Origin of the sequence: Bernardetia sp. MNP-M8, from assembly GCF_037126285.1 — a bacterium.
Lineage (GTDB): Bacteria > Bacteroidota > Bacteroidia > Cytophagales > Bernardetiaceae > Bernardetia.
Window position 1 is genome coordinate 4,203,261 of sequence record NZ_CP147012.1, and the last position, 57,671, is coordinate 4,260,931.

Annotated in this window: 38 protein-coding genes and 1 tRNA gene (2 of these 39 cut by a window edge); 19 read left to right on the forward strand and 20 right to left on the reverse strand. The window is 31.9% G+C overall.

Features of this window, described 5'->3' with window-relative positions; all coding sequences use genetic code 11:
* A protein-coding gene (locus V9L04_RS17150; protein WP_338791109.1) for an acyltransferase crosses the window boundary here: on the forward strand, positions 1-602 show its 3' portion. It extends 478 nt beyond the left edge of the window; the window shows 602 of its 1,080 coding nt (coding positions 479-1,080); its start codon lies beyond the left edge, outside the window; the stop codon is at positions 600-602.
* 105 nt (positions 603-707) lie between these two features.
* On the opposite strand, the gene V9L04_RS17155 is transcribed toward V9L04_RS17150, so the two are convergent.
* The 3 genes from V9L04_RS17155 to V9L04_RS17165 all read right to left on the reverse strand — a co-directional run bounded on the left by V9L04_RS17155 (position 708) and on the right by V9L04_RS17165 (position 4,736).
* On the reverse strand, positions 708-3,242 hold the full coding sequence (locus V9L04_RS17155; RefSeq protein WP_338791110.1) for an ATP-dependent Clp protease ATP-binding subunit: 2,535 nt from the start codon (positions 3,240-3,242) through the stop codon (positions 708-710).
* Between the two features lie 308 nt (positions 3,243-3,550).
* A complete protein-coding gene (locus V9L04_RS17160; RefSeq protein WP_338791111.1) occupies positions 3,551-4,216 on the reverse strand; it encodes a WbqC family protein in 666 nt (221 codons plus the stop codon).
* Between the two features lie 446 nt (positions 4,217-4,662).
* Positions 4,663-4,736, reverse strand: a tRNA-His gene (locus V9L04_RS17165).
* 451 nt (positions 4,737-5,187) lie between these two features.
* On the opposite strand from V9L04_RS17165, the gene V9L04_RS17170 reads away from it, so the two are divergent.
* From V9L04_RS17170 to fabG, 4 genes are all read left to right on the forward strand, one after another.
* Entirely contained in the window at positions 5,188-7,695 is a 2,508-nt protein-coding gene (locus V9L04_RS17170; protein ID WP_338791113.1) for a TIR domain-containing protein, read from the forward strand.
* A 181-nt stretch (positions 7,696-7,876) separates the two neighbouring features.
* Positions 7,877-8,737, forward strand: coding sequence for an inositol monophosphatase family protein (locus tag V9L04_RS17175; RefSeq protein ID WP_338791114.1), 861 nt, complete (start codon positions 7,877-7,879; stop codon positions 8,735-8,737).
* Positions 8,738-9,027: 290 nt separating this feature from the next.
* Entirely contained in the window at positions 9,028-9,279 is a 252-nt protein-coding gene (locus tag V9L04_RS17180) for a hypothetical protein (protein ID WP_338791116.1), read from the forward strand.
* Positions 9,280-9,448: 169 nt separating this feature from the next.
* A complete protein-coding gene (gene fabG, locus V9L04_RS17185; protein WP_338791118.1) occupies positions 9,449-10,195 on the forward strand; it encodes a 3-oxoacyl-[acyl-carrier-protein] reductase in 747 nt (248 codons plus the stop codon).
* Between the two features lie 262 nt (positions 10,196-10,457).
* Here fabG and V9L04_RS17190 read toward each other — a convergent pair whose 3' ends face one another.
* From V9L04_RS17190 to V9L04_RS17200, 3 genes are all read right to left on the reverse strand, one after another.
* Positions 10,458-10,805, reverse strand: coding sequence for a heavy metal-associated domain-containing protein (locus V9L04_RS17190; protein WP_338791120.1), 348 nt, complete (start codon positions 10,803-10,805; stop codon positions 10,458-10,460).
* Positions 10,806-10,914: 109 nt separating this feature from the next.
* Entirely contained in the window at positions 10,915-13,197 is a 2,283-nt protein-coding gene (locus V9L04_RS17195) for a TonB-dependent receptor (RefSeq protein WP_338791122.1), read from the reverse strand.
* 95 nt (positions 13,198-13,292) lie between these two features.
* The gene (locus V9L04_RS17200; RefSeq protein ID WP_338791124.1) at positions 13,293-13,772 is read right to left on the reverse strand and encodes a hypothetical protein; all 480 of its coding nucleotides are present in this window, start codon (positions 13,770-13,772) and stop codon (positions 13,293-13,295) included.
* 202 nt (positions 13,773-13,974) lie between these two features.
* On the opposite strand from V9L04_RS17200, the gene V9L04_RS17205 reads away from it, so the two are divergent.
* The 5 genes from V9L04_RS17205 to V9L04_RS17225 all read left to right on the forward strand — a co-directional run bounded on the left by V9L04_RS17205 (position 13,975) and on the right by V9L04_RS17225 (position 19,687).
* Complete coding sequence (locus tag V9L04_RS17205) at positions 13,975-14,811, forward strand: TerC family protein (protein WP_338791126.1); 837 nt, start codon at positions 13,975-13,977, stop codon at positions 14,809-14,811.
* Positions 14,812-14,991: 180 nt separating this feature from the next.
* Positions 14,992-15,459 carry an IS200/IS605 family transposase gene (gene tnpA, locus V9L04_RS17210; RefSeq protein WP_338791128.1) on the forward strand — a complete coding sequence of 156 codons (468 nt, stop codon included), beginning with the start codon at positions 14,992-14,994 and terminating at the stop codon, positions 15,457-15,459.
* A gap of 126 nt (positions 15,460-15,585) precedes the next feature.
* Positions 15,586-16,647: an ABC transporter ATP-binding protein gene (locus V9L04_RS17215; RefSeq protein ID WP_338791130.1), complete on the forward strand. Its 1,062-nt coding sequence runs from the start codon at positions 15,586-15,588 to the stop codon at positions 16,645-16,647.
* A gap of 83 nt (positions 16,648-16,730) precedes the next feature.
* A complete protein-coding gene (locus V9L04_RS17220) occupies positions 16,731-18,089 on the forward strand; it encodes a hypothetical protein (RefSeq protein WP_338791132.1) in 1,359 nt (452 codons plus the stop codon).
* A 5-nt stretch (positions 18,090-18,094) separates the two neighbouring features.
* Complete coding sequence (locus V9L04_RS17225; RefSeq protein ID WP_338791134.1) at positions 18,095-19,687, forward strand: tetratricopeptide repeat protein; 1,593 nt, start codon at positions 18,095-18,097, stop codon at positions 19,685-19,687.
* On the opposite strand, the gene V9L04_RS17230 is transcribed toward V9L04_RS17225, so the two are convergent.
* The gene (locus V9L04_RS17230) at positions 19,684-22,158 is read right to left on the reverse strand and encodes a TonB-dependent receptor (RefSeq protein ID WP_338791135.1); all 2,475 of its coding nucleotides are present in this window, start codon (positions 22,156-22,158) and stop codon (positions 19,684-19,686) included. The genes V9L04_RS17225 and V9L04_RS17230 overlap by 4 nt on opposite strands.
* A gap of 215 nt (positions 22,159-22,373) precedes the next feature.
* Between V9L04_RS17230 and V9L04_RS17235 the strand changes: the two genes are divergently transcribed.
* The 4 genes from V9L04_RS17235 to V9L04_RS17250 all read left to right on the forward strand — a co-directional run bounded on the left by V9L04_RS17235 (position 22,374) and on the right by V9L04_RS17250 (position 27,432).
* The gene (locus tag V9L04_RS17235; protein WP_338791137.1) at positions 22,374-23,102 is read left to right on the forward strand and encodes a hypothetical protein; all 729 of its coding nucleotides are present in this window, start codon (positions 22,374-22,376) and stop codon (positions 23,100-23,102) included.
* Between the two features lie 808 nt (positions 23,103-23,910).
* Positions 23,911-24,915 carry a beta-ketoacyl-ACP synthase III gene (locus V9L04_RS17240; RefSeq protein WP_338791138.1) on the forward strand — a complete coding sequence of 335 codons (1,005 nt, stop codon included), beginning with the start codon at positions 23,911-23,913 and terminating at the stop codon, positions 24,913-24,915.
* 95 nt (positions 24,916-25,010) lie between these two features.
* Positions 25,011-26,033: a M20/M25/M40 family metallo-hydrolase gene (locus V9L04_RS17245; protein ID WP_338791140.1), complete on the forward strand. Its 1,023-nt coding sequence runs from the start codon at positions 25,011-25,013 to the stop codon at positions 26,031-26,033.
* Between the two features lie 169 nt (positions 26,034-26,202).
* Positions 26,203-27,432, forward strand: a complete 1,230-nt coding sequence (locus V9L04_RS17250) for an AAA family ATPase (RefSeq protein ID WP_338791142.1) — start codon at positions 26,203-26,205, stop codon at positions 27,430-27,432.
* A gap of 84 nt (positions 27,433-27,516) precedes the next feature.
* Here the strand turns inward: V9L04_RS17250 and V9L04_RS17255 are convergent, their stop codons facing one another.
* From V9L04_RS17255 to V9L04_RS17270, 4 genes are all read right to left on the reverse strand, one after another.
* The gene (locus tag V9L04_RS17255) at positions 27,517-29,409 is read right to left on the reverse strand and encodes a gliding motility-associated C-terminal domain-containing protein (RefSeq protein WP_338791144.1); all 1,893 of its coding nucleotides are present in this window, start codon (positions 29,407-29,409) and stop codon (positions 27,517-27,519) included.
* A gap of 56 nt (positions 29,410-29,465) precedes the next feature.
* On the reverse strand, positions 29,466-31,370 hold the full coding sequence (locus V9L04_RS17260) for a gliding motility-associated C-terminal domain-containing protein (RefSeq protein WP_338791146.1): 1,905 nt from the start codon (positions 31,368-31,370) through the stop codon (positions 29,466-29,468).
* 313 nt (positions 31,371-31,683) lie between these two features.
* Positions 31,684-33,051: an oxygen-independent coproporphyrinogen III oxidase gene (gene hemN, locus V9L04_RS17265; protein WP_338791148.1), complete on the reverse strand. Its 1,368-nt coding sequence runs from the start codon at positions 33,049-33,051 to the stop codon at positions 31,684-31,686.
* 132 nt (positions 33,052-33,183) lie between these two features.
* Positions 33,184-33,786 carry a transposase gene (locus V9L04_RS17270; RefSeq protein ID WP_338791150.1) on the reverse strand — a complete coding sequence of 201 codons (603 nt, stop codon included), beginning with the start codon at positions 33,784-33,786 and terminating at the stop codon, positions 33,184-33,186.
* A gap of 157 nt (positions 33,787-33,943) precedes the next feature.
* Here V9L04_RS17270 and V9L04_RS17275 point away from each other — a divergent pair, with 157 nt between their 5' ends.
* Positions 33,944-36,469, forward strand: a complete 2,526-nt coding sequence (locus V9L04_RS17275) for a YfhO family protein (RefSeq protein WP_338791152.1) — start codon at positions 33,944-33,946, stop codon at positions 36,467-36,469.
* Between the two features lie 162 nt (positions 36,470-36,631).
* Entirely contained in the window at positions 36,632-38,044 is a 1,413-nt protein-coding gene (locus V9L04_RS17280; RefSeq protein ID WP_338791154.1) for an amidase, read from the forward strand.
* A 69-nt stretch (positions 38,045-38,113) separates the two neighbouring features.
* Here V9L04_RS17280 and V9L04_RS17285 read toward each other — a convergent pair whose 3' ends face one another.
* A complete protein-coding gene (locus V9L04_RS17285) occupies positions 38,114-38,686 on the reverse strand; it encodes a hypothetical protein (protein ID WP_338791156.1) in 573 nt (190 codons plus the stop codon).
* A 341-nt stretch (positions 38,687-39,027) separates the two neighbouring features.
* A complete protein-coding gene (locus V9L04_RS17290) occupies positions 39,028-40,233 on the reverse strand; it encodes a hypothetical protein (protein WP_338791158.1) in 1,206 nt (401 codons plus the stop codon).
* A 149-nt stretch (positions 40,234-40,382) separates the two neighbouring features.
* On the opposite strand from V9L04_RS17290, the gene V9L04_RS17295 reads away from it, so the two are divergent.
* Positions 40,383-41,720 (forward strand): RsmD family RNA methyltransferase, encoded by a 1,338-nt coding sequence (locus V9L04_RS17295; RefSeq protein WP_338791160.1) that lies wholly within the window; start codon positions 40,383-40,385, stop codon positions 41,718-41,720.
* Positions 41,721-42,013: 293 nt separating this feature from the next.
* A complete protein-coding gene (locus V9L04_RS17300; protein ID WP_338791162.1) occupies positions 42,014-47,305 on the forward strand; it encodes a lamin tail domain-containing protein in 5,292 nt (1,763 codons plus the stop codon).
* Positions 47,306-47,420: 115 nt separating this feature from the next.
* Here V9L04_RS17300 and V9L04_RS17305 read toward each other — a convergent pair whose 3' ends face one another.
* The 7 genes from V9L04_RS17305 to V9L04_RS17335 all read right to left on the reverse strand — a co-directional run bounded on the left by V9L04_RS17305 (position 47,421) and on the right by V9L04_RS17335 (position 56,490).
* Positions 47,421-49,082, reverse strand: a complete 1,662-nt coding sequence (locus V9L04_RS17305) for an FAD-dependent oxidoreductase (RefSeq protein ID WP_338791165.1) — start codon at positions 49,080-49,082, stop codon at positions 47,421-47,423.
* A 266-nt stretch (positions 49,083-49,348) separates the two neighbouring features.
* Positions 49,349-50,800, reverse strand: coding sequence for an aldehyde dehydrogenase (locus V9L04_RS17310; protein ID WP_338791167.1), 1,452 nt, complete (start codon positions 50,798-50,800; stop codon positions 49,349-49,351).
* Positions 50,801-50,870: 70 nt separating this feature from the next.
* On the reverse strand, positions 50,871-51,209 hold the full coding sequence (locus V9L04_RS17315; protein WP_338791169.1) for a carboxymuconolactone decarboxylase family protein: 339 nt from the start codon (positions 51,207-51,209) through the stop codon (positions 50,871-50,873).
* 43 nt (positions 51,210-51,252) lie between these two features.
* Entirely contained in the window at positions 51,253-52,623 is a 1,371-nt protein-coding gene (gene ricT / locus V9L04_RS17320; RefSeq protein ID WP_338791171.1) for a regulatory iron-sulfur-containing complex subunit RicT, read from the reverse strand.
* A 479-nt stretch (positions 52,624-53,102) separates the two neighbouring features.
* A complete protein-coding gene (locus tag V9L04_RS17325) occupies positions 53,103-54,344 on the reverse strand; it encodes a hypothetical protein (protein ID WP_338791173.1) in 1,242 nt (413 codons plus the stop codon).
* Between the two features lie 230 nt (positions 54,345-54,574).
* A complete protein-coding gene (locus V9L04_RS17330; RefSeq protein ID WP_338791175.1) occupies positions 54,575-55,480 on the reverse strand; it encodes a CorA family divalent cation transporter in 906 nt (301 codons plus the stop codon).
* Positions 55,481-55,785: 305 nt separating this feature from the next.
* Positions 55,786-56,490, reverse strand: a complete 705-nt coding sequence (locus V9L04_RS17335; protein WP_338791177.1) for a hypothetical protein — start codon at positions 56,488-56,490, stop codon at positions 55,786-55,788.
* A 131-nt stretch (positions 56,491-56,621) separates the two neighbouring features.
* Between V9L04_RS17335 and recQ the strand changes: the two genes are divergently transcribed.
* Positions 56,622-57,671 carry the 5' portion of a DNA helicase RecQ gene (recQ, locus tag V9L04_RS17340; RefSeq protein ID WP_338791179.1) on the forward strand. It continues 1,104 nt past the right edge of the window, so 1,050 of the gene's 2,154 nt are visible here — the first part of the coding sequence; it begins with the start codon at positions 56,622-56,624; its stop codon lies off the right edge, out of view.

Here is a 57,671-nt window from a genome sequence, read left to right on the forward strand (position 1 = left end):
GAAATATCAAAATTCTTTTTGTAGCTGCTTTTCTGTATTGGTTTTTGTTTGGCTTCGAAATCTATATTCTGCATTTTTGCTTGGGAATTTTACTTGCTATAAATTTTGAAAAAATACAAGAAATCAAATGGAGCAAAACAAAAAGGTATTTATTATTTCTGCTTGGGCTTTTATTGTGTTCGGTGGAGCAAATTCATTTTATAATTGTTCCTCACGAGAATTTTAAAGAAACAAATACGCCCTTAGGTTTTTTCTTGGGAGCTTTTGGTTGTGTTATTTGGCTTATGTTGGCTATGTCTGCTCCTAAGTTTCAGAAAAAAATAGAGACTAAGCCTTTATTATTTTTAGGCGATATTTCGTATGGATTGTATATTGGTCATTGGCTTATTTTCGTAAATATTTTAGAACCTCATTTTGATTGGTTTTTGGCTAAGTTAGGTTCATATTACCTTGCTCATATTGTAGTGAGATATTTTTTAGTAACTCTTTTTTCTCTTCTATTTGCTACTTTTCTTTATTATGTGATTGAAAAACCCTTCATAAAAATGGGTTATAAAGTAGCCAAAAAGTATAGTGATAAATTAGTTTTTAAACTGAATTGATTGTTTTGTTTTGCAGTAATTTGTATGAAAACAAAAAAAAATCCCTTCTCAAAATGAATTGAAAAGGGATTTTCTAGGTATATAAAACGAGAGTTCAAATTTTACTTATTCCTCTGTTTTCTTTGTTTTTTGCTTTTTAATTTTGACAGTCAGTTCTGGCTCGCCTTCTTTGTGGTCTGCCATTAACGTATCGCCTTCTTGTACTTCGCCTTTCAAAAGCTCCTCTGCAACTGGGTCTTCCAAATATTTTTGGATAGCTCGGTTGAGTGGTCTTGCTCCATACTGTTTATCAAATCCTTTTTCTGATAAAAAGTCTTTTGCAGCTTCTGTAAGCTCAACTTCATAACCCAAAAGTTTGATACGATGGAATAATTTACCCAAAGAAATATCAATAATTTTGTGAATATGTTCTCTTTCAAGAGAATTAAAGACAATTACATCATCAAGACGATTCAAAAACTCAGGAGAAAATGCTTTTTTAAGTGCTTTTTGGATTGTATCTTTCATTACTTCGTCGCCTACTTCTTGTTTGGCTTGTGTAGAAAAACCTACACCTGCACCAAAATCTTTAAGCTGACGAACTCCAATATTTGAAGTCATGATAATGATAGTATTTCTGAAATCTACTCTACGACCTAATCCATCAGTCAAGATTCCATCATCCAAAACTTGTAATAAAATATTGAAAACATCTGGGTGTGCTTTCTCAATTTCATCAAGCAAAATAACACTATAAGGCTTACGACGAACTTTTTCAGTAAGCTGTCCACCTTCTTCATAACCAACATATCCTGGAGGCGCACCTACCAAACGAGAGATAGAGAATTTCTCCATATACTCACTCATATCGATACGGATAAGCGCATCTGGACGGTCGAAAAGATAAGTAGCCAATACTTTAGCCAATTCCGTTTTACCTACACCTGTTGGTCCTAAGAAAACAAACGAACCGATTGGTTTATTTGGGTCTTTCAAGCCTACACGAGTACGCTGAATAGCTTTTGTAAGTTTTACAACAGCTTGGTCTTGTCCGATAACCTTTCCTGTCAAGGCTTCTTTCATTCCCAAAATTTTCTGTCCTTCGCTTTGCGTAATACGTTTTACTGGAATTCCTGTCATCATCGCAATTACTTCTCCGATGTTATCTTCTGTAACTGGATAAGTCATTTTGCGTGTTTCGTGTTCCCACTTGTATTTTGCACGCTCTAATTTTTCAATTAGGCGTTTTTCTTTATCTCTAAGTTGTGCAGCCTCTTCGTATTTTTGGCTTTTGACAACTTGATTTTTTTCTACTTTTACGTCTTCGATATCAGCTTCTAGTTTCGTAATTTCTTCTGGAACGTGAATATTATTAATATGCACTCTTGCGCCAGCTTCATCCAAAACATCAATCGCTTTATCAGGCAAGAAACGGTCTGTAATATAACGCTCTGAAAGTGTTACACACGCCTTAATAGCCTCGTCATCATATTTTACGTGGTGATGAGATTCGTACTTGTCTTTGATATTATTCAAAATTTGTACGGTTTCTTCTACATCAGTAGGCTCAATCATAACCATTTGAAAACGACGAGCTAATGCGCCATCTTTCTCAATATACTGACGGTATTCGTCTAAAGTTGTTGCACCAATACATTGTATTTCGCCACGAGCTAAAGCAGGTTTGAACATATTCGAAGCATCAAGAGAACCCGATGCGCCACCTGCGCCAACAATTGTATGAAGCTCATCAATGAAAAGAATAATATCTCTATTTTTTTCTAATTCACTCATAACAGCTTTCATACGTTCTTCAAACTGACCACGATATTTTGTACCTGCAACAAGTGAGGCAAGGTCAAGCGTAACAACACGCTTACCAAATAAAATACGAGAAACTTTGCGTTGAACGATTCGAAGGGCTAAACCTTCGGCAATGGCAGTTTTACCAACCCCTGGTTCACCTATCAAAATAGGATTGTTTTTCTTACGACGAGAAAGAATTTGAGCTACACGCTCAATTTCTTTTTCACGCCCAATGATTGGGTCTAGTTTGTCATCTTCAGCAAGTTTTGTAAGGTCTCTACCAAAGTTGTCTAAAACGGGAGTACGTGATTTTTCGGTTGCTTTTCCTTGAGTTCCACCTGTACCAGACGGTTCTCTTCCACCACCAAAAATACGTCCTTCATCATCATCATCTTCGGCAGCCGAAGTGATGGGTTTGTCTGTGTGATATTGGAGCATTTCTTTTACTACTTCGTAGGTAATATTAAATTTTTCTAAAATATGAGTAGCAATACTATCCTCATCTCTCAAAATAGATAAAAGCAAATGTTCTGTTCCGATTAAATCAGCTTTAAAAATTTTTGCTTCTAAATAGGTGATTTTCAAGACTTTTTCAGCTTGACGAGTAAGGGGAATATTGGCAAGATTGCGAACATTATACGTGGCTGTACCTTGTGAATGGCGTTCGATTTCAGCTTTTAATTCTTCAATCGTAACACCGAGTTTCTTTAAAATATTGATGGCACTTCCTTCTCCTTCTCGTATCATACCGAGCAATAGATGTTCTGTGCCTATATAATCATGTCCAAGCCTCAAAGCCTCTTCTCTAGCTAGAGAAATTACTTCTTTGACTCTGTCTGAAAATTTGGCTTCCATAAGCAGGTTGTATATTGATTTAGTAAAATTATATCTTGATTGTTGTCTGATTTGCCAAATATTGTTTTATCTAAATAATTAAATAAAAAACTTTAGCTAATTTATTTCTTACTTTTATAAATAAGCAAAAAATATCTCTTATTTACAAGTTTGAACGGCTTAAAGCTATAAAATGTTTAGTTATATGGCTATCTAAGAAACTTCAATGATAAAATTCCAAATTTTTAATAGAATTAACTTACTGATTATCTTAGATTTAGTTTGAATCTAATCCTTTCTTTATTTGTGTAGTAATTAATAATTTATAGCTAACCATTTATAATTGAAGTAGCATTTGTTCCTTCATTGAATAATAAATCCAAGATACTCAAATTGTTTTCAAAAGTAGAGTTACTTGATTTGTTTTCAGTAGTAGAACTATTACTTTCTTGTTCGTTATTTTCAAACTTATTGCCAAATGTTTGATAATATTCTTGATGTGTAAAAATGGCAGGTTTTTTTGGCGAAATTATATTTCGCTTATCTAAAATTTTGTTACTAGGTTGTTTTTCAAAACTTTCTGTTTTTTCAAGTGGAATGGAAATACGGAGGAGTTTCTGACAGATAGTCAGAAGTTTGTAATTAAATTCCCATAAAAAAGCTGGAGGATTTTCATAAATCGGTTCTAAAAAATCAGCGTAATGAATAAAAAAAGGACTTTTACCATACGCAGATTTTATACTTTGCCAGTGCTGACGATTCCAATCTGTCGAATAATCAATCTTTACTTCTGTAATCAGTGTTTTCTGACTTCCTTTCTGTACAGGAACAGTTAGAGCTAATCTTCCATTTGCGCCCAAAATATAGGCACGGTTACGATAGCTTTGTTTATTAAAATTTTCTTTGGCTTCTAAAATTACTGTATCAGCTTTTAAAAGTGTTTTCCAATAATCTAAGCTAGGTAGATAATGAAGTTCTATTAGAGTTTTTATCATTGAATTATAGAATGAATTTTGTGCATTTAAAAAGTAAAATTACAAATAAAAAATCATTCATTCTTAGCTGACTTGTAGCGAATAAAACTTTATACTACAATCAAAAAAAGAATTACTTTTCTCTTCCAATGATGTTATAGGTTATAGGTTGTTGTCTTTTATTTATTAGGTGATATTTTGATGCTTAGTTTTTGTGCTTTTTTATCAACAGAGAGCTTTGAAGAAGTGGTAGCAATATGAGTAAGACAGTTTTTTTGGACTTGCCATAGTCTGAGAAACAAATTAAGTGTAGAGTAAAAATTCTATGCTTTTTTGTCTAAATTTTAAAATCTCAAAGTTTTAGAATTGAAAAGAAAATATAACAAATAAAAAAAGGCAATTTCTACTATTTAGAAATTGCCTTTTGTATTTTTCTTTAAAAACTGTCATTTTTAAAATAAACTATGGGCGAACAGTGGGGTTCGAACCCACGACCCTCGGTACCACAAACCGATACTCTAACCAACTGAGCTATGATCGCCATATATATAATTACAGATGTTGAAGCGTTTTTTTATGTGTTTCGTTATCTACTTCCGTAATTGTGAATACAAAGGTAATAGCTTTAATTGAAGTTTGCAAGAGATTTAATTAACTTTTTCTGTTTTTTTTGTGAAAATTTTCTCTCAAATTTCAATATAAAAATTAAGTGTAAATTTTATTCTTGATAACTCTTTCATTATCAATATGTAAATAAAAATTAATTTTATTTTTTGCATTCATTAACTCAACCGAACTTAACGAAAAAAAGTTCTTATCTTCTTGTTTTTTTAAAAAAAGAAGGCGAAGTTTTTATTTTAACCTAAAAAATGAGTATGTTTAATTATAAATCCAACCTTTTGAAAGCTTTTTCTTTTTTGCTAAAAGGAAACTAAAAAACAGCTCCTTAAAAAAATATCCCTTATTCCTATTTTATACATTTAAATTTCATTATGTCCAATCCTAATTATAAAGATATTTTTATTTCTTATGGAAGAGCAGAAAGTAAATATTTTGCTTCTCAACTACATGATTTACTAACAGCAAAAGGATATAAAGTTTGGTTTGACCAAAATGATATTCCTTTAGCTGTCGATTTTCAAGATCAAATAGATGAGGGAATAGAAAAATCTGATAATTTTATTTTTGTGATTGCACCTCATTCTATTCGTTCGCCTTATTGTAAAAAAGAAATTGAACTGGCTACAAAATATAGCAAACGAATTATTCCTATTCTTCATATTGAGCCTTCTGGAGAAATTATAGAAGAATTTATGGATACTTCTATTAAAAAGCGTAATTGGCTTTACATGAGGCAAAATATAATAGAAGGAAAAGGACAACACGAATGGACAAATATTGATGATAGAGAGCAAGGAGAAGAAGGATTATTTTCTATTTTAGAAAGTCATAAAGACTATGTACGTCGTCATACAGAACTTTTACATACAGCCTTAGAATGGGAAAAGCAATATCGTAATACTCGTTATTTGCCTTTTGGAGATAGACAAACAGAATCTGAACAATGGTTACTTACTACCTTTAATGATGGACAACCTCCTTGCTTGCCTTCGTCTATCCATTGTGAATTTATTGCAGAAGCTCGTAAAAATTCTGAAAACAGAATGACTGATGCTTTTGTCTCTTATGCAGAAGAAGATGAAGAAATTCGAAATAGAGTTCTACGTTCTTTATCACAACATCTTATAACTACTTGGACACACCAAATGGACATTCAGGCAGGAGGAGATTTTGATAAAGAGGTTGAAAATGGAATAGAACAAGCCGATAATTTTATTTTCTTTATCACACACGAATCTATAAAATCAGAATATTGTAAAAAAGAACTTGCACATGCTGTAAAATACAATAAACGAATTATTCCTTTACGAATGGATAGCGTTCCTGTTCATGATTTTCCAGTAGAAATTAGAAATTTACAATTCATTGATTTTACAGATAATAATTATGATTTTATTCCACGTTCGAAGAATGAAAAAACTGATTATGAAAAAGATATAGATGAATTACTCAATCAAATAAATACAGACCGAGATTATTATCACAAACATAAAGTAATTCTTAATAAGGCAATTCGTTGGAAGGAACAGAATCATAATGCCAGTATTTTACTTAGAGGACATAATCTTGATGAGGCAAAAATTTGGTTAAAAATAGGTTTACAAAGAGAAACACATTTGCCTACACGTTTGCATGAAGAATTTATTAGAGAAAGTGAAGCAAAAAGTGGACAGCTCAGCACAGAGGTATTTATTTCTTATTCAAGAGCAGACGGAGACTATGCTAGAAAGCTCAATGATGAGTTACAAGAAAATGGTAAAACAACATGGTTTGACCAAGAAAGTATTGCTTCTGGGGCAGATTTTCAACAAGAAATTTATAATGGAATAGAAGCATGTGAAAACTTTGTGTTTATTATTTCTCCTGATTCTGTCAAATCTCCTTACTGTGAAGATGAAGTGAAATTTGCTGCTCAATTAGGAAAGAGAATTATTACCATTTTGTATAGAGCAACAGAGACATTTGATATTCCGATGGAATTATCAAATATACAATGGATAAATTTTATCCCTAATCAAGTAACTTTTCACGATTCATTTGCTGAAATGATTCGTACATTAGATACAGACCGAGCACACGTAAAAGCTCACAATCATTGGTATCAAGAAGCTCTACAATGGCAAAGACAAGGAAAAAATGATGATTTTTTACTTTTTGGAACAGAATATTTTTTGGCGCATTCATGGTATGAAGAAGCTGTTCTCAAAAAGAAAATCCCTTCTCCAAATGCCTTACAAGCCGAATATTTGGAAGCCTGTAAACAATCTATTGAAGCCAAAGAAGCAGAGAAAAAAGAAGTAGAAGAACAATTACTTACTTTAGAGAAAGCTAGAAATGCAGAAGCTAAAAAAAGAATTGAACGTCAAAAAATATTTTTAGTTATAGCTTCCTTTGCACTTCTTATTTCAATAGTTGCAGGAGTATACGCATTTATAGAAAAAGAAAGTGCTGAAAATAGTGAATTAAGAGCAGTAGAAAATGAAAGATTAGCTAAGCAAAATGAAGAAGAAGCTATTAAAAGTAAAATGGAAGCACAAGAAGCGATTCGAAACCTAAACGAAAAAAATCAACAGTTAGAAAATGCCTTGGCAAAAATAGATTCTGCTATACAAAAACAAAGTGTAGCAGTAAAACAAAAGATACAAGCAGAATCTATATTAGCTGTAAAAGAAGATAAATTTAAGAAAGATGGTTTTGTCAAACAAAGAACATTCTTAGAAGATAAAATGAGAATACGTGATGAAGTGCTAAAAACAAAAAAATCATTACTCAATTATGCTCGTCAATTGGAAAGTTTGGGCGTAGTGCGTACTTCAGTTAGACAGTCTATGGAAAAGCAAATTGAGGAAGATATAAAAGTATTACTCAAATCTTTATAAATTACGACCTGCCAAAGCAGCGAAGCTAATTACGAATTTATTTTTTTTAACGGCAAGAAATTCAAAACAATTAAATAGCAAGATAATTTCTCACTAATCACTAATCACTAATCACTAATCACTAATCACTAATCACTAATCACTAATCACTAATCACTAATCACTAATCACTAAATAAAGTATGACTACTAATTCATCAGATTCAACCTCTATAAATAAAATGAAACTTGATTTGCCTTTTTTGAGAAAAGAAGTCAGTAAATTAGCTGAAAAAGTAGCTAAATTTATTTATAAGGAAGCTCAAGATTTTGATAAAGATGACATTGAAGTCAAAAGTTTTAATAGTTTGGTTTCTTATGTAGACAAAGAAGCTGAGAAAAAAATTGTCGAACGTCTTAGAGAACTCTTACCTCAAGCTGGAATTATTGCAGAAGAAGGAACAGGAACTCCAAAAGAAGAAGGTTTTAATTGGATAATTGATCCACTAGATGGAACGACTAATTTTGTACATGGAATTCCTGTATATTCAATTAGTATTGCACTCTCATATACAAAAAATAACAAAACAGAGCTTTTAGTAGGAATTGTCTATGAAGTAAATCGTAAAGAATGTTTTGCAGCACATCAAAATGGAGGGGCAACTTTAAATGGAAAAAAAATATCTGTTTCTGGAGAAAAAGAGCTAGGCAAATCATTAATTGCAACAGGATTTCCCTATGAAGATTTTGAGAGAATAGAAGATTATCTCTTTATGATGGGAAAAATGATGAAAGCTGCACATGGTTTGCGTAGATTAGGCTCAGCAGCTGTAGATTTGTCTTTTGTGGCAGCAGGACGTTTTGAAGGTTATTTTGAATACAATCTAAATGCGTGGGATGTAGCAGCAGGCGCACTTATTGTAAAAGAAGCTGGAGGAATTGTAAGTGATTTTGAAGGAAATGAAGTTGTTGATAATTATGTTTTTGGAAAACAAATAATTGCAGCTACAAATATACATTCACAAATTTTAAAATTAGTAAAAGAAGTATTTTTAAAGAAATGATAAATCAACCTAAATTAACTATTGAGTCAAGACAAATCCACCAAATTATTGGAATTGGTTTTTTTCTATGTCTAAACTTGATAATTCTAAATAATGTATTAGAAACACTATTTAATTGGATTTCTAATTTCATCAATATTGATAGTTTTTATCTATTTGCATTATCACAATATTTTATTTTAGCTATTATTTTATCTTCGTTTTATTTTTTTCTGCAAAAAATAAAGAAAGTAATATCACAAAGAAGTGCTTCATTACGAAGTATACTGATTTTTACGATAATTTTATATGTGATTTTTTACATAATTGCAACGGCTTCTCCGATGCTGTATGGTTTTTTTGTCTCAGATAATTATACTGGAGAAACAACACCTTATTTCGAAATGAGAAGCCAAAATTATGTTGAGTCTTTATTTGTCTATTATTCTATTTCTATTTTAAAGTTTATTGTAATGGCTTTTATTTTCCTAAAAGAAAGTGAAAAACTTAATTTTACTTCAAAAAATATTTCAGAAGATTCTAAAATTTTAGATAAAGACTAATTTTTAACCACTCCTTATAATATTTATCGTATTTTTGAAAATCTAAATCAAGAAATAACTTTATTCACAATTTATAAAGTATGAAACAAGTAGTGAATGAAATAGCTTCATTGTGTTTTACTTGTATTTATTTCTAAACTCTAACTTCATACTTCTAACTTTATTAAAAATGGGATTACTTTCAGGTAAAAATGTACTCATTACGGGTGCATCTCGTGGAATCGGACGTGCAATGGCAGAGCGTTTTGCAGAAGAAGGTGCAAATGTTGGTTTTACATACCTTTCTAGTGTAGAAAAAGGTGAGGCATTACAAAAAGAACTTTCAGAAAAAGGAACAACTATAAAAGGCTATCGTTCGGATGCTTCTGATTTTAAAGCTGCTGAAGAATTGGTAGGAAATTTTGTCAAAGATTTTGGTTCTCTTGATGTACTTGTCAATAATGCAGGAATTACAAGAGACAACTTGTTGATGCGAATGAGCGAAGACCAATGGGACGAGGTGATGAGAGTCAATCTAAAGTCTGTTTTTAACTTAGTAAAGGCTTCTACACGTACATTTTTGAAGCAAAAACAAGGTTCAATCATCAATGTAACTTCTGTAGTTGGAATTAAAGGAAATGCAGGTCAAGCAAATTATGCAGCTTCAAAAGCTGGAATTATTGGTTTTACAAAATCAATTGCCTTAGAATTAGGGTCAAGAAATATTCGTTGTAATGCTATTGCCCCTGGTTTTATAGAAACTGAAATGACAGAGCAATTAGATGAAAAAATGATTGCTGAATGGAAAAGCGCAATTCCGTTGCGTCGTGCAGGTTCTTCAAAAGAAGTAGCTGATGTTACTGTTTTCTTAGCTTCAGATTATTCAAAATATGTTACAGGACAGGTTCTTCAAGTAGATGGTGGAATGCTTACCTAATTAGAAAAAAAATGGCTCTTCCGACTAGCGAAATTATAAAATGGTGTGCGTTCGTCTTCTCAAAAACGAACGAAACGCTTCCTCAGAAGCGTGATATTGCTTAAATCACGCTTCTGAGGAAGCGTTTTTTTCAGTTCTGAGGAACTGAACACACAATGTTTCGCTAAAAAAGTTGGAAGAACCAAAAAAAATAACGTATAAAAAAAGAGGTTGAACTTTTAGGACACCCTCTTTTTTTATTTTTGATAGAGTCATTTTGTGATTAATGACCTCCTTTTTGGCAACAGGCAGGCAAATCATTGTAAGCACCCGACTCAGCTTCTACTTCGTCAGCATCATAACCTACATTCGAAATTGCTTTTTTGATAGCTTCTGCATTGATTTTTTTAGGGTTAAAAACTACTGTTGTTTCTTTTTTATCTACATCAACAGAAACTGATTTTATACCTTTTTCTTGGATTAAGGCTTCTTCAATGCGCTCTTTGCACATTCCACATTGGATAGATTCAGTTTTGATAACGATAGTTTCGCTTTTTTTAGGCGCAAATGTATTTGAAGTTCCTACAAAGGCGATAAAGATAAGAGCTAATGAAAAAATGATAGATTTCATAAAATTGAAAATTGATTAAATGAATAATTTATAAAAATGTTTATTTATTGAAATTTAAAACCTCGTTGATAGTTGCATTTTGAACCTCAACGAGGGTTAAAAGAGTTATTTAAAAATAAAAACGTAAACCTACATAACCCATTGTGCCCATAATTGGAGCATATACTCTACTTGTATCAAAATGCTCTCCAAATGGATTTTGAGAGTTTAAAATAGGATTAGATTGAGAATAATTAGTCAGATTTTCTCCTCCTATGTAAATTTCTAAAGGTTTATTAGAAATTTTGAAATTACGAGTAATTTGAGCATTCATTAAGAAATAAGCAGGACTTTGAGAACTTGCAACTATTTCATTATTATTCGCTTCGTTGTAATAAGCTGGTAAACGTTGGGAACCAATAAACTGTCCAGTCCAGTCAAAAGCCCATTTTTTATTTTTAGTTTGGTATTCTAAGTTTGTGAAAAAACGGTGTGCTGCGTTGTAGGGAACGGTTACTAACTTATTTTCAATAGTTGTTTTGACATCATAATATTTATAGGCAAAAATAGCTTTTAAAACATGTATAATTTCATATTCGGCTTGAACTTGAAAGCTATTTGCAAAAGATTTTCCGTTGTTATTGGCATTTAGATTATCAAAACGAATTTCTGAAGGGTTTTCTACATTCAAAATAACTTGATTTTCAAAATCTGTTCTATAAAAATCTACTGTAATTTTTCCTTTTCTACCTGCAATATCAAAACCTTGAACAAAACTTGCCCCTGTATTCCAAGCTATTTCTGGTTGTAAATCAGAATTAATAATTAGTTTTCTAGAACTAGCAAAGAAACGACTATTTTCTACAATCGGATTGGCTACACGAAAACCACGTCCAGCAGAAGCACGAAAAACCGTATTTTTAGCAGCATTCCATTTCAAACTCAAACGAGGAGAAACTTGTGTTCCATACAAATTATGAAAATCAGAACGCACACCAGCCACAGCCGTAAAATCTCCATCTCTATTGAATGTATACTCTGCAAAAACAGCAGGAATAGATTCTTCTCTATCTAAAACTAACTCTTCATTAGGTTCGTTTTGATAATCATCGTAGTTCTGAAAGGTGTTATTATAAACATAACTCACACCACTACGAAGCAAATGTTTCTTAGAGATTGTCCAATCCACAATTCCATTATAAAAGAAATAATCTTCTTTTCCATCATAGAATTTCTGTCCCCAAACTTGATTTAATTCATGATGATTTGCTGTAATCTGATTTCCAAAACTTACATTTTTACCTAAGAAAAAACCTAGTTTTGCCCAACCTTCAATCCTACGAGTATTCATTTCTACACCATATGATTGTTGAGAAATATCACCATTTAGTAATTCTTCTTTTGTAGTAGGTTCATAGTCTAGTTGTCCACCAAAACGATTTTCATCTAAAACACGAATTCCAAACTGGCTTTCAAAGTTTTTACCTTCATATTTCCAACGGTTTAAGGCATTTAGTTGGCGATATTTTGGTAAATCTAAAAATCCATCATTGTTTCTATCGTTTTCCATTATAGAGCCACTTGCATGCAAAAGTGTAGCAGAACTCCATTTTGAATTGATATGATGAATAAGATTTAAGTTTCCTTCTAAACGTCCATTTGGATTGAAGTAAAGGTTTAAAAGGTTTTCATTTTTCTCTTTTTTACTTTTTGGACTAATTAACTGCGTGTTTATTTGTCCCGTTATAGATTCATAACCATTGACAACTGAACCTGCACCTTTATTGATGTCAATTGAAGAAACCCAAGTTCCTGAAATAAATTGAAGTCCAGAGCGAACATTCAAACCTCTCATCATGGGCATTCCTTCCACTAAAAGCTGAGAATAAACACCATCAAGTCCTAACATTTTTATTTGACGAGAACCTGTAACAGCATCGGCAGTAGTGGCATCAACAGAAGCATTAGTTTCAAAACTTTCTGAAAGTGTACAACAAGCAGCTTTTTTCAAATCACTCGTTGTAATAGTTTCATTTTGATTAACAATTAAGTCATTTAAACTAGATTCTACTGTTACACTTGCTAAAGATGAAGATTGTAACGTGATTTCTAAGAAAGTTTTTCCCTTTGTAGAAATGGTATCACTTTTATAGCCTGTATAACTGACGATTAGTTTATCGGTTTTGGCTATTTTTTTGAGTTTGAAATTTCCGTTTTCGTCGGTGGTTGTGCCTATTGTTGTTCCTTTCCAAACTAAGTTAGCAAAAGGTAAGGCAGAAAGAGAATCGGAGTTTGTAGGAGAGGTTTCAGAAATTGTTCCTTGTATGAAAGAATCGTTTTGTGCTTTTGTAGCATTAGTATAAAAACTAAAGGCTAACAACAAGCTACAAAAAATAAAATTATATTTTTTCATTGTTATTGAGTTTATTAAGATTTAAAAATGTAGCGTACACTTTAGTGTGCGAGTATTATGTACCGTACCTTTTAAGGTGCGACAAAAACGACTATCTACAATCTAAAAACCTGAATAAAGACAATAAAAAGTTTACCTAACTTCCAATTGGGGGGAGGAAGATCTGCAAAATGAGTAATTTGAAAAGCTGTAAAAAATGACTTTTCTGTAAATTTTTTTAAATAAATTTGAGAAGGAAGAAGAGCTATAAAATGACCAAAATCAAAAATAATTTTTTGAGTAGAAATAGCTTCAAAATTAGCTTTTTCATAAGAAACTTCTGTATCACAACAATTATCTTTAGTATTTTCTAAATGATAGGTGTCTTCTATATGTGTATTTTTATCTGTCAGTTTTGCAAAATTAGCTGCTGAAATATCACAACAACATTTTTTTGCTTCTACTATAATAGACGTATTTGTTTTTCCACTCATCTGACAATAATGCTCAATAATTGGCAAGCCCACCGAACCCAAAATGAGTTGGAGAGAAAGCCAAAGGCAAGTTATTGTAATGTGTAATTTTTGGGAAATCAACTAGACTATTTTGATTAAAAAAGATTGAGTTTTGAAAGAATTTTGAATTTCTTGTAACAAAGTTATGCTATTTATACGTAAAACTTCAATTTAAAGGTTTTATTTTTGGGTTTTCTGTATAGTTTTGCAGTATATTTATAACCCATTAACTAAAATCAGTCTAAAACGTTTTTCACAACTCAACCAAACTACCTACTTTTTTATGAATTTTGAGTATTTATTGACAGCACAAGGACTTACAAGTCTTTTTATTCTTGCCCTTTTAGAAATTGTATTAGGGATAGACAACATTATTTTTATCAGTATTATTGCTGGAAAAGTTCCACCAGATAAGCAGCAATTTACTAGAACGGTTGGTTTGGCTCTTGCTCTGATTGTACGTATAGGTCTTCTGTTTGGTATTACATGGTTAGTGGGACTTACAGCTACTGTCATTGATGCTACTGAATTTATACATATGTTAGGTATCGAACAAGATTTGGGAGAAGGAGGAAAACTTTCTTGGAAAGATATTATTTTGCTTTTAGGAGGTTTGTTTTTGGTTTATAAAAGTACGACCGAAATCCATGATAAAATGGAACTTACTGAAGAAGAGGAGACTCCAAAATTAGCTACTAATTCTGTTGCTGCTGCTATTTTTCAAATTGTTTTGATAGATATTGTATTTTCGTTTGATTCTATTCTTACTGCTGTCGGAATTGTAAAAGAAGTAGCTGTAATGATTGTAGCTGTTATTATTTCAATGGCTGTAATGATGGTATTTGCAGGAAAAATTAGCGATTTTATCAATAACAATCCTACTTTTAAAATGCTTGCCCTTTCATTCTTGATTTTGATTGGCTTCTTATTAGTTTTGGAATCTTTAGAAGTTCATGTCGAAAAAACATACGTTTATGTAGCGATGGCATTTGCTTGTATGGTAGAAGTGCTTAATATGCGTACTCGTAAAGGAACACAACAAAGCCGTAATATTATTCCGATGGGACTTTCTGTGCCTATTCCGTATATGCAAGATGTGAAAGAGGATGATAAATTGTAAATTATTAGTTCCATCAAGCAAGCTGCGTAGCTGCGTAATATTTGTAGAAATTGAATTTTATTTTATTTTCACCCAGCTGCGTAATATTTGTAGAAATTGAATTTATTTTATTTTCATCCAGCTGCATAGCTGCGTAATATTTGTAGAAATTGAATTTTGTTTTGATTTAAAAAAATAATTATGCCAAATGCTTATACACAACTTTATGTTCAGCTTGTTTTTGCTGTAAAGGGAAGAAATAGTTTAATAAAAGAATCATTTAGAGAGGAATTGCAAATGTACATTACAGGGATTGCGAAACAAGTAGGACATAAGCCTTTGGCAATTTATTGTATGCCTGACCATTTACATTTGCTTATTGGATTAAATCCTAATTTGACTATTTCAGATTTAGTAAGTGAAATAAAAACATCTTCTAATAAATTTATAAAAGAGAAAAAATTTGTAAAAACAAAATTTGAATGGCAAAGAGGTTATGGAGCATTTACTTATTCGAAATCTGCTTTGGATAATGTTGTAAATTATATTCTAAATCAGCCTGAACATCATAGAAAAAGAACTTTTAGAGAAGAATATATTTTATTATTAAAGAAGTTTGAGATTGATTATGAGGAGAAATATTTATTTGAATGGATTGAAGACAAATGATTTTAATATCAAATAAGAATTTCAATATTTCGCAGCTACGCAGCTTTAAATTTCGTTTTGTTATATTTCTACAAATATTTTGCAGCTACGCAGCTTAAATAAATAAAAAAATAGGATATAAAATAAATGCTCAAAACCCAAAATTTAACTATTGGTTATCCATCCAAAATTATCTTAGACGACCTAAATCTCCATTTAGAAAAGGGAAAATTGACAGCTCTTTTGGGAATAAATGGTGCAGGAAAATCTACTTTGTTACGAACTATTGCAGGTGTACAAAAACCAATTTTGGGAACTGTTTTTCTAAAACATTATAACACTCAAAAATCAATTCAAAAACTTTCTAAAAAAGAAATAGCTAAAAAAATAAGTTTGGTTCTGACAGAACAAGCAGCCACAACTCGCTTGACTGTCAAAGAATTAATTGCTTTAGGGCGTTATCCTCATACTTCTTGGAATGGAAGTTTTGATAAGGAAGACCAAAAAACAATTGATTGGGCTTTGGAAGCTGTTTCGATGAACGATTATGCAGATATTCCGATAGGAGAATTGAGCGATGGACTTCGACAAAAAACTATGATTGGACGGGCATTGGCACAAGAAGGCGATATTTTGCTTTTAGATGAGCCAACAGCACATTTGGATTTGGTAAATCGTAGTGAAGTAATGCTACTTTTATCACAGATTGCAACAGAATTTAATAAAGCAATTTTAGTTTCTACTCACGAATTAGACCTTATTTTACAGATTGCTCATACCTTGTGGCTTATTTCTTCCTCTAATTCTGATGAAGATAAATTGAATCAAAAAGGAAAGTTACAAAACCGAAAATTACTTGTTGGTTTGGCAGAAGAATTAGTTTTGAATGGAGAATTAGCAAATGCTTTTGTTCGTCCCCCACTTTATTTTGATAGAGAAAAGGGAAATTTTAAGATTCAGAATAAAGAACACAAAATCACTTATTGGATTGAAGGCGATACAATTGGAATTTATTGGACAAAATTAGCTTTAGAAAAACGAGGAATTTATTCAGAAATTATTGATACTAATCTTGAATCAAAAATATTTGAATATAATTTGATAATCAAAGTAAATAGGCAAAGTGAAAATTCTTGGCAATGGTTTTTTAAAGAGCAAGTTTTTGAGAGTTTGGAGGAGTTTTTAGAGTATAACAAAAAAGCAAATTAGAAACTTCAATTTATTTACCTGTGTTTTATACTCCAAAAATTATTACTTTTACAAATATTACAGCACCAAAAAACGAATAAAAAATGGAAAATCAATATTATACAAAAGCTACAACATTAGAAGAAATAGATAATGCAGTACGTTTTGATGTGCCAATAGGAGCAGACCATCCATTTTTTACAGACTTTTCCGAAGTAAGAGGAGATTTTGAAGATAGAATGATTTATAGGGTTTTGAATGTAAATCCTACAAAATATACATACAACCTTAAAGCAAATCAAGGCAATAAAACATTATTGTTTTTAGCAGGAATGAGAGGTTCTGGCAAAACTTCTGAATTAGCTAAAATTGCTCAAAAAATTCATAATAAAGAAGCTTTTTTTTGTGTTACCTGTAATATCGATGATGGTCTAGACCTCAACGATATGGAATATATGGATATTTTGATTTTTCAATTAGAACGTTTATTTGAAGAGTTAAGAGATAATCAAATGATATTTGAAACGCCTATTGTAGCATCCTTACAAAAATGGTTTACAGAAAGAGTTGAAGAAGCAAACCGAGTAATAAAAAGAGAGGGTGGTTTTGAGTTAGAACTACAAGCAGGAACGCCAAAGTTTCTAAGTTTTCTTTCTATTACTTCAAAAATAAAAGCAAACCTCTTGGGAAGCAAAGAAAATGCAAAAAAATTACGTACTGTTTTTAAAAATAATTTTAGAGAATTTGCCTTATTGACTAACAATTTTATTGGAGAGATAAATATGTATCTTCGTAATAATGATAAAGCAAAAGAAATTTTATTCATTGTAGATGGATTAGAAAAAACAGCAAGTTTAGATATTCGTAAAAAATTGATTGTAGAAGAGTCTGAACGAATTAAACAAATAAAAGTAAATTCTATATTTACACTTCCTGTAGAGCTTATGCCTGAAGGTAGAAAATTAGAATCTTTTAGTACACTTGTATCTTTTCCTTTTGTAAAAATTATAAATAAAGATGGTTCTATTGTAGAACAAGCGATTAAGAAATTTATAGAGTTTACTTACAAAAGAATAGATAAAAGTCTTTTTGATAGCGAGGATACAGTCAGAAAAGCAATTATGATTGGAGGAGGATCGCCTCGTGAATATTTGCGTGTTTTGGAATATGCTAATTATTTTATAGAAGAAGAAAAAGGGGTAATTGATGAAATGGCTCTTCAAAAAGGAATAAAAAAACTCGCTGCACAAATTTCTCACTACATTTCAGAGGAAGATCTAGAACTTTTGAAACTACTTAGGAAAAATAATGAGCAACAAATAGATACCCCTTATGGAGAAAAATGGCACGACCTTATCGAAAAATTGATTATTTTAGAATATAATGATGGAACATACAAACGTGTAAATCCAATAGTAGAAGAATCTAATCTTTACAAGCAATATGTACTAGAAGCCGAATAAATTTTATGACAGATTATAACGAGAAATATACAGAAGAAATAAACTTGCTTTTTAAAGCCTTGCGAACAGATGGTTTTCGTTTTGTCATTGTCAAATACAATCACTATTCACTTGTTCAAAAGCTAAAAGCAGATGTAGAAAATAAATTTCCTACTCGTTCTAGTTTTACTATTGATGCAGAAAAAACAGATTACAAAACCTTTGTAGAGAGTTATTACAATCTAAAAGAAGGTTTTTTTTTCGTAGAAAATTTTGATAAAATCTTAGAAAACCCAGAACTCTATGCAGGAATAAATCAACGTAGAGATAAATTAGCGAATTATCCAATTGCTTTGATTGCTTTTATTTCTCCTTCTGCGCCTGTTTTGTATGCTCGTCAGATTATGGAAAAAATGCCTGACTTGTGGTCGTTTCGGTCTTTGATGATTGAGTTGGAGAAAGAACAAGTAAAATCAGAAAAAATATCACTTGAAAATATCTTAGAACACAACATTAAAATTAGTTCTTTAGGAGGAAATACTAGAGAAGAAAAAATAACAGAATTAGAACGATTAGAAAATGTACTAAAAACTATTGATAGGCAGAATGACACTTCTTTATTAGAATCTGTTTTAGAACAAAAAGCTACATTACAAACTGATTTAGGAAGATATAATGAAGCTATTGAAACTTTAGATTTGCTTATTTCTATTGTTTCAGATAAAGAAATAAAGTCAAAACTATTGGTTAATAAGGGAAGAATATATGTAGAAATTGGACATTACGAAAAGGCTTTGAGAACACATAAAAAAAGTTTTGGAGTAGCTAATAATTTATATTCAAAAGGTAATTCATTGTTCCATATAGGAAATACCTATTTGTTAATTGGTAATTATTCAGAAGCTCTAAAGAATATAAAAAAGAGTAACAAGATTTTAGAAAAATTGAATAAGCAAGAACGTAATAAGGATTACATGAAAGCACTATGTTACTCTTATCAGATTACAGGCTTGATATTTTTATCTACAAATAAAAATAAAAAATCTAAAGATTTTTTTGAAAGATTTAATGATTTAGCAAATGATATATACAAATTAGATAATAGTGATGTAGAAATAATGGTATTTTTAGCATCTTATTATCAATATACCAGTTTGATAGAACTAAATGAAAAAAACTTTGAAATAGCATTATATGAATCTCAAAGAATGGCTGTTGCCTATGAATTTTTTCTTGTTAAAGTTCCTAATAATATCACTCTTCAAGTTGGTTACATTTTATCTTATGATAGAATGGCTGATATTAATAGTTTTTTAGGGAACTTTTCAGAAAGTTTAATTCTATATGAAAAAGCCATAGAAATAATTAAAAAATTTGATTTATTTGATTTAACCTCTCAAAGTGCAAATATTATTTTTGCTATCACTTCAATATATTATAAGTTAGGATATACACAGTTAAATTTAGGAAAAATAAATCAATCAAATAATAACCTTCAAATAGCAAGGAAATTAATAATTTCTGTTATTTCAAAAAATACATATCTTAAATACTTTTTTGAAAATAGATTAAATGATATAAATGAAGCTATAATGAAAATACAAAATTTAAAAGCCTAAAACTTCACAACCCCACGAATATTCAAAAAACGCTGTGAAAGACCATTCGGAACGGCAAGTTGAACATCATTTACATAATCGCTTATCCATTGATGCGAAATTATATTTTCTACACCCAAAATATTCAAGACTTCTAAGCCTATCCAAACTGATTTTATACGTTTATCCTCTTCAAAAACTAGAGATTTTGAGAAACCAATATCTACACGACGATACGCAGGATTAGAGAAAAACGAACGGTAATTTTGATTATTGGGCGCACCAAAAGGAACTCCAGAACCAAACAAAAGACGTAAATTTACTCTAAAAGTAGGATTGTCTGGAAAATGGTCTTCAAAAAATATAGTTGCTGTTACTCGCTGGTCAGACGGACGACGAACAAAATCACGTTCATCAAAGTCTACATTTTCTTTTGTCTGTAAATAAGACAAACTAAACCAAGATTCTGTACCTTTAATAAACTCGCCACTAATGCGAGAGTCAATTCCCCAAGCATATCCTTTTGCACCATTGGTTGCATAATAACGCAATCGCATATTATCTACATCATACGGAATTAGATTTGAAATTTGTTTGTAATAACTCTCTACAATGAGTTTAAAAGGGCGTTTTTGAAATTTAAAATCCCAATCCATACTTCCAATAAGATGAACAGAACGCTGCGCCAAAAGTGATTCATTAATCTCTCCTGCAAAATTTCGTAGCTCACGATAAAATGGCGACTGCTGATAAACTCCTACTGCAAGCCCAAACTGAATATCTGCTTTCCAGTCGGGTTGATATTTATATTGAAGACGTGGACTGATAAAAGTTTGTCCATTTAATGACCAATTATGAATACGAACACCAAGAGTTACATTGTGCCACTCGGCTGTATCTGTTCCGAAAAAGTGTGAAATCTGAGCATAGCCTTGTGTTCGGATAGAGTTAAGTGTAGTTTTGGTATCGACAAAGTAGCTTATATCTTCAAAACCTGCTGAATCTAATACTTTATATTCATAGAGTTCGTCATTTATATTTTCGCTCTTTATTTCTCCTCCAAATTCTACCATTGTTCGGTTTCCTAATTGCAACGAAGAACGATTTTTAAAGGAATAAATTTGTGCATTCAGCGCATTACGAGCATAAAAATACTCTGAAGCTGCACCACGAATTAATGTACTTTTATTAAAATTATCTGATGTAATATCATTATTTACATCACTTAAACGATATGAACCTTCTGTATCCACAAATTCTCGTTCTTGTGTGTCTACTCCTGAAAGTGTAAAATCCATTGAAAAATTTTGAGAGAATTTTTGAGTAAGTCGCAAAGCTGATTGATATGTTGTATAATACATCAATTCTTCGCCTACATAATTTACAAAAAAACGAACCTGCTCATCAAAAGTACCAAAAGTAGTTTCTCTACTTGAAGGAAAAACACGGTAACTATTTTGAGAATAAGCCGTTAGAAGACTAATTGTAGTGTTTTTGGCTTTATTTTTAAAATTTCCATTTTTATCTAATTTTCCTAGTTTATAACTCAAAAGAGATTGAAAATCAGTAAAACGAGGTTGATATTCACCTTTTGTTTCTAATGTATTTAATAGATAACTTAAATCTTTATGACGAATACCTGCCAAATATGAAAAGCGTTTTGATTTATTTGTGCCTTCTAGGTGTGCATTTCCTCCCAAAAGTCCAATGGAAGCCGAACCAGCAAAAGAAGTAGGCGTTTTGTAATCTACATTCAACACAGAGGAAAGTTTGTCGCCCCATTTTGCTTGCCAACCACCTGCTGAAAATTCTACCTTTTTTACCAAATCAAGATTGACAAAACTAAGTCCTTCCTGCTGCCCCGAACGAACTAAAAAAGGACGGTAAATCTCTATTCCATTTACATAAATTAAATTTTCTTCATAATTTCCACCACGTACTGAATAAGCTGAAGAGAGTTCGCTATTACTGACAATTCCTAAACCGAGTGTAACCAAAATCTGTGAGAATTCTCCTGTTCCTGTTGGAGTAGCCTCTACTTTGGTTGGATCAAGAATTATTTTACTAATTTCTCTATCATCATTATTTAATTTTGCTGTAATTTCAACAGCTTTTAACTCTTCATATTCTGAAAGACGAATGCTATATTTTTGATACGATTTCAAGACTATTTTTTGACGGAATGTTCTGAATTCTGGATGTTGAGCTGCTAGAGTAACCTCTTTATTCAGAAATTCTTTTGAAAAATCTGAAGAGGATTCTAATCTAAAATTGCCTAAAGAATCCGTTTGGACAGCTTTTCCTTCTTCCAAAATTCCAATAGAAGCATTTTGAACAGGATTTTTGAGTGAATCCAGTACTTGTCCTTCAATTATTATTGTATTTTTATTATTTTGAGCAAATCCAAAAGAAGAAATACAACATAATATTAGAAGTAAATTAGAACAGAAAAAATAACTTAGAACAGATTGATTTTTTATAATAGGTTTCAAAATACGCAGGTTTTTTGTGGAAATAATCAATTTCAAAAATACGCTTATTTTATCAAAAAAAGTAGCAGAGAAATAAAATTCAAGTTTTGTAGTAAACTTATTTTTTTGTTAATGAGCTAAAATTAGTATCAAAGTTGTAAGTAGTAGTATGACGATTCTAATAAAATACACTATCTATTCTTAATCCTATTATTTTTTTTAAATTCTCAATTTGCATGAAAAATTTATTTATGTGCTTTTCAAAACTATCTTTTTTAGTTTTATTTTTTAGTTTTATTTTTAGTTTGGCTTTAGCACAAAGCGAAGAAACAAAAAATTGTAATGGGTATTTTGCTCATCAAGCAGGTACAAAAATGGAACTTACTATCTATGATAAAAAAGATAAAGTCAGTCAGACCTTGAAGTATCAAGTAAAGAATAATACACCTACTTCAACAGGCAGTATTATATTATTTAACAATCAAATTTGTGACAAAGATGGAAAACAATTTATAGAAGGAGAATATAATGTAGAATGTAAAAACGGACAAATTTACGCTGATGTAAATAATATTGTTTCAAACATGACTCCTGTAGCAGATGCAGAAGTAAGCATTACAGGCGACAAACTTGTTTATCCATTTGATATGACACAAGGACAAACGCTAGAAGACGTAGATTATGAAGTGAAACAAAGCATGTCGGGTGGAGGAATGACTTTAATGACTCTTACTGTTTCTCTTACCAATCGTAAAGTAGAAGGTTTTGAAACTGTGACAACCCCTGCAGGAACGTTTGAGTGTATCAAAATTTCTTATGATAGTGATGCTAAAATGTCTTTTATGAAAAGAAAAAGTCGTTGTGTAGAATATCTAGCTAAAGGAGTAGGACTAGTAAAGTTTGAGAGTTTTGATAAAAAAGGTAGAAAAGAATCATCTCAATTACTTACAAAATTGGATAGATAAAAGAAAAGATAGTGCATAAAACTTTGTTTAAAACAAGGTCTATCTGTTTTGATAACGTTCAAGGTTTTTCCTGAAAACTCTCTTCATAAACTAATTTTTGTGAAGGGAGTTTTTTGTTTTTTTAGTATAAAAATAAGATTATTGTTAGATTTTGGATGAATACTAAATAACATGAAATTGGATTGAAAACAATCTTTTTATTTGTTTATAGACACTTTACAAATGAAGTTGTTTAATACTCACTTTTCCTTAGAACTGAGTTTGCAAACCCAGTTCTAAGGAAAAATAACAAAGCCTTTGTTGGTGTTTTAGCGTAGCGACACCAACAAGTATATCCACAAATTCCATTCTTAAACAACTTCAATGAATTTATGTACTAATCATTATCAGTACACCTTACAAGGTGTCAGATAATTTAATCTTTCTAGCTGTACTGACACCTTAGAGATTTCAGAGAGAAAAAAACAATAAATATTTAATCCCAAGTTCACGTTAAATAATATAAAATTGGGTTTCAAAACTCAATTTTATGGAAAAAATGACATTTGTATCTAGTAAGATTTGTTGATGTATTACTAGCCAATTATTAAGTAAGAGCCAAAGATAAAATAGATTGTTATAAGGATAAATTCCTAAATTTTTAAAAATTATAAGAAGAGGCTGTAAATACCAATGAGAAGTAATGCTATTACTTGCAAGTTCTTTAAGTCTTTGTTACCTTAGCAAATCATTCATAATTTACTGGTTATAAATTGTACCTTTTCAGAGAAACACAACACATAAACGATATTTATTTAATTATTTTCCTATGAATTCTACTACTTCTATAAACAAAACACAAGCAGCCATCACAGGTGTTTTTGGATATGTTCCTGATTATGTTCTTACCAATAAAGAACTTGAAACAATGGTTGATACGAATGATGAATGGATAAAATCACGTACTGGAATAGAAGAAAGACGTATTTTGAAAGGTGAAGGATTGGGAACTTCTTATATGGCAATTGAAGCTGTAAAAGGTTTGTTAGAAAAAACAAATACAAAAGCTGAAGAGATTGATTTTCTGATTTGTGCTACTACTACTCCTGATATGGTATTTCCAGCAACAGGAAATATTGTTGCGCACGGTGCAGGGCTAAATTGTTTGAGTTATGATTTAATGGCAGCTTGTTCAGGATTTTTGTATGCACTTGTTACAGCAAGTCAGTTTATTGAAACAGGGAAATATAAAAAAATTGTTGTTGTAGGAGCTGATAAAATGTCTTCTATTATAGATTACGAAGACCGTCAGACTTGTATTCTTTTTGGAGATGGCGCAGGTGCTGTGCTTTTAGAAGCTGATACAGAAGGAAATGGAATTGTAGATTCTATTTTGAGAACAGATGGAGCAGGAGCTACAGAGCTTTACATGAAAGCAGGTGGAAGCCGTTATCCAGCAAGTAAAGAAACAGTAGAAAATAAAGAACATTATGTTATTCAACATGGAGCAGTAGTCTTTAAACATGCTGTAAAAAATATGGCAGATACATCAGCCGAATTAGTAGAAAAAAATGGATTGGACGGAGATAGTATTGACTTTCTTGTTCCTCATCAAGCTAATTTAAGAATTATAGATGCAACTGCAAAACGCTTAGGGTTAGATTCTGATAAGGTATTGGTAAATATTGAAAAATATGGAAATACAACATCTGCAACCATTCCTCTTTGTATAAGAGATTTTGAACATAAATTTAAGAAAGGTGATAATCTAATCTTGGCTGCTTTTGGTGGTGGTTTTACTTGGGGCGCAGTATACCTTAAATGGGCGTATTAAAACTAAATTAGAATTCTACCTTCTAAAATCTAATTTCTAAATTTATTTAAACATAAAACCCTCAACTTTTGAATACAATCTCTTCCCCTAAACCTATGTCTAAATCTAACATAAATTTTGAGCTTCTAAAAAAGATGTGCAATGTTTTCGCTCCTGTGGGAAATGAAGCCCCTATGAAAGAATTTGTTTTGAATTATGTAAAGGAAAATCAGAAACATTGGAAAGTTCAACCTCAAATTATAGAAGGAGAAGATTTTCAAGATTGTTTGATACTTGTTTTTGGTAAACCTAGAACGGCTGCTTTTGCTCACTTTGATTCTATTGGTTTTATGGCTCGTTATGATAATCATTTAGTCAGAATTGGTTCTCCAAAATATGAAGATGGTTATGTATTGGTAGGAAAAGACTCTCAAGGGGAAATTGAAGGAACTTTGAAAGTAAAATACGAAAACGAAGACGACAAGGACAAAAAGAAGAAGAAAAAAAATAAAAAGAAGAAAAAGAGAGGGGCAAGACAGCATCGCAAACCTTTAGGCGCAGTAAAATTACAATTAGAGTTTGATAGAACGGTTGATGTAGGAACTGAGTTTGTCTTCAAACAAGATTTTATAGAAACAGAAGAATATGTTCAGTCATGTTATATGGACGACCGTTTGGGTTGTTGGAATTTATTGAAAACAGCTGAAACTTTAGAAAATGGAATTATTGCTTTTTCGTGTTATGAGGAAATTGGAGGAGGAACAATGCCATTTTTACTCAAATGGATTTGGGAAAATCATAGAATAAAACAATGCTTAATTTCTGATATTACTTGGATAACAGAAGGCGTAAGACATGGAGAAGGCGTTGCTGTTTCTATGCGGGATAGAAATATCCCACGAAGAGGTTTTTTGAATAAAGTGATTGATTTAGTAAAAGAGTCAGGTGTAAAATATCAGTTAGAAGTAGAGAATGATGGAGGAAGTGATGCTAAAGAGATTCAATCTTCTGTTTATCCAATGGATTGGTGTTTTATTGGTGCTGCCGAAGCTGGCGTTCATTCACCTAAGGAAAAGGTGCATAAAGATGATATAAAAGCAATGACAGATGTATATGCCTATTTAATGGAAAAGCTCTAACATAGTTTCTACTTGTATTCAATTTGTGAAAATAGCTTCTGTATTTATCAACAGATAATCTACAACGATATTATTTTTTCTTGCAACTTTCTGCTCTTCCGAAGCGTTGTCTTTGTCTAGTCATTCTATAAATAAAATAGTATAATTTAAAATAATTCAATTTGCCTATATGCACAATACAAACAGAAATAGTAATTCGAACCACCGTAGAGTAAAGGACGTATCAGAAGAAAATAATCTATCAAAAAATAATGGAATGAATCAAGAAAATAAACCCTATTTAGGAAAATACAATGTATTTGGCGACGGATATTTTAGTGAAGATTACTATTTACTTAATAGCTATAACCAAAAACTAATTGACTTTGGAGTTCGTGATTATTTTGAAAGTAATCAACTTGTTTCGTTGAATCAATTCTTGAAACTTTTGGAAGATAATGATTATACACCTATTTCTGTCTATCGTCGTAATACTACCTATAATAAAAAAGAAACTCGTTATTCGATAGATTGGTATTTGATGTTAGATGACGAATCTATTATCATAAATATGAATTATGATGCGGTTCAAAAATTAGATGATGTTATTTTTAGGTTTGATATGATAACAGCTGTTGAAGATACACCAGTAGAAAAATTAGAAAAAATCTTCGAACTTGCTACAAAATGTATTATAGAAACCAAAGATGATGACAAACGATACATCAATATTGTAGGAAATACACCACGAACAGGACTTACCCTTCGCAAACATCAAATCAAACCACCAGAAATTCCAGATTTGAATTTGTATTATGGAGACAAATTTGAAGAAAAACATAAGATTTTAGTAAACGAAATAAACGAAAAAAATAACTCTGGGTTATTTATTTTTCACGGTGTAACAGGAAGCGGAAAGACAAATTATATTCGTTATCTGATTAGTAAAGCAAAACCAGAAATAGAATTTATTTTTTATCCAATTACGCTTTTAAGAGAAATTACAAGTCCAGATTTGATTACTTTCCTGTCTGATTATCAAGATGCTGTCTTGATAATTGAAGAATCAGAAGATTCTGTACAGGCTCGTGATTTGTTTAATACTGATAAAAGTTCGATAGCAAATCTTTTGAATGTTTCAGATGGTCTTTTATCGGATGTCTTGAATCTAAAAATTATTTGTACTTTTAATACCGACATCAAAAACTTGGATAAAGCACTGTTGCGTGAAGGTCGTTTGTTAGGAATTCATCGTTTTGAAGCCATTCCTGCCGAAAATGCCAATAAAATTGCAAAACTAAATAAAATTGAAAGAGAATTTAAAGAACCTGCAACACTTGCACAAATCTATAATGTTCCTTTAAATGAAGATTTTTCTGATTTTTCAATTCGCCAGAAAAAAATTGGTTTTGGAAAGTAAAAATAAATAATGAGTAAATAAAAAGCCTTTCTAAATCTAGTTTAGAAAGGCATTTATTCTATGTAGTTGCGCTATAGACTAAAGTTATCTAAGCAATTTGATTATTTCTGTTAATATATATTTTCTTCCTCTTTGGTCGGTAGCAACAACTTTAAGTGTATATTCTCCAGATGGAGCAAAACCATTTCTATATCTTCCATCCCAACGTGCAGTTGTGTCATTACTCTGAAAAACACTCTCACCCCATTTATTAAAAATCATCATTTCAAATTCTTCTATAAAGCGACTTTCTATTCCATACGTATCATTTAGATTATCGCCATTTGGTGTAAAAACGTTTGGCAAATTAATAAAAGAGGGAAAATCAATACGAACAGTATTCGAATAAGTAACTGTATCACCTAAATTAGCTCGTACTCTAAAATAGCTCGTTTGATTTGTTTGATTTTCAATAACGATAGAATGTGTGCTAGAACTAAAAACGTTTTGTATATTAAATGGGGTTTTTCCTAAAGAATCTAGTTGTTCTAATACATAATTATTTGTTGGTACTCCTCTAAACATTGTCCAATCAAAAATAATACTTCCTTTTTTGTCAGTTGGGTTTCCTTCATAGCTTAGAATAATAGGACAGACGAAATTACTAAATCCAGCACTTAATTTACATGAGCTGACATAAGAAATAGCATAACAATAAGGAGTTTTACTAATATCTACTTGAGAATCTTCAAAATTAGCTGTTGAAGAGTTTAAACTATAAGATTGAGAGATTTCATTTTTATCAATTCTCATAAAATTTAATTCATTGATAGAACTTGTTGTTATTCCATTTGGGTAATTCCAATTCAGTACTATTTGATTTGTAGGTGTAAAAGTTGCATAAATATCAGAAACGGCAGGTGGAGGAATATTTGATTGAGCTAAAACACATCTCTTTGAACTCAACGCTTTTAAACCTGATTTATATTGAGTTTCTACTTGATAACAATAGCGAACTTGACAAGCAACTTGTTCATCTTTCAAATAAGTAAGAGTGCTATCAGAAGTTTCATACAAAAGTTCATCATTTCTATAAACAACATATTTCAAAAATGTGTCATCATCAAGTTCTGAACGAAGCTCCCAGTGTATATTTACATGATTTTCTTCTACTGCAACATTTACATCAGGAACATATACGATAGAGGAGGTTTCAGTACTACTTTGACAATCATCTTCCACAGATATTCGATATATATCACTAAATGAGACATTCTGAATTATATGACTAGAAGAACCCTCTAAAAGACTACCCACACGTTCGAAACCAGAAGGGGTCATTTTTTCTAATTTATGAGGCAGATTTGTATTAAGAGTATAATCTATCTTTGCAGTTGTATTAGTAAGTGCTTCTAGGCGATTTATGACTGCAGGAACAAGTTGATTTATAGGTCTGACTAAGCGTTCAGTTCCTATGCAATTCTCAGAACTTTCATCAAAAAAACCATTTACAGTAATCATATATTCATTTTCATTTGGATATGTATGTTCAGCAAAACCATTACGTTCTACTTCTACTACTCTATTATTTCCAAAATTAACTCTATATGCATCATAATAAAAGTCTCGTATCTGTACTTTTACTCTTCTTCCTACACAGCTTATAACATCAAAATCTACGGGTTCACGAGAAAGTACTTTTATAATATTTGTTTTACTGACCGAACTTCCTCCACTAATAAATTGTGTAACAGAATAAATACCTGGTGTAATAAATGTAAAATCTGTTCCCTTTTGAACAGGTGCATCTCCAAATTTATAAGAAATTAAACTGGGATCAGCACCAGAGTTATCAATTACTTCAACAGTAAAAGGCACACAACCTGTCGTTCCATTTTGAAATGTAAAATTCGCTTCTTGAGCAAATATTTTTTCTTGTACAATAAATGATAAGAATAAAAGTGTAACTATAAAAAAAATAAATTTATTTAGTATCATTATAAAAATAATTTAAATTGTAAAAAAAAATAAAATTATCATGAAAGCATGTATTATTACCTTATCAATTTTACCATTTCAGTAAAAATATATTCTCTTCCTCGTTGGTCAGTGGCTACTATTTTCATTGTGTACTCTCCAGAAGGAGCAAGAGTATTTCTGTATCTTCCGTCCCAACGCCCATTTATATCATTGGTTTGAAAAACACCTTCTCCCCAACGATTAAAAATTATCATTTTAAACTCTTTTATAAATTTACTTTCTACTCCATACGTATCATTCAGATTATCGCCATTAGGCGTAAAAGCATTTGGGAAAGTAACAAAAGAACGGAAATCGATACGAATCGTATTTGAATATGTAAAAGTAGTGTCATTTAGGTTTGCACGAATCCTAATATAACTAGTTTGGCTTTCTTGACTTTCTATATCAAGACTATATGTTCCTGACCTAGAAACACTTTGTGTATTGAATGGCTCTTTTTCTAAAGAATCTGTTTGTTCTAATACGTAATTACTTGTCGATAATCCTTCGAAAGGAGTCCACTCAAAAGTAAGTATTCCTTCTTCTTCGTCTGTGTCTCCTTCCATCCTCAATATAGTTGGACAAATAGAAGGGCTAGACTCAGAAGTCAAGTCACAGGCATTTTTATAAGTAATAGAATAACAATAAGGAGCAGCATCAATATTGATAAGTTTATCCTCAAAGACAGAATCAAGAGGACTTATTATATAATTGTCTATGTTTCCATCTTTATCCTTTCTAGTAACTTTTGCGCTTACTATTTCTGATCCATCAAGAGGATAATGCCACGATAAAGCGATTCTTTCTTTTGATATAAAACTAGCATATGCACCAACAACAGCAGGAGGAGTAACATTAGATGCAGCCAAAATACAACGTTTGGGACTAATAATTTTGAGTCCAGAACTAAACTCAGTTTCTACTTGGTAGCAATAAGTAATTTTACAAACAACTTCTTCATCAAAAATAGTATTAGAAGAAATATCAGTGTATTCATCAAAAATGTTATCATCTTTTAATAATGTGTTTTTTACAAATTCTGATTCATCAATACCATTAGGTATCGTCCAACTTATATCAACATAGCTCTCTTCTCCACTTAGATTTATATCAGAAATATAGAAAGTCTGTGAACTCTCTATTCTATTAGAACACGAGTCTGTAACAGAAATACGATAAACAGAATTTGGTAAAGCATCTTGAATAGTAAAACTAGTAGAACCTGTTAAAATATCACTTACTTTTTCAAAACCATTATCTGTCATTAGTTCTAATTGGTGGGTCAAGTCTGTTTCTAAAACATAATCTATCTTTGCACTTCCATCTTCAAAGTATTCTACAAGATTTATTGTAGGAGGCAAAAGTGCTCCTACTGGAGTAATTATTTTGCTACTTGGAGTACAGTTTTCTGCACCATCTTCAAAAAGACCTCTTACAGTGATTGCAGCATTATTTTCAGAACTATAAGTATGCTCTGCAAATTCATTATCTCCAACAATAGCATCTTGATTATCACCAAAATCTATCTTATAAGAATCGTAATAATCATCATTTATTTGAACTCTAACTTTTTTGTTAGCACAGCGAATAACATCAAAATCAACCACTTTGGTAGCAAAAACTTCAATTATATTTAGCATTGGAAGTGAATCTCCTCCTGACCCAGCTGTATTAATAAGTTGCGTAATAGAATAAATACCTGGTTTATCGAAGGTAAAAGTAGTTTCTTTTTGAGGAGGAGCATTTCCAAACCTATAAAGAACTACTTCTGGGTCAGCTCCAGAAATATCTTCAACTAACACAGTTAAAGGAGCGCAACCCTTTGTACTGCTATTGACTTTAAAAGCAGCTAGTTGAGCAAATGTGGTATTTTGAAAGCCTAAAAAGAAAAATAAAATAACCAAAAAGGATAAAGCCCAATTATTTTTAAAATCCATATTTTTATAAAAACGTAATTTGTAATCTTTGATAATTTGTTAAAGTATGACTATAAAACGAAGGAAGTCGTAAAACAATACAAATAAAGTATCAAAGTTAGAGAATATCTGTTTTTTATAACTATTTTAGTTCAAAAAATTGAAATATATTTTATAATAAGACTTTAGTACATCATTTTTTAGATAAATAATTGTTTTATTCTTCTCACAGTGTTTGGATGTAAATCATACACTGTGATAAAAATGATATTTTGAAGATTAAAATTTGGTTTTGTGATGAAAATACAAGTATTATCTACTGTTCAATCATGCTCTAAGCAATTTTGCTAAACATCGGCTTATTTTCTGCTTTTTCTGCATTTAATTTTGAATTCCAAAGTCGAACATCAAAAGCCATACAAACATTTCTTACAAAAGGTTTTCCTTTTTCAGTAATTTTCAAATGGTTGCCTTTCCATTCTATCAAACCATCTTGTTTTAAAGATTCCAAAAGGTCAAAATTAATTCCGAAGCCAAATTCATAAAATTGCTCTTCATTCCAAGAAGTTTCATATCTACACATCAAATCCAAAATATGCTGACGGATTATTAAATCTTCTTTTGTTAGATAATGTCCTCTCAAAAATGGAAATTCATTATTTTCTACTTTTTCTTTATAAACTTTCAGATTCTTCTCATTTTGATTAAATGCCGTCCACGTATCGCTAATGGCACTTACTCCCAAGCCAATAGACAAACTTGTCGATTGAGTGGTATAACCCATAAAATTACGATGCAAAGTTCCGTTTTTAGAAGCCTTTAAAAGTGAGTCTGTAGGCAACGCAAAATGATCCATTCCTATATCTATGTATCCTTTTTCTGTCAGTAATTTTTTACCAATGGCATACAAATTTGCTTTTTCATCAGCAGAAGGTAAAAAAGATTCTAATTTCTTTTGTGAAGGTTTGAGCCAAGGCACATGAGCATAACCATAAAAAGCCAAACGAGAAGGACGCAATTCTAATGTTTTTTGAAGAGTATTTTGGATAGTTTCGATATTTTGCAAAGGTAAACCATATACCAAATCAAAATTAATGGATTCAAAACCTAATTCTCTAGCATTCTTTACACATTCAACTACTTTTTGATAGGGCTGAATTCTATTTATAATTTTCTGCACATTTTCATCAAAATCTTGTATTCCAAAACTAACACGATTAAAACCTAAGTCTTTCAAAGTTTTTAAATGTTCTCTAGTTGTGTTGTTTGGATGTCCTTCAAAACCCCATTCTGTGTCATTGGGAACATCACAAGACGATTTGAAAATAGTAATCAGGCGAGTAAGGTTTTTTGGAGAGAAAAAAGTTGGCGTTCCTCCTCCTAAATGCACTTCTCTTAAAATCGGTTTCTGTGGAAGTGTTTTAAGATATAAATTCCATTCTTTTTCTATCAAATCAATATAAGGTTCTTCTACGTTGTGGTTGGTTGTGATGCGAGTAGTACAGCCACAATACGTACACAAACTTTCACAGTAGGGCAAATGAACATAAATACTTACTTCTCTGCCACTTGTCCAAAAGGCATTTTTGAGTGAGCTTTGCCAGTTTTCTAAATGATGCTCTGTATTTTCCCAATACGGAACAGTCGGATAACTGGTATAACGTGGACTAGCAACATTGTATTTTTGAAGTAAATCGTTCATCTTGTTCTGTAAATTATAATGATAGATAAATTTATAAGTACAAAGAACGGCTGATTTTTGAGCTTAAAAAATGACTTTTGTTAGGAAAGAAGATGAGTTAAATAAATCACGCTTCTGAGGAAGCGTGATTTCTTAAAAATACTCTCTATAATCCACCAAACTAGACTTCAAAACTTTATCAGAGCTATAAAATTTGGCACTTGAATATTTATAGTCTTCTGGATATTTTACTAATTCTGCTTTGACTGGATTGTTATGAATATAATCTATTTTTTCTTCGCATACTTTTCGTGTGTAAAGATGCACTCCATCAAAATTTTCTTCCCAAATTTGATATTTTTGTCCTTTTTGAATACTTACAAATTTATGTAATAATTTGCTATTATTTTCTTTTAAATAGTTGATAATTTGTGTAGCAACATGTTTTTTAAAATCTCGCATATATACAGAAATAGGACTTTCTTTTTTCTCTTCTTTCTCAAACCAAATCACAAAATGAACATGATTACTCATCAAAACATAAGCTAATAATTTAGCTTTGTATTTTTCGTTGTAAAAAGTAAAATTTTTTAGTATAATTTTACAAATCTCATCCTCTAAAAGTAAATGTTCTTTACCAAAAATGCTTGTAGTAATAAAAAAGCAGTTAAAATCTGCAAATTGTGAATGGCGATAACGTGGCATAACAAAAATAGGTAAGTGAATAATGACTTTATCACGCTTCTGAGGAAGCATTTTGTTCAGTTCTGAGGAACTGAACACACAGAATGTCGTGCGTTCGCTTCCTCAGAAGCGTGATTAAAAAAGTAATTCAAACCTAAATCTACAAATTTTCTACTATATTTGTAAGACTAAAAAAACTACAACAGAACCATCCTATAGTTTATATTTCATGAAAAACTTTTCTTTTGCTCGTCTTTTGCCTCATCTAATTGCTATTGCAGCTTTCTATCTCCTTACTTTTGCTTATTTCGCTCCCGAATTATTGGACGATAAATCACTTCGACAAAGTGATATGATGCAATATAAAGGAATGGTACAAGAAAATTCGCAATACCTTCAAAATCACGATGAGCCTTCTATGTGGAATGGGCGTATGTTTTCAGGAATGCCTGCGTATATGACCTATCCAATTTTTCCCTATGGTGCATTACCTATTTTTGAGGCTGTTTTGCGTGGTGGTTTTGCCGAACAGACAGGAGCACATCTTTTGTTTTTGGCTATGTTTTGTACCTATATAATGCTTTTGTGCTTTGGTACTAAACCTATTTGGAGTGCTGTCGGGGGGGCTGTTTTTGCTTTTACGACCTATAATTTGATTCTAATTGAAGTCGGACACGTTACCAAACTTTGGGCAATTGCTTATGCTGCACTTATTTTGGGAGGAATGAAACTCACTTTTGATAAAAAATATTGGTTAGGTTTTGCGCTGACAGCTTTAGGAATGGCTCTAGAAGTCAAAGCAAGTCATTATCAAATTACCTATTATTTAGGCTTTATTTGTTTGATTTTTGGTATAAATGAACTTATTTTCTCTGTAAAGAATAATCAAATTCCTGTTTTTGTGAAGCAAGCAGGTTTTTTAGTAGTTGCTTTTATTTTAGGAGTAGGCGTAAATGCAGGAAAAATTTTGACAACGATGGAATACAGTCCTTATTCTACTCGTGGAGGTACAGAACTGACTGTTGATAAAACAAATACAAACCCAAACAGCCAATCTCAAAGTAATGATGGATTAAGTAAAGATTATGCTTTTAGTTGGAGTCAAGGAATTGGAGAAACGTTTACTTTGCTTGTTCCTTATTTGTATGGTGGGTCGTCTTCTGAAATTTTAGACAAAGATTCTGAAACGTATGCTGTCTTAAAACAGTCAGGGCAATATTCAGAAAGACAACTTCAAGAGCTGCCTATTCCTCTTTATCATGGTGACCAACCATTTACAGCTGCACCAATTTATGCAGGAGCAGTTTTGTGTTTCTTATTTGTTTGGGGATTAGTAGTTTTAGATAATCGTGAAAAATGGTGGATTTTAGTAGCAGCACTTTTTATGGCAATGCTTGCTTGGGGAGAAAATTTTGCTTCACTCAATTATTTCTTATTTGATTATGTACCTGGATTTAATAAATTCCGTTCGGTTTCGATGGCTCTTGCCTTAACTATTTTATTAATGACAGTTTTAGCTTTTGAAACGCTAAGTCAAAAACTTGAAAATTATTTTATAAAAGGAAATGAAAAACATGATGTAATTAAAGAAAAAACATTTCTCAAAAATCTTTTTATTGCTGGAGGAATTACGGCAGGAACAGTAATTTTGATTTTACTTTTCTCTGGAAATATAGATTTGAATGCAGCTTCAGATTCTCAGCTCGGGCAGCTTGCTGATTATGTTCGTCAAGACCGTTTATCAATGATTCGTTCTAGTGCTTTTCGTTCTTTATTTTTGATTGTTTTAGTAGTAGGTGCAATTTATTTATATGTCAAAAAGACAATTCCTGCTATGGCTGCTTTTGCTTTGATTGCTCTTTTGGCTGTTGGAGATGTGTTTTTGATAGGAAAAAACTATCTTCCTTCTTCAAAATTTGAAAAAGGAGCTGCACAAGCTACTATGAATCCTGCACCAGTTGATGTAGAAATTCTTAAAGATAAAGATTTAGGTTATAGAGTGATGTCGCTTCAAAATTTCCAACAAGAGACACATACTTCTTATTTTCATCGTTCTATTGGTGGATATTTTGCTGCCAAAATGCAACGTTATCAAGATTTATTAGAGAGACCTTTAGGACAAGAACAAGGCTTTATTATGTCTTCTCTTCAAGCACAAAAACGACCTGATTTTGCTCAAACGCCTGTTTTGAATATGCTCAATACTCGTTATATTACGTATGGAATGCAAAAAGAACAAATGCTTTTCAATCCGAATGCGTACGGAAATGCTTGGTTTGTTTCTAAAATAAATCAAGTAAATAGCCCTGATGAAGAAATGGATGCTTTGATGAGTGCAAGTACAGCAAAAGCAATTAATTTAGAAGAAATAGCTATTTTAGATAAGTCAAAATTTAATGTTGCAAAAACTGACTTTCAAAAAGATAGTACAGCAACTATAAAACTGACAAAATATGATTCAAAGGTTTTAGAGTATGAAAGTAATAATTCAAATGATGGTTTTGGTGTATTTTCAGAAATCTATTATCCAAAAGGCTGGACTGCTACTATTGACGGACAAGAAGCAAATATTGTTTCTGTCAATTATGTTCTTCGTGGCTTAGAAATTCCGAAAGGAAAACACAAAATTGTCTTTACTTTTGAATCTGACTCCTACAAAACAGGCGCACTAATTACTCAAATTTCTTCTTGGCTTGTCTTACTTGTTGTTTTGATTAGCTTAGGAATGGGAATTAAGAAGCAATTAGGAAGTTAGAATATAAATTGAATTATGAAACAAAATAAAAAAGCTCAAATAAATCTTATTTGAGCTTTTTTATTGCACGAATGATAATTAAAAAGAATATAAGTTTGCAAAAGAGCAAGAATTTTATACATTTAACGTTTATTAAAAAATGCAACAAAATTCTATTCTCACATGATTAAAAAAGATATAACGGAATTATCTGCTATTGATATTCTAAAAGGTATAAAAAAAAATGAATTTAAAATTTCTGAAGTTATAGATGCTCATATTTCTAAAATTGAAGAAATTAATCCTACCCTAAATGCAATGGCTTTTCCATTGTACGAACAAGCAAGAGAAAAAGCAAAAGAGTTAGATAATAAAAGCAACAATAAAGAAAAAGATAAAAAATTACCTCTTTTAGGATTGCCAGTAACAGTGAAAGACCACGTACAAGTAAAAGGAGGAGTTTCTACATTTGGTCTTAAAGGCTTGGCAGGCAATGTCAATCAAACTAATTCTACTATTGTTCAGCGTTTGGAAGATGCAGGTGCTATCGTTTTGGGATGTAGTAATATGGCAGAATTTGGTGGAGCTTACGAAACTGATAATTTAATTTATGGCAGAACAAATAATCCTTATGACACAAATCGCACTTCAGGTGGAAGTAGTGGAGGAGAATCAGCTTTAATTTCAGCGCAAGGTTCTCCGTTAGGAATTGGAACAGATGCAGGTGGAAGTATTCGTGTTCCAGCTCATTATACAGGAATTGTAGGAATAAAACCTACTCGTGGACGTGTTCCTCTGACTGGAATTTTGCCTGAAACAAATGGAATGATTAGTTTTTTGGCGTATGTTTCACCAATGGCTCGTTATGTAGATGATGTTGAATTTGTTTATCATCAGCTTATTGGAAATGATGGACAAGACCCACGCTCTATTACTTATCCATTAGTGTCCAGTAAAAAAATAGATATAAAAAAGCTCAAAGTAGCTTATTATACAGGTTTTGAAGGAATTGTAGAAATTGATTCGGATACATTACAAACGGTAACTAATGTAGTTGAAGCACTCAAAAAAGATACACATTCAGTAGAAGAAATAAATCCTATTTTTTTAGAAAAAGCATTTTCTACTTGGTTTACACTTTTCGCTGGAGGAGGAGGAAGTATGCCTACAAAATTTGCGCTAGAGCAATTTTTTAATACAACAGAATATGGAATTGTTTTGCAAAAACTTTTTGCTGAAATGGATAAACCTGAAAATATAGTTTCTTTAACTGATTTTCAGATGTTTTTAATGCAATGGGATATTATTACAAAACAACTTCTCAGAGTTTTTCAACAAGCTGATGTTATTATCTCTCCTGTTACGATGAGTGCAGCTCCTTTACATGGAACAACGTATGATTCTATAAGTGATTTTGTTTATACCCAGATTCATAATCTTTCTGGTTTGCCTACTTTAGTAGTTCGTTGTGGAACTTCGAAAGAAGGTTTGCCTATTGGTGTTCAGATTACAGCAAATAGGTTTAGAGAAGATATTTGTTTCGCTGTTGGAAAGCATTTAGAAGGTATTTTTGGTGGATATAAAGCTCCTAAATGAAATTAGATTTATGAAGTTAGAGTTTAGTTTTTCTAAAATCTAACTTCATATAAATTTTAGAATTAAAGATTATTCAACTGTTACATCAAACTCTACTTCAATATCTGTTTCTCCTCCTGCGTTTGTAATGTCTCCATCACTTACACCACTTGCTGTTTTAGTTGGTTCATGACGTAAAGTAATACGTAATTTTCCTTGAGAAACTTCACCAGTTGTAACTTTAGTTTTCAAACCTACTGGATTTGTGCCATCTGTATCAGCATAAGCTACTGTAGCATTCAAGCCACCTGTTGTAGCAAAGAAAAATTGATGCTCATCATCTTCTTCTTCAATTTCTGCTGTGATGCTTTCAGCAGGACTTTCTATTTCATTTAATAAATCAATAGAACCATTATAAACTGTATTGGCAGCTAATGTTCCTCCTGTAATTGTAGGAGCAGTTCCACCCTCACCATCCAAATCTTTAAAAGACAGAATGACAGCATTTCCTCCAGCTTCTGGAATTAGTGTATAAGTAAGTGTTGTAATTAATTCTTCTTCGTTAGGAATTATTGGATCTTCATCATCTTTACAAGAAGAAAATAAAACTAGACTAGAGAAAAATAAAATTAGAAATGAAAATACATTTTTTGATAAAATCATAGCATTAAAAAATTGAGAGAATATAAAATAAAAATTGTTATAAATGCAACTATGTTGCAAGTAATGACTGCAAATATAAAGTTGATTTCTTACAAATGCAACTGCGTTGCAATTATTTTTTTTTAATAGAAAATGAGTTTGATATGTTTTTATGATTCAATTTGTGTATTTGTTTCCTTAGAAATGAACTTTTAAACTTTCTCAGAAGCGTGATTTGTTTAAAATATTATGCTTCTGAGGAAGATTTTTTCAGTTCTGAGCAATTGAGTACACATTTAAAACCTAATAAAATTTTTAAATACTGTACTATCTACATTTTGACAAAATAGAATAAAGCTAGTTTAGTCATGTCCTTTGCTAGTTTCTGTACCCAAAATAACTAGGTTAGTTGGCGTACCACCTACTTTAAATTTAGTGATATTTGATAAATTTGAGGTTTGTATTTGCATAATTTCACCTGTATTGGGAGAGGCTATATAAATATATTTTTGTGTACCAACGAGTTGTGGTTTTTGTGTCGCTGTTTTATCTGTTTGATTTATTACAATAGCTTTATTTTTCAATGTTCCTGAAACAAGGTCAAAAATATGAAGTTCTCCACTATAAAGTAAAACTAACAAATTAGCACCTTCATAATCTACTTTACACTGCATAATATCTGTATTTTCTATAATTGGTGTAACTTTATCTGCTTGTATATCAATAAAATAAGCACCTTTTGCAGCAGTATAACCAATAAATTTGCCTACTTTTTTACCTTCCAAAATTGTCCCAAACCAAGCTGTTTCAAAGTTTTCAGGATGATTGATTAATTTTTGTTCACCGTCGCTTCCAACTACTAATATTCCACTTGCAGAGCCAAAAACAGCAAATTTTCCATTTGTAGCGTTGCCATGAATACCTTTTGTTTGTATGGTTGATGGGGCTATCAATGTACCGTCTGTGTTTATAATTTTTACTCTTTCTGGCAAAGTACCAGCTATTGAACCGTCTTTTTCGGTAATGGCATACGATCCATTATCAAATTTTGCCATAGCTCCATGGTGAGCATCATTGCCTACTTGAACGGATGTCATTTTCATACCTGAAATGTGAAAATCATTTTCATTGGCAGTAAGTAAAGTACCATCACCGTCATTAAAAACAGCAATTTCACTACCATGTGATTTAAAATGGGTCGGTAAAATACCACTACCTGTTATAGCTCCGAATTTAGGCGTACCTTTTATATCTACGTGGTCACTGTGAGTTTCGAAACCTGTATCAAAAGTTTCTACAAAGTTCTCAGCACGATGCACTAAAACAGCAAAACGTCCTGATGAAGTGGCATAAAGTGCTGATTTAGCAAATTTAGCATCGTAATTTCTAATGAGTCCTGTTTGGGGAGTTATCAAAGATAACTGGTTGGTGTTTGCATCACTTACCAAGAGATTAATAAATTTGAACTCTTTTGCATCAGTTGTAGGAACAACTTCATCATTTTTTTGACAACTAGAGAGAATAGAAATAGCTAAAACTGCAAGACTTAATTTTTTTAAAATGTTCATTTTTGTGGTTAAATTAGATAATATATATTGTCGCCTAGATGCAATAATGTTGCAAATATAAAACTAAATGCAACAATGTTGCAAATATTTTTTTGAAGGATAGTAGATTTGATGTATTTTTGTAGTCTTATTTATCCAATTTTATATCTATGAAACCTATTTTGTCTAGTTTATCCTTATCAGAAAATTATCCCAATTACAATGCGCTTTTACAAGATGATATTCAGAGTTTTATAGAAGAAAATAAAGACAAAAAAATTACGCAAACACTTCTCAATCTTCCCAAAGAATATCAAGGGTTACAGATAGAAATTGGTAATCAAATCAAATCACTTCAAAAATCAAAGTCAAAACTTGCTCTTTGGTATGCTTCTGATAATATTATTTTTCCTCCTTCTTTATCCATAGAACAGGCTTCTTCTGAAATTACGGCAGAGTACAAGGCGAGTTTAATAGAAAACAATGATAAAATAAATGGCGAAAATCAAACTCTTGTAGATTTGACAGGAGGAATGGGAGTAGATAGTTTTTATTTTTCCAAAAAAGTAAAAAAGGTTATTTATATAGAACAAAATGAGCTTTTGGCAAATATAGCAAAGCATAATTTCGAACAGTTGGGGGCAAAAAATATAGAAGTGCTTTGTGGTAATTCGGAAGATTTTTTAGAAAAAGCAAGAAATGAAAATATAGTCTTTGACTGGATTTATCTTGACCCTGCTCGTAGAGATAATATACAAAAGAAAGTTTTTTTGCTAGAAGACTCTCAGCCAAATATGGTTGAGTTATGGAAGTCTTTTAAAGATGTTGGTAAAAAATGGCTTCTCAAGACAGCTCCTTTATTGGATATTCAATTGGTTATCAATAGATTAACTCATATAAAAAAAGTAGAGGTAGTAGCTCTTAAAAATGAATGTAAAGAGGTTCTGTATCAGCTTGATAGCTCTAATAGTTCTCTTGGAAAGGCAGATAGTGAAAAAATAGGTATAAGTGCAATAAACTTACACGAACAAAATTTTTCAGAAGAAAATTTTGAAAAAACTCAAATAGAAAGTTTTGATTTTCTTTTAGAGTCAGAAAAGGAAATTTTTATTGATTATTCTATAAAAAATGAAATTCAAAATTTTTTGTATGAGCCTAATGTAGCTGTTTTAAAGGCAGGAGCTTTTAAAAGTATTGCTAAAAAATATCAATTAAATAAATTTTCTAGTAATACTCATTTGTATACTTCACAAAAATTAAAAAAAGATTTTGTAGGCAAAATATTTAAAATAACAGAAGTAATTTCTTTTTCTAAGAAGGAAGTTAAAAGAAAATTTGGTAAAAAACAACTTAATGTTGTTACTCGTAATTTTCCCATGAGTGTAAAAGAGCTAAGAAAACAATTTTCTGTTTTAGAAGGAGATAATCAATTTTTGTTTTTTACTACTATTACCTCAAAATCTGTAGATGAAAAAATTGTCATTTTATGTGAAAAAATAAAATCCTAAGTTTTCATGAAAACACACAATTCAATAAAAATCAAAATAGTTAATTGCATTGTTTTCTTACACTCCATCAAATCTACTTTGTTTGTTCACATTCAAGTAATATAAAGTAGTTAATTTTGTGAATAATAGATTTGGGTAACACTCAGTCTAAAATGTTTGTCAAATGCTGATTTTTTACCTTCTAGACTCTTAAAATTTAGAATTTAAAAACTGATTTAATAAATTTATTTTATTCTGTCTTCACTACTCAATAAAATTTTTCTTTTTTATTAACAATTTATTAATATTTGATTATGCGAACAGCATTACTTCAAAAGTGGCTTTTATCAAGCCTAGTAATTGTGTTAGGAATTTTATTTTCAATTCCTACTGCTCTTGCACAAGACGTATTTATTTCAGAATATGTAGAAGGAAGTAGCAATAATAAAGCTATTGAAATCTATAATCCGACGGCAGCAACTATCGATTTGGCTACTGAGAATTATTTTATAGAAAGCTACAATAATGGTAGCACTACAGTAACTACCTCTGTAGCTCTTACAGGAACATTAGCTCCAAATTCGACTTTTGTACTAGCTCATGGTAGTGCAACTATCTTTACTTCTCCTGATCAAACCACTACGGTAGGTTGGTTTAATGGAGATGATGCTGTTGTTTTGAGAAGAGGAGCTACTCAATTAGATGTAATTGGACAGATTGGTGTTGATCCAGGTTCGGAATGGGGAACAGGAGTAGTATCTACAGCTAACAATACGCTTCGTAGAAAAACTACTATTTGTACAGGTGATGTAGATGGCACAGATGTATTTGATCCTTCAATAGAATGGGATGGATTTGCTCAAGACGAGGCTAGTGGCATAGGTACACATACAGCTACTTGTACCGTTCCAACTCTATTTTTCTCAGAATACATAGAAGGTTCTAGTAATAATAAAGCTTTAGAAATTTATAATCCTACAGGTGCTTCAGTAGATTTGACAGATTATGTAATAGAACTTTATACAAATGGTAACACTACTATTCAAAATTCATTAGACTTGACAGGTACTCTTGCAGCAGGTGCTACTTATGTTATAGCAAACGCAGGCGCAGTTGCTGCTGTAACAGGAGCTGCAGATATTACAAGTAATATTACTTTTTATAACGGAGATGATGTACTTTTATTAAAGGAATCAGGTACAGTTATAGATGCTATCGGACAGTTAGGTGTAGACCCAGGTAGTAGTTGGGCTGTAGGTACAGGTGCTACTGCTAACTTTACTTTGCGTCGTAATTGTTCTATTACCTCTGGTGATACTGACGAAACAGATGCTTATAATCCTCCAGCAGGGGAATGGGATATATTTCCAATAGATACATTTGATGGATTAGGTGAGCACTGCCCAACACAACTTATAAATATAACAGGAACACCACTTACAGCATTTACAACAACTGCTTTAAATATTCCTTCTGCTGAACAGTCTTATCAAGTAAGTGGAACAGCTCTTACTACTGATATTACAATTACTGCTCCTGCAAATTTTCAAGTATCACTTACTACTGGAGCAGGTTTTGGAAATAGTGTAACAGTTGCTTTTGCTGATGCAAATGCAGGAAATACTACTATTTTTGTTCGTTATTTACCTACTGCTGGTACTTCTCATTCTGGAGATGTTGCAAATGCAAGTACAGGAGCAACTACTCAAAATGTAGCTGTTACAGGGACAGTACCTCCTTCTTTGATGGATATTGCAACTGCTCGTACTCGCCCTGTTGGAGAAATAGTAACTATTGAAGGTGTTTTGACGGTTGCTGACCAGTTAAATGGTCCTGCATTTATACAAGATGCAACAGGTGGTATTGCTATTTTTGATTCTCAAGTACATGGTGGAGCGTTTCCTATTGGTCAGAGACTTAGAATTACAGCAACACGTGCTGATTTTAATAATCAAATTCAACTTTCTAGTGTAACTGCTTTAACTGATTTAGGTGCAGCAACGCCAGTTGTTCCTCAAGTAATTACACTTGACCAACTTGATGCACACAGAGGAGAATTAGTTAATATTGTAAGTGTTACTTTTCCAGATCCAAATACATTTTTATTTGGAAACTCTAACTATACAGTTACTAATGGAGCAAATTCAGGTGATGTACGTATAGATGGGGATACTGATTTGGCAGGAAGAACGCAACCTACTACTTGTGATGTTACGGGTGTAGTGGCTTACTTCCAAACAGCTTCACAACTGATTCCTCGTTTTCAAGCAGATTTACCTTGTACGAATCCTTATGTTTCGCCTTCTAACTCTACTGTCACAGCTTGTATTGATTTGCCTAAGACATTAGAGATTTCTACTTATAATGTAGAATGGTTTGGCTATGCTCAATCAAATACACCTTCTGGAAATACTTCTCCTGCTGAGCAAAAAGCAGCTGTGAAAGCAGTACTAGAAGCTCAAAATTCTGATATTTATTTCTTAGAAGAGATAAATAATACTGACTTGATGGGAGAAATTGCTGCCGAACTTACAGCATCGACACCAGATACATGGGATACTTTATTCTCTTATTATACTTCTTACGCAGCTACTTCTCCAATAGCTGAAACTCAGAAAGTAGGATTTTTATATAAATCGAATATTATTACTCCTCAGTTTAGTTATGCAATGCACAGTAGTATTCATCCTTATTACAATGGTGGAGATGCTTCTGCTCTTGCTGGATACCCAGAAGCAGACAAAACTCGTTTTTGGGCTAGTGGACGTTTACCATTTATGATGCGTGCTGATGTTGCATTAAATGGAGGTACAGAAGAAGTAAACTTTATCGTTCTTCATTCTCGTTCAGGTTCTGCTCAAGATAGATATGATATGCGTCGTTTTGATGTATCTTTATTACAAGATTCAATTTCTGCTTGGCTTGGAAGCGATAAGGTAATTATGGGTGGAGATTACAATGATGATGTTGATGAGTCTATCTATGAAGTAGGAGGAGTTCCTCAACTTACATCTTATGATGCTTTCACTAGTCGTCCAAATGATTATACAATTTTATCTAAAGCATTGAGTGACAACGGTTTCCGTAGTACAGTTGGTTTTAGTGATATGATTGACCACTTGACAGTTTCGAATGAACTTGCAAATGGATATATTCCTAACTCTGTAAGTGTAGGTTATGAATATTATGATGGAGATTATGAATACACAACTTCGGATCACTTTATTGTATCTGCTCGTTTAGAAATTGTACCTTTAGCATCTTGTACATTTACTGCTACTGCAAATAGTTCTTCTCAAATTACATTAGATTGGGCAGATAATTCAAACATAGAAACTAGCTATGTAGTAGAAGTTTCTTTAGATGGAACAACAGGTTGGACTGCCATTTCAGGTTCTCCATTTACAGTGAATAGTATTAATTCAGTTGTTACAGGTTTGAATGCAAGTACACAATATTTCTTCCGTGTTCGTGCTGAAGAATCTGCAAGTAATTTCTCTGAATGGGTATTTACAGATGCAACTACTTTAGCTCTAACACCAACTGCTCCAACGGTAGTAACTCTTTCTCCTGCTGATGATGCTACAAACGTAGCGATTACAACTAATTTAGTAGTTAATTTTGATAGAGATATACAAGCAGGAACAGGAAATATTACAGTTACAGATGGAACTACGCCAATTACGTTTCCTATTGCTGGTAATGCTGATGCAACAGTTACCATTTCAAATGATGAATTAACTATAAACCTTACAACTAACTTAGCAAACAGTACAGATTATGATGTTCTTATTGATGCTGGTGCAATAGAAGAAGCTGGTACAGGTGCTGATTTTGCAGGCTTAGTTGCTGGAAATTGGAACTTTACAACTGCTGCTGCTACCACAGGTGGTGGAGGTGGGGGAACTACCTCGGTAGGCAGACCAACTAATTTTAAAGCTCTAGCTGTTTCTACTTCTCAAATCAATCTTACTTGGACTGCTGTAAGTGGTGCAACAGGTTATATTCTTTATAGAGATAATACAGTAATTGCTACATTAGCTAGTGTTACTTCTTTTGAAGATACAGGATTGAATGCTGATACATTTTATGGGTACAAACTAGTAGCTACAAATGGAGGTGCGCAGTCTGACCCAGCACAAACAAATGCACGTACTTTGCCTGCTGCTCCTTCTTTAGTTTCTGTAATAAATGCTTGTAACGGAAGTACAGGAATCATTACTGTTAATTCAACAGGTGTAGTTTATCGTATTTATGCAGATGCTACTTCTACAACTCCATTATTTGAAATAGATAACAATGAAATTGTTACTCCAGTTCTTACTCAAACAACTACTTTTTATGTAAGTGTATTGAGCAATGGTTTAGAAAGTGAGCGTACTGAAGTTGAAGTAATTGTAAATCCTTTGCCTACTGCAAATATTAGTGAAGAAAGTATTTTCTCTTGTTCTGCTACAGCAACCTTAACAGCTGAAGAAGTGATTGGAGCTACTTATTTTTGGTTATTGAATGGGACTTCTGTAGCAACTACTACTACTTCTTCTTTTGAAGTGACTCGTTCTGGTAATTATCAAGTACAAGTAGTATCAAATGGTTGTGCTACTACTTCAAGTATCACTCCTGTTCGTTTAAACTTTGTTCCTTTGGCAGAAATTACTCAAGGTTCATTAGTTCGTGTTTGTAATGATTCTGTGATGCTAACAGCAAAAGATGCAGGTACTGATGCAACTTACGAATGGACAAGTAATAATGTAGTAGTTGGAAATACAGCTTCTGTTTCAGTTTCTGAGTCTGGAAATTATACATTGACAGTAACTCAAAATGGTTGTACTGCAACTGACGAAATTGCAGTAGAGGTTACTACGTTGAATTCAAGCATTACTGTTTTAGCTTCCAAAACTGCTTTCTGTCCAACAGAAGAAGTAACTCTAAGCATAGAAAATCCAGAAACAGACGTTACGTATACATGGATGCGCAATGGTAGAATTCTTAATGTTACAGGAGTTGAATATACAACTTCTAATCAAGGAGAGTATAGCGTACAGGCTTCTAAAAATAATTGTAATGTTCGTTCTTCTGAATCAGTTGTTATTACTCGCATTGCTTTAGAGCCAGTTTATTTGCGTTTAATTGATAATGCCTTATCATTAGAATCTGTTACACCAATTACAAATGTAGTTTGGTTCTTAGATAATGAAGAAAATACAGCACTTGAAGGACAAATGAGCTTTACACCAGATGTAACAGGTTATTATTCTGCTCGTGTTACATTCGATACTGGTTGTGAAAATACTACTCGTACAGTGTATTACAAAGTAGCTGATGTTGTTACAGGAGAAGAAGAAATAATTGATGTAGAAACAATTGTTTATCCAAACCCAAGTAATACAGGTATTTTCAGAGTTCAGCTTTCTAGCTCAATTACTTCTGATGTTACTTTTACACTTACAGATAATATTGGACGTGTTTTGGAGAGCAAAACTATAAAAGCAAATGAAGTTTCTACACTTCAAACACTTGATTTGAGTCAGTATGCAGCAGGAATGTATGCGCTTACTATTGACACAGAACAAGGAACTATCATCAAGAAAATTATCATTGAATAATTTAAATAAACAATTAAAAGCAAAAACCTTCACTTTTTGAGTGAAGGTTTTTTTTTGTTCTCGTCAGTGGGGACACCGACAATGGCAGAATTATAAATTGAACAGGGTTTTACATTTAGTTCTCAGCCAAATATTTATGCACAAAGCTAATTGCCATTGCACCTTCTCCAACTGCTGAAGCAACACGATTCATGGCTGTTGCACGTACATCACCTGCTGCAAAAATTCCTTTTATAGAGGTTTCTAATGTAAATGGTTCTCTTTTGTGTTTCCAAATTTTCTTTATTTGGTCATAACCTAAGAGATTTCTGCCAGTTTCTACAAAACCTTTTTCATCTTTAATTATTTCCAAATCAATCCATTCAGTATGAGGTTTTGTTCCAATAAAAATAAACATAGCATCAGCTTCTGCTTCTCTTGTAGAATTATCTTTTGTGTCTTGTAGAGTTATACTTTGTAAATGTCCATCGCCTTTTGCTTCTATGATTTCAGTAAATGGCAAAACTTCTATGTTTTCTGTTCCATCAATTTGGTCAATCAAATACTGCGACATTGAGGAAGATAAATCTTCTCTTCTAACTACAATATTTACTTTTTTTGCATAACGAGAAAGATACATAGCACCCTGCCCTGCCGAATTTCCACCACCAACTATATAAACACTCTTTTCTGAACAAGAAAGTGCTTCTGTTGTAGCTGCGCCATAATAAATTCCTGCACCTGTAAAATCATCCATTCCTTTTGCTTCTAATTTTCGATACGAAACACCAGAAGTAATCACTACACTTTTAGCAATAATTTCTTTATCATCAGCTAATTTCAAAATTTTATACTTGTCTTTTAAAGAAATTCCTGTTACTTCTTGTGGAACTAAAAACTCTACTCCAAAACGTTGTGCTTGGGTAGTTGCTCGTTTGGCAAGTTCTGAACCACTCAATCCAGTAGGAAAACCTAAATAATTTTCTATTCTTGAACTTGTTCCTGCCTGTCCACCAGGGGCATGTTTTTCTATTAAAAGGGTTCTTAATCCTTCCGAACCACCATAAACGGCTGCTGCAAGTCCAGCAGGTCCTCCTCCAATAATTACTACATCATAAATATCTTGTGAAGCCGTTGTGGAAAGTCCTAGCTTTTCAGCTAACTCTGTTTTTGATGGTTTTTTTAAGATTTCTCCTTCTTCAAAAACTACGACAGGCAAATCATTTTCATTAAATTTATGAAGTTCTGAAAGCTGTTTTGCTTTTTGGTCTTGTTGAAAATCTAGCCATTGATAGGGAAAAAGATTACTTGCCAAAAAGTCTTTCAGTTCATGAGATTGTGGTGAAAATTGATAACCAATTACTCTAAGTCCATCAAAATCTGGCTGATAAGAAGTTTTCCAACTTTCTAATAAATCATATAAAACTGGATATAATTTATCTTGTGGAGGATTCCAAGGTTTGTGCAAATAATAGTCTAACTGAACATCATTAATTGCTTTTATGGCTGCATCAATATCTGAATAAGCTGTTAGCAACACACGTTTTGCACTCGGATAAAATGGTTTTGCTTTCTCTAAAAACTCTACTCCAAGCATATCAGGCATTCTTTGGTCAACCAAAAAAAGCGCAATTTCTTCATTCTGTTTTTTGAATTCTTCTAGACTTTCTAATGCTTCATTTGCCGAATTGGTGCTAATGATTTTGTATTCTTTACGAAACTCACTACGCAAATCTCTCTCAATTGCTCTTGCTACTTGTGGGTCGTCGTCTATGGAAAAAATGATAGGCTTTTTCATTGAAATGGAATATATTGCTTTTAAGAGTTCAAAAAAATCACAAAAAGATAGGTTAGATTACTATTGATTAGAATAGAAAGTTAGTAGGAAAGTTTTAGAATTGCAACTATTCGAATAGAATAGAAAATACAAAAATAAACTTTATCAAGGTTTGTATTAAGGTAGTTCAGACTTCCAGTTTGAACATCAAAGACAGTATTTTATCAAATTCAACAGTCTGGAAGACTGTTATACAAAAATAACCGTGATAACCTTTAATAGTTGTGTTAAAATTTCAGACAAACATTTTTTTCCTCTGTAAAGAAACGAAGAGCTTCATAGCCACCTTCTCGTCCTACACCTGATTGTTTTGCACCACCAAAAGGTGTTCTCAAATCACGCAATAACCACGTATTTATCCAAACAATACCTGTTTCTAGCTGACTTGCTACTCGGTGGGCTTTTGGTAAGTTTTGTGTCCAAACTGAAGCTGAAAGTCCATAAGGAGTGCAATTGGCAAATTCTATGGCTTCGTTTTCATTTTCGAAAGGAATGAGTGTAGTTACTGCACCAAAAATTTCTTCTTGATTAGTTCTACAAAAAGCAGAAAGTCCTTCAATTACTGTAGGTTCTATAAAAAATCCATCTTTACATCTTTCTGGAAGGTTTTCAGAAGTTACTTTATTGCCTCCTGTCAAAATAATTCCTCCTTCATGTTTGGCAAGTTCTATATAAGATAAAACCTTCTCTTGGTGTGCTTGTGAAACTGTCGCACCTTGTTGTGTCGTTTCGTCCAAAGGGTCACCTAATTGTAATTGCTTTACTTTTTCTACAAACTTTGTTTTGAATTTCTCATAGATTTTATTTTCTACCAAAATTCTAGAGCCACACAAACAAATTTGTCCTTGATTGGTAAAAGCAGCTTTTACAGCTGTTTGTGTAGCTTCTTCTAAATCAGCATCTGCAAAAATAACTGTTGCATTTTTTCCTCCTAATTCTAAAGAAAGTTTTTTAAACATGGGAGCAGCTACTGAGGCAATTGTTTTTCCTGTCTGTGTTCCTCCTGTGAAAGAAATTGCTTTTGTATCATTATGTGCAACAATGGCAGCACCTGTTTTTTGTCCGTAACCGTGTACAATATTCAAAACACCAGCAGGAAAATCTATTGCTTGGCAGGCTTCGGAGAGTAAATAAGCAGTGTAAGGCGTGAGTTCAGAAGGTTTAGCAACGACACAATTACCACTAGCAAGCGCAGGCGCAATTTTCCAAGTAAATAAATATAAAGGCAAATTCCAAGGCGAAATACAACCCACAACTCCCAAAGGTTGGCGCAGTGTGTAATTCAAAACATGTGTAGAAGTATGATAGGCTTCATCTTTATCGTGTAAAATAGCCGTTGCAAAAAATGATAAATTCTGAACAGCACGAGGAATGTCCATCGAACGAGAAAGTGAAATTGGTTTTCCGTTGTCTTGAGTTTCTGCTTGTGCAAATTTTTCTATATTTTCCTCTATGTAATTGGCTAATTTTAAAAGCCATTTTGAGCGAAATTCAACACCTTTACACGACCATTCTGGAAAAGCAGCCTTTGCAGCTTCGACAGCTAAGTTTACATCATTTTCATCAGAATCAGCAATCAATGAGAAAATTTTTCCTGTTGATGGATTGACATTTTCAATATATTTATCTGAAAAAGGATTGATAAAATCTCCTCCTATATAATTGTTTAGTTTTTTCATGGTTTGTGTCGTTCTTTTTTATTAAAAAAACTCTGCTTCAAGTATCAAAACTTGAAACAGAGTTTACTTATTATTTATTCAACTCTTCCAAATATTCCATTGCTCTTCTAAGGTGTGGAATTACGATTGTTCCTCCTACAAGATTCGCAATTGCCATCGCTTCAACAATTTGTTCGTCTGAAATACCTGCTTCTTTTGCTTTTCCTAAGTGATACTTGATGCAATCATCACAACGCAAGACCATCGAACAAGTAAGTCCAATAAGTTCTTTTGTTTTGATGTCTAGTGTTCCCTCTGCATACGCATTAGTATCTAAATTGAAAATACGCTTTAATACTTTATTATCAGCAGCCATAATTTTTTCGTTCATTTTGCTGCGATAGGCATTGAATTCTTCTACTTGATTCATCTTTCTGATAGTGGTTGTTTAATAGTAATTACTAGAAAATTAATTAATTTTGATTATTTTTTGATTCCCCATTTTGTATTTTTTTTTGTCTTAAAGGATTCCCCTTCCTTTTTTTGCGTTTGTTTGCCTGATTTTGTTTATTATTTTCTTTACCATTTTCTAAACTAGCAGTTGTTTTGTTTACTTCTTCTGCCTTTGAGATATTTTTGCGTGGTTTTCTTGTACGTGGTCTTTTTTTACGAGGCTTCTCTGTATTAGAATTTCCACTTTCAGCTTTTCGCCTTACATTTCGTTCAAATTCTTCAGCATCAATAATATGATTGTCTTGAAGTGTTGTATCTAATGTTTCGCCTTCTAAAAGCCATTCAGATGGTTTTAAAGATGGAGGAAACTCGTTTTTTTCATTGAGTTTTAAAATTAAATTTACTTCTTCGATATTTAAAGCATACCAAACATTTTCAGAATTATAGCTAAACCACATCAGTTTTTTGAAAATATCTGTTTTCTGTAACTGTGCTTCACCTTCTTGAGTACGTAAATATTTTACTTCTGGAATATCTTTAAGAGCATCTAAATAAGTGTCCAATTCATAATTTAGACAGCATTTTAGTTTTCCACATTGTCCTGAAAGTTTGGATGTGTTCAAAGAAAGATTTTGATAACGTGCTGCTGTTGTGCTTACAGGTTTGAAATCTGAAAGCCACGTCGAACAACAAAGTTCACGCCCACAAACACCAATTCCACCTACTCGGCTGGCTTCTTGTCGGAGGCTAATTTGTCGCATTTCGATACGAATTCTGAATTCTCCTGCCAACATTCGGATAAGTTCACGAAAATCTACCCTTGAGTCAGCCGAATAATAAAAAGTTGCTTTTGTACAGTCTGCTTGGTATTCTACATCAGAGAGTTTCATTGCCAAATGAGTTTGGTTAATGATTTCTCGTGTTCGGTACATTGTTGGAAGCTCTCTATTTCTAGCTTCAATGAGCTTGTCTAAATCGTCTTGGGTAGCTTTTCTTTCAATATTACAAATGCTCTCATCGTCCATTTTGATGCGTTTTTTTCGCATTTGAAGACGCACAAGTTCTCCTTGTAAAGATATATGACCTACATGAAAACCTCTTTCTACTTCCAATGTTACGGCATCGCCTGTAATTAAATGGATGTTATTTATGTTTCTACAAAAAGCTTTTCTGCCTCCTTTAAATTTTACTTCTACAATTTCAAATGGTTTTGTATCAGGGAGTTCCATTTGAGAAAGCCAATCAAACGAATTTAGACGATTACAGCCCGAAGTTCCACAATTTCCATTGCTTTTACAGCCTTTTGGTTCTTCATTTGGATTGTTTTCGTTTTGCTCATCTAATTCTGTATTGGTTTGTTGTGCATTAGTTGCACATGAATTACAACTCATTTTTATATATATTTTGACGCAAAGTATTAGAAATAATTACGACCTGCCAAAGCAGCGAAGCTAATTAAAAATTACGAATTGAAAGACAACATAGTCAATTATGTATATAAATCATCTATTAGGAATATTATATTATAATCAATTCTATTTTAATCAAATACTGATTTGCGTGGAAATTCTTAGGAAAATTTTACACACAACTCGTTTAAGCGTCGACGCTTGAACGAGTTATGTATCAAAATTACAAATTTTTCCCTAATAATTTCAAAATAATACTCTTAGCTGTATTTTTAATTAAATCTTTCTTCCGAAGAATACCATCTTTCATTCACTTGTATAACAGAAATTCATATTTTTTCTGTCTATTGAGCATTTGTTTTCTTGGAATAAAAGAGGAAAAGGAAAGTAGATAAAAATCGGTTTCATATTAAGGGATTATCTCATATATGGTGTAACTTCTATTAAAATCTTATCTAAATCTATTCATCTTCTTTTCTAGCATTTGTAAGAGGTTTTCTAAGAAACTTCATAAGCATTAATTTCTCGCCTACTATTCCAAATTTATAGACTGTATTTTTGACTGTATTTTGTGTAAAATTGCTATACTGATAATTGAGTGAGTCTCCTGTAATATTTTCGCCTATCTCCCAACCATAAAAGGAATGGTATTCTACTGAAGTAGCATGTTCATTATACTCAAATTGATGATGTGTTTCGGTTGTATCTCCATTTTCTATGACCTTGGCTGTTGCACGCAGGCAAATATTGCCATCGTGTATATAAACTCGGTCTACTGTATAGGCATCGTCGCTGTTGGTAAGCTGTAAAACCCAACCTAATTTACCTTCATTATTGTACTTTGCTAAAAATACATCGTCTTCTTTACCACTACGAACTTCTATATTGTCAAAAACAGGAGCATATTTGAATGTTCCTCCTAAAAAAATATTTCCCTCTCTATCAATTGCCATATCTGATGTTTTGACCTCTCCACGTCCATTTTTATTCATTTTATTAATAATAGTAAACCATTCTAAATTATCATTATTGTCATATTTGGATAAATAACTATTGTAATAACGAGTAGGGTTATTTATCAAGGTGGTGTCTATTTTTACTTTGTCTTTATAGGCTTCTGCTAAATAAAGATTAAGCTGACGGTCAGTTTGAGGTAGAGAATAAGCTGTTTTGTTTTCTGTTTTTACCCAAAGTACTGTTCCACTTTTGTCATAATTAGCAACATAACCACCTTCTTTTTTATCAGCTTTTATTCTATCAAAAAAAGTTGAATCTTCAAAATGCCCAGATAGAATTACACCTCCTTCTTGAGAAATTCGCATCGAACCTACATAATCATCTCCTATTCCTCCTGCTTGTTTTTTCCAAAGAAGTTTTCCATTTGTATCAAATTTTAATAAAAACGCATCTGTTCCTCCTTTACTGTTCAGACTTGTTTGCTCATTAATTTTTAGTTCATCTGAAAAAGTTCCTGCTAAATATATATTCTCTACCGAATCAATTACTATAAGTGGTGCTGTTCGTTGATTTTTAAAAAACTTTCCTGTAATATCTACATTCCACTTTTTATCATAAGGAGGTTGTTTTTCTGTTTCTTCTGTATCCTCTTCATTTCCACTTGTTTCATTAGTTTGAGCCATTAAAGTAGAACAAAAAAGAAAAACACTTAGAAACGAGATATAGATTAGGATATTTATTTTCATAATTTTGCTTTACTTAATTTATTTCAGCTTAAAAAGGGAAAGGGAAAGGGAAAAGAATAATTAGCTATTTTTTCATAAAAAAACAGAATTTAAGATAAATAGCTGTACCAAAGATAAAAAAATGATTTGCTAAATGAAAAGTATAAAAAAAACCTACAAGCAAATTTGTAGGTTTTTGAGTTATATTTTTTGATAATTTCATAATTTCTTTAAAGAATCTAAATTTTAATTTAAATCCAGCCTTTTTTCTTAAACCAAAAATAAATACCTACTACCATCGAAATCATTACCATCCAAACAATAGCATAACCGTTTTCTACTTCTAGCTCTGGAATATCTTTAAAATTCATTCCATAAACTCCTACAATAAAAGTTAGAGGAAGAAAAAAAACTGAGAAAATTGTCAGAATTCCCATAATTTCGTTAGTTCTATGAGAAGCCAAAGACAAACGAAGATTAATTAGGTTATTTGCATTTTCGTGTAATTCATCTACTCTATAATAAAGAGAGTCTGCAAATTCGATATTGTGATGTGCCAACGGATAATCTTTAGCATATCTCATATAGTTCTGAATGAGTTCTTTAGTAAGATAAAGCATTCTTTTAAAAACAGAACCTCGTCTTTTTAACTGATACAATCTTTCGAAGATTGAGCCGTCTTTCATTTCTCTGAAAACCTCTTTTTCATACGCATCCAAACGTTCACTAGCCTGATTCATTCCTAACTCATACGTTTTTAAGAGCATGTCTAAAAGTTTGTATGTAAAATGTTCGCTATTTTCATAACGTGTATGTGAGCCATTGCGCCATTCGTTGGCAAGTTGTGCAAGTGTAGGCTGACCTGTTCTGTGAATAGTAAGAATATATTCTTTGCTTACAAAAATGGCTACTTTATTTGTAATTTCTTGAATTGTATCTGCATCATCTTCACAATAGAGGTCGTAATATCTTACAATAAAATAAGTCCAGTCACCTATTGGTTCTACTTTTGGCATATGAAAAGCAGCCATACAATCTTTGACAGCAGAAGCTGGCATTTTGTATTGACGAATAAGTTCTCTTAAATCTTTATCACTCGGACTGATTACGTCTATCCATTGATAACCTGATTCGGCTTCTAGAATAGTTTTTATCATAAATATTTTTTTTGTTTGGGAGGATAGATATAAATAAGTCTTACAAAATTAATAATACATATAACTAACTAGTGAGTGATTTATATGATTTTTAAGATGAAATGCAAGATAAATACAAATGAAATTTAGTGAAGCTAAATAATAATAATCTTTTTAATACTTATTTAAATTTTATTGTATTATCCTGTAACTATCATAGTAATCATAAAAATCACTTGCTAATAATGTCTTACTACTTAAGTCTTACAAATTTAACAATATTTCTCTTTATTCAATAAAGTAATTTTACCTGAAAAACTAGCTTTTTATAGAAGGTTTGTTTCAGCTTTAATTTTTTTTGCAGTTTTCTCATTAATCAAGGTATCGTAGCTTACACCATCATAAAGTATAAATTTTAATGTGTAAGTCTGTTTTGGATTATGATAAAGTAAATTATAAAACCAATATCGTTTGGATTTATAGCATTTTACATGCCTTAATGCCGTTATTGGAATAAGTCTTCTTTCTTTTCTATCTTTATTGAAAGCTATATATTTGAAATTAATAATTAGATATTCTTCATAGTTACTAAGTACTTGGAACAAAAAGATAGGAACAAAGAAAATAGCAAGACTAATTATGTAGAAAAAATAATTAAAAGGAGGGATAGAAAAAATATCATTTATGAGATAAAAACCAAGAATAAAAAAAAAACTAGGAATACTTAGACTCAAACTAGCCCTGTATGCTGCATTTTTATTAGATAATGTTTCTATAATAAGAGAAAAGTTTTGTATTATCTTTGGCTTAATGGTTATAGGTAGGTTTTTAGGAATTTTTTTTAATGTTTTATTTTGATTACAATGCTTTTTACTCATAAATATCCATGAATCAGCCAAAAATGCAGACTTACAGTTTGCACAAATAACAATTTTATCATTTGCTTGTAGTGCATCTCCTGTAATTGGATCAATTCTATTTTGAGCTAAGAAAGCTTTGTGTTTTTCCTTTTCTAAACTATGTATATTCATCTTTTAATTTTGTTTTTTATAAATCTGTATTTTTTGTGCTAAAGAAAATAGTTTTTTGCAAAAAATACTTACCTTTAAAGCTGTAAAAATAAATCGAATTGTTTTACTAATTGCCCACTCAAAAAAAATAAATGAATCTCAATAAAGCTCGCCACGCTCTTCAACAATATTTTGGTTATTCATCTTTTCGTCCTTTGCAAGAAGATATTATTTCTTCTGTATATGCAAAAAATGATACGCTCGTTTTGATGCCAACAGGTGGAGGAAAATCTATTTGTTATCAAATTCCTGCTGTTACTTTAGACGGAATTTGTATCGTTATTTCGCCTTTGATTGCCCTAATGAAAGACCAAGTAAATGCACTTCAAACAAATGGAATTTCGGCAGCTTTTCTCAATTCTTCTCAAGATATGGGAGAACAAAGAGAAATTGAGTCAGAAGTAAAACAAGGAATAATAAAACTTCTGTATGTTTCGCCTGAAAAATTATTGACAGATTCGTTTCTCTATTTTTTGCAATCTTTAAATGTTTCGCTTTTTGCAGTAGATGAAGCTCACTGTATTTCGCAATGGGGACACGATTTTCGCCCTGAATATACACAGCTAAAGACTTTAAAAGACCGTTTTCCTTTCGTTCCAATGATTGCGCTTACTGCAACGGCAGACAAAATAACAAGACGAGATATTGTCAGTCAATTGGGACTTGAAAATCCGACAGAATTTGTAGCTTCTTTTAATCGTCCTAACCTTTCGCTCAATGTTTTGCCAGCTTACAAACGTATGGATAGCATTGTGAGTTATATTTTAAGACGACCAAATGAGTCAGGAATTATATATTGTTTGAGTAGAAAAAATACTGAAAATGTAGCTGCACGACTTCAAAAAGCAGGTGTAAAAGCTGATTTTTACCATGCAGGACTAAATGCCCACGAACGAAACCGAGTTCAAGATGATTTTATTGCAGACCGAACTCCTATTGTTTGTGCAACAGTCGCCTTCGGAATGGGGATTGACAAGCCAAATGTTCGTTGGGTTATGCACTACAATATTCCCAAAAATATTGAAGGCTATTATCAAGAAATTGGAAGGGCAGGACGTGATGGATTGAAAGGCGATACAATGCTTTTTTATAGCTTTAATGATTTGGAAGTATTGAAGGGTTTTGCAGAAGAAAGTGGTCAA

Bases quoted from the DNA above. Each gene is read 5' to 3' on its own strand.
- V9L04_RS17155 (WP_338791110.1), bottom strand. From the start codon at position 3,242: ATGGAAGCCAAATTTTCAGACAGAGTCAAAGAAGTAATTTCTCTAGCT.
- V9L04_RS17160 (WP_338791111.1), bottom strand. From the start codon at position 4,216: ATGATAAAAACTCTAATAGAACTTCATTATCTACCTAGCTTAGATTAT.
- V9L04_RS17170 (WP_338791113.1), top strand. From the start codon at position 5,188: ATGTCCAATCCTAATTATAAAGATATTTTTATTTCTTATGGAAGAGCA.
- V9L04_RS17175 (WP_338791114.1), top strand. From the start codon at position 7,877: ATGACTACTAATTCATCAGATTCAACCTCTATAAATAAAATGAAACTT.
- fabG (WP_338791118.1), top strand. From the start codon at position 9,449: ATGGGATTACTTTCAGGTAAAAATGTACTCATTACGGGTGCATCTCGT.
- V9L04_RS17190 (WP_338791120.1), bottom strand. From the start codon at position 10,805: ATGAAATCTATCATTTTTTCATTAGCTCTTATCTTTATCGCCTTTGTA.
- V9L04_RS17195 (WP_338791122.1), bottom strand. From the start codon at position 13,197: ATGAAAAAATATAATTTTATTTTTTGTAGCTTGTTGTTAGCCTTTAGT.
- V9L04_RS17205 (WP_338791126.1), top strand. From the start codon at position 13,975: ATGAATTTTGAGTATTTATTGACAGCACAAGGACTTACAAGTCTTTTT.
- tnpA (WP_338791128.1), top strand. From the start codon at position 14,992: ATGCCAAATGCTTATACACAACTTTATGTTCAGCTTGTTTTTGCTGTA.
- V9L04_RS17215 (WP_338791130.1), top strand. From the start codon at position 15,586: ATGCTCAAAACCCAAAATTTAACTATTGGTTATCCATCCAAAATTATC.
- V9L04_RS17220 (WP_338791132.1), top strand. From the start codon at position 16,731: ATGGAAAATCAATATTATACAAAAGCTACAACATTAGAAGAAATAGAT.
- V9L04_RS17225 (WP_338791134.1), top strand. From the start codon at position 18,095: ATGACAGATTATAACGAGAAATATACAGAAGAAATAAACTTGCTTTTT.
- V9L04_RS17235 (WP_338791137.1), top strand. From the start codon at position 22,374: ATGAAAAATTTATTTATGTGCTTTTCAAAACTATCTTTTTTAGTTTTA.
- V9L04_RS17240 (WP_338791138.1), top strand. From the start codon at position 23,911: ATGAATTCTACTACTTCTATAAACAAAACACAAGCAGCCATCACAGGT.
- V9L04_RS17245 (WP_338791140.1), top strand. From the start codon at position 25,011: ATGTCTAAATCTAACATAAATTTTGAGCTTCTAAAAAAGATGTGCAAT.
- V9L04_RS17250 (WP_338791142.1), top strand. From the start codon at position 26,203: ATGCACAATACAAACAGAAATAGTAATTCGAACCACCGTAGAGTAAAG.
- V9L04_RS17255 (WP_338791144.1), bottom strand. From the start codon at position 29,409: ATGATACTAAATAAATTTATTTTTTTTATAGTTACACTTTTATTCTTA.
- V9L04_RS17260 (WP_338791146.1), bottom strand. From the start codon at position 31,370: ATGGATTTTAAAAATAATTGGGCTTTATCCTTTTTGGTTATTTTATTT.
- hemN (WP_338791148.1), bottom strand. From the start codon at position 33,051: ATGAACGATTTACTTCAAAAATACAATGTTGCTAGTCCACGTTATACC.
- V9L04_RS17270 (WP_338791150.1), bottom strand. From the start codon at position 33,786: ATGCTTCCTCAGAAGCGTGATAAAGTCATTATTCACTTACCTATTTTT.
- V9L04_RS17275 (WP_338791152.1), top strand. From the start codon at position 33,944: ATGAAAAACTTTTCTTTTGCTCGTCTTTTGCCTCATCTAATTGCTATT.
- V9L04_RS17280 (WP_338791154.1), top strand. From the start codon at position 36,632: ATGATTAAAAAAGATATAACGGAATTATCTGCTATTGATATTCTAAAA.
- V9L04_RS17285 (WP_338791156.1), bottom strand. From the start codon at position 38,686: ATGATTTTATCAAAAAATGTATTTTCATTTCTAATTTTATTTTTCTCT.
- V9L04_RS17290 (WP_338791158.1), bottom strand. From the start codon at position 40,233: ATGAACATTTTAAAAAAATTAAGTCTTGCAGTTTTAGCTATTTCTATT.
- V9L04_RS17295 (WP_338791160.1), top strand. From the start codon at position 40,383: ATGAAACCTATTTTGTCTAGTTTATCCTTATCAGAAAATTATCCCAAT.
- V9L04_RS17300 (WP_338791162.1), top strand. From the start codon at position 42,014: ATGCGAACAGCATTACTTCAAAAGTGGCTTTTATCAAGCCTAGTAATT.
- V9L04_RS17305 (WP_338791165.1), bottom strand. From the start codon at position 49,082: ATGAAAAAGCCTATCATTTTTTCCATAGACGACGACCCACAAGTAGCA.
- V9L04_RS17310 (WP_338791167.1), bottom strand. From the start codon at position 50,800: ATGAAAAAACTAAACAATTATATAGGAGGAGATTTTATCAATCCTTTT.
- V9L04_RS17315 (WP_338791169.1), bottom strand. From the start codon at position 51,209: ATGAATCAAGTAGAAGAATTCAATGCCTATCGCAGCAAAATGAACGAA.
- ricT (WP_338791171.1), bottom strand. From the start codon at position 52,623: ATGAGTTGTAATTCATGTGCAACTAATGCACAACAAACCAATACAGAA.
- V9L04_RS17325 (WP_338791173.1), bottom strand. From the start codon at position 54,344: ATGAAAATAAATATCCTAATCTATATCTCGTTTCTAAGTGTTTTTCTT.
- V9L04_RS17330 (WP_338791175.1), bottom strand. From the start codon at position 55,480: ATGATAAAAACTATTCTAGAAGCCGAATCAGGTTATCAATGGATAGAC.
- V9L04_RS17335 (WP_338791177.1), bottom strand. From the start codon at position 56,490: ATGAATATACATAGTTTAGAAAAGGAAAAACACAAAGCTTTCTTAGCT.